Source organism: Bradyrhizobium glycinis, from assembly GCF_016031655.1.
GTDB lineage: Bacteria > Pseudomonadota > Alphaproteobacteria > Rhizobiales > Xanthobacteraceae > Bradyrhizobium > Bradyrhizobium glycinis.
The window spans coordinates 1-54976 of sequence record NZ_JACCHQ010000023.1; the positions used below are offsets into that span (position 1 = coordinate 1).

General features: G+C 64.8%; 59 protein-coding genes and 1 tRNA gene. 27 read left to right on the forward strand and 33 right to left on the reverse strand.

What is annotated here, in order from left to right; genetic code table 11:
• The first annotated feature begins 79 nt into the window (after positions 1 to 79).
• The 3 genes from HZZ16_RS27250 to HZZ16_RS27255 all read left to right on the forward strand — a co-directional run bounded on the left by HZZ16_RS27250 (position 80) and on the right by HZZ16_RS27255 (position 1464).
• The gene (locus tag HZZ16_RS27250; protein ID WP_197952917.1) at positions 80 to 532 is read left to right on the forward strand and encodes a VOC family protein; all 453 of its coding nucleotides are present in this window, start codon (positions 80 to 82) and stop codon (positions 530 to 532) included.
• A 23-nt stretch (positions 533 to 555) separates the two neighbouring features.
• On the forward strand, positions 556 to 684 hold the full coding sequence (locus HZZ16_RS37990) for a hypothetical protein (protein WP_283815875.1): 129 nt from the start codon (positions 556 to 558) through the stop codon (positions 682 to 684).
• 141 nt (positions 685 to 825) lie between these two features.
• On the forward strand, positions 826 to 1464 hold the full coding sequence (locus HZZ16_RS27255; RefSeq protein WP_197952918.1) for a glutathione S-transferase family protein: 639 nt from the start codon (positions 826 to 828) through the stop codon (positions 1462 to 1464).
• 128 nt (positions 1465 to 1592) lie between these two features.
• Here HZZ16_RS27255 and HZZ16_RS27260 read toward each other — a convergent pair whose 3' ends face one another.
• From HZZ16_RS27260 to HZZ16_RS27270, 3 genes are read right to left on the reverse strand one after another with little or no spacing between them, the layout of a single operon-like run.
• Positions 1593 to 1760, reverse strand: coding sequence for a hypothetical protein (locus HZZ16_RS27260; protein ID WP_197952919.1), 168 nt, complete (start codon positions 1758 to 1760; stop codon positions 1593 to 1595).
• 6 nt (positions 1761 to 1766) lie between these two features.
• Positions 1767 to 2015, reverse strand: a complete 249-nt coding sequence (locus HZZ16_RS27265; protein WP_197953028.1) for a hypothetical protein — start codon at positions 2013 to 2015, stop codon at positions 1767 to 1769.
• Positions 2016 to 2065: 50 nt separating this feature from the next.
• Positions 2066 to 2320: a PilZ domain-containing protein gene (locus HZZ16_RS27270; protein WP_197952920.1), complete on the reverse strand. Its 255-nt coding sequence runs from the start codon at positions 2318 to 2320 to the stop codon at positions 2066 to 2068.
• A 223-nt stretch (positions 2321 to 2543) separates the two neighbouring features.
• Between HZZ16_RS27270 and HZZ16_RS27275 the strand changes: the two genes are divergently transcribed.
• The 6 genes from HZZ16_RS27275 (at position 2544) to HZZ16_RS27300 (ending at position 7379) form a co-directional block, all read left to right on the forward strand.
• Positions 2544 to 2618: transfer RNA gene (locus tag HZZ16_RS27275), tRNA-Glu, on the forward strand.
• A 213-nt stretch (positions 2619 to 2831) separates the two neighbouring features.
• A complete protein-coding gene (locus HZZ16_RS27280; protein WP_197952921.1) occupies positions 2832 to 3458 on the forward strand; it encodes a PilZ domain-containing protein in 627 nt (208 codons plus the stop codon).
• Between the two features lie 97 nt (positions 3459 to 3555).
• Positions 3556 to 3825, forward strand: a complete 270-nt coding sequence (locus tag HZZ16_RS27285; protein ID WP_197952922.1) for a hypothetical protein — start codon at positions 3556 to 3558, stop codon at positions 3823 to 3825.
• A gap of 543 nt (positions 3826 to 4368) precedes the next feature.
• Entirely contained in the window at positions 4369 to 5409 is a 1041-nt protein-coding gene (locus HZZ16_RS27290; RefSeq protein WP_197952923.1) for a PrsW family glutamic-type intramembrane protease, read from the forward strand.
• A 70-nt stretch (positions 5410 to 5479) separates the two neighbouring features.
• Positions 5480 to 6058: an HdeD family acid-resistance protein gene (locus HZZ16_RS27295; protein ID WP_197952924.1), complete on the forward strand. Its 579-nt coding sequence runs from the start codon at positions 5480 to 5482 to the stop codon at positions 6056 to 6058.
• A 235-nt stretch (positions 6059 to 6293) separates the two neighbouring features.
• The gene (locus tag HZZ16_RS27300; protein WP_197952925.1) at positions 6294 to 7379 is read left to right on the forward strand and encodes a 3-deoxy-7-phosphoheptulonate synthase; all 1086 of its coding nucleotides are present in this window, start codon (positions 6294 to 6296) and stop codon (positions 7377 to 7379) included.
• Between the two features lie 61 nt (positions 7380 to 7440).
• On the opposite strand, the gene HZZ16_RS27305 is transcribed toward HZZ16_RS27300, so the two are convergent.
• From HZZ16_RS27305 to epmA, 3 genes are read right to left on the reverse strand one after another with little or no spacing between them, the layout of a single operon-like run.
• Positions 7441 to 7695 (reverse strand): hypothetical protein, encoded by a 255-nt coding sequence (locus HZZ16_RS27305; protein WP_197952926.1) that lies wholly within the window; start codon positions 7693 to 7695, stop codon positions 7441 to 7443.
• Positions 7696 to 7750: 55 nt separating this feature from the next.
• Complete coding sequence (locus HZZ16_RS27310; protein ID WP_197952927.1) at positions 7751 to 8845, reverse strand: lysine-2,3-aminomutase-like protein; 1095 nt, start codon at positions 8843 to 8845, stop codon at positions 7751 to 7753.
• Positions 8842 to 9894 (reverse strand): EF-P lysine aminoacylase EpmA, encoded by a 1053-nt coding sequence (gene epmA, locus HZZ16_RS27315; RefSeq protein WP_197952928.1) that lies wholly within the window; start codon positions 9892 to 9894, stop codon positions 8842 to 8844. Before epmA ends, HZZ16_RS27310 begins: the two co-directional genes overlap by 4 nt.
• Before the next feature lie 162 nt (positions 9895 to 10056).
• On the opposite strand from epmA, the gene efp reads away from it, so the two are divergent.
• The 3 genes from efp to HZZ16_RS27330 all read left to right on the forward strand — a co-directional run bounded on the left by efp (position 10057) and on the right by HZZ16_RS27330 (position 13339).
• Positions 10057 to 10623, forward strand: a complete 567-nt coding sequence (gene efp, locus HZZ16_RS27320; RefSeq protein ID WP_027572324.1) for an elongation factor P — start codon at positions 10057 to 10059, stop codon at positions 10621 to 10623.
• Between the two features lie 45 nt (positions 10624 to 10668).
• Positions 10669 to 12270 carry a DUF4397 domain-containing protein gene (locus HZZ16_RS27325; protein WP_197952929.1) on the forward strand — a complete coding sequence of 534 codons (1602 nt, stop codon included), beginning with the start codon at positions 10669 to 10671 and terminating at the stop codon, positions 12268 to 12270.
• An 82-nt stretch (positions 12271 to 12352) separates the two neighbouring features.
• Positions 12353 to 13339, forward strand: a complete 987-nt coding sequence (locus HZZ16_RS27330) for a DUF808 domain-containing protein (protein ID WP_197952930.1) — start codon at positions 12353 to 12355, stop codon at positions 13337 to 13339.
• Between the two features lie 29 nt (positions 13340 to 13368).
• Here HZZ16_RS27330 and HZZ16_RS27335 read toward each other — a convergent pair whose 3' ends face one another.
• Together HZZ16_RS27335 and HZZ16_RS27340 are read right to left on the reverse strand one after the other, a co-directional pair.
• Positions 13369 to 13872 (reverse strand): cupin domain-containing protein, encoded by a 504-nt coding sequence (locus HZZ16_RS27335; RefSeq protein WP_197952931.1) that lies wholly within the window; start codon positions 13870 to 13872, stop codon positions 13369 to 13371.
• Between the two features lie 21 nt (positions 13873 to 13893).
• Positions 13894 to 14373, reverse strand: a complete 480-nt coding sequence (locus HZZ16_RS27340) for a carboxymuconolactone decarboxylase family protein (RefSeq protein ID WP_197952932.1) — start codon at positions 14371 to 14373, stop codon at positions 13894 to 13896.
• 54 nt (positions 14374 to 14427) lie between these two features.
• On the opposite strand from HZZ16_RS27340, the gene HZZ16_RS27345 reads away from it, so the two are divergent.
• The gene (locus HZZ16_RS27345) at positions 14428 to 14946 is read left to right on the forward strand and encodes a MarR family winged helix-turn-helix transcriptional regulator (RefSeq protein WP_197952933.1); all 519 of its coding nucleotides are present in this window, start codon (positions 14428 to 14430) and stop codon (positions 14944 to 14946) included.
• 33 nt (positions 14947 to 14979) lie between these two features.
• On the opposite strand, the gene HZZ16_RS27350 is transcribed toward HZZ16_RS27345, so the two are convergent.
• On the reverse strand, positions 14980 to 15231 hold the full coding sequence (locus tag HZZ16_RS27350; RefSeq protein ID WP_197952934.1) for a hypothetical protein: 252 nt from the start codon (positions 15229 to 15231) through the stop codon (positions 14980 to 14982).
• 186 nt (positions 15232 to 15417) lie between these two features.
• On the opposite strand from HZZ16_RS27350, the gene HZZ16_RS27355 reads away from it, so the two are divergent.
• Positions 15418 to 16647, forward strand: coding sequence for a lytic murein transglycosylase (locus HZZ16_RS27355; protein WP_197952935.1), 1230 nt, complete (start codon positions 15418 to 15420; stop codon positions 16645 to 16647).
• 115 nt (positions 16648 to 16762) lie between these two features.
• Here the strand turns inward: HZZ16_RS27355 and HZZ16_RS27360 are convergent, their stop codons facing one another.
• The 3 genes from HZZ16_RS27360 to recJ all read right to left on the reverse strand — a co-directional run bounded on the left by HZZ16_RS27360 (position 16763) and on the right by recJ (position 20372).
• Positions 16763 to 17560, reverse strand: a complete 798-nt coding sequence (locus tag HZZ16_RS27360; protein ID WP_197952936.1) for an aldolase — start codon at positions 17558 to 17560, stop codon at positions 16763 to 16765.
• A 96-nt stretch (positions 17561 to 17656) separates the two neighbouring features.
• Positions 17657 to 18466, reverse strand: coding sequence for an SDR family NAD(P)-dependent oxidoreductase (locus HZZ16_RS27365; protein WP_197952937.1), 810 nt, complete (start codon positions 18464 to 18466; stop codon positions 17657 to 17659).
• Positions 18467 to 18530: 64 nt separating this feature from the next.
• Complete coding sequence (gene recJ, locus HZZ16_RS27370; protein ID WP_197952938.1) at positions 18531 to 20372, reverse strand: single-stranded-DNA-specific exonuclease RecJ; 1842 nt, start codon at positions 20370 to 20372, stop codon at positions 18531 to 18533.
• 283 nt (positions 20373 to 20655) lie between these two features.
• Here recJ and HZZ16_RS27375 point away from each other — a divergent pair, with 283 nt between their 5' ends.
• The 4 genes from HZZ16_RS27375 (at position 20656) to HZZ16_RS27390 (ending at position 24688) form a co-directional block, all read left to right on the forward strand.
• On the forward strand, positions 20656 to 21732 hold the full coding sequence (locus HZZ16_RS27375) for a methyl-accepting chemotaxis protein (protein WP_197952939.1): 1077 nt from the start codon (positions 20656 to 20658) through the stop codon (positions 21730 to 21732).
• A gap of 341 nt (positions 21733 to 22073) precedes the next feature.
• Positions 22074 to 22511, forward strand: a complete 438-nt coding sequence (locus HZZ16_RS27380; protein WP_246510466.1) for a hypothetical protein — start codon at positions 22074 to 22076, stop codon at positions 22509 to 22511.
• Positions 22504 to 23736, forward strand: a complete 1233-nt coding sequence (locus HZZ16_RS27385; RefSeq protein WP_197952940.1) for an HlyD family secretion protein — start codon at positions 22504 to 22506, stop codon at positions 23734 to 23736. Before HZZ16_RS27380 ends, HZZ16_RS27385 begins: the two co-directional genes overlap by 8 nt.
• Before the next feature lie 208 nt (positions 23737 to 23944).
• Positions 23945 to 24688 carry an SDR family oxidoreductase gene (locus HZZ16_RS27390; RefSeq protein WP_197952941.1) on the forward strand — a complete coding sequence of 248 codons (744 nt, stop codon included), beginning with the start codon at positions 23945 to 23947 and terminating at the stop codon, positions 24686 to 24688.
• 19 nt (positions 24689 to 24707) lie between these two features.
• Here HZZ16_RS27390 and HZZ16_RS27395 read toward each other — a convergent pair whose 3' ends face one another.
• The 8 genes from HZZ16_RS27395 to HZZ16_RS27430 form a co-directional block, all read right to left on the reverse strand.
• Complete coding sequence (locus tag HZZ16_RS27395; RefSeq protein WP_197952942.1) at positions 24708 to 25733, reverse strand: glycosyltransferase family 4 protein; 1026 nt, start codon at positions 25731 to 25733, stop codon at positions 24708 to 24710.
• A 131-nt stretch (positions 25734 to 25864) separates the two neighbouring features.
• Positions 25865 to 26080, reverse strand: a complete 216-nt coding sequence (locus HZZ16_RS27400) for a hypothetical protein (protein WP_197952943.1) — start codon at positions 26078 to 26080, stop codon at positions 25865 to 25867.
• Positions 26081 to 26214: 134 nt separating this feature from the next.
• Complete coding sequence (locus tag HZZ16_RS27405) at positions 26215 to 27216, reverse strand: 4-hydroxythreonine-4-phosphate dehydrogenase PdxA (protein ID WP_197952944.1); 1002 nt, start codon at positions 27214 to 27216, stop codon at positions 26215 to 26217.
• Complete coding sequence (locus HZZ16_RS27410; RefSeq protein WP_197952945.1) at positions 27213 to 28751, reverse strand: tripartite tricarboxylate transporter permease; 1539 nt, start codon at positions 28749 to 28751, stop codon at positions 27213 to 27215. Before HZZ16_RS27410 ends, HZZ16_RS27405 begins: the two co-directional genes overlap by 4 nt.
• An 11-nt stretch (positions 28752 to 28762) precedes the next feature.
• Positions 28763 to 29245: a tripartite tricarboxylate transporter TctB family protein gene (locus HZZ16_RS27415; RefSeq protein ID WP_197952946.1), complete on the reverse strand. Its 483-nt coding sequence runs from the start codon at positions 29243 to 29245 to the stop codon at positions 28763 to 28765.
• A gap of 178 nt (positions 29246 to 29423) precedes the next feature.
• On the reverse strand, positions 29424 to 30416 hold the full coding sequence (locus HZZ16_RS27420; protein ID WP_197952947.1) for a Bug family tripartite tricarboxylate transporter substrate binding protein: 993 nt from the start codon (positions 30414 to 30416) through the stop codon (positions 29424 to 29426).
• 52 nt (positions 30417 to 30468) lie between these two features.
• Positions 30469 to 31722 carry a CaiB/BaiF CoA transferase family protein gene (locus tag HZZ16_RS27425; RefSeq protein ID WP_197952948.1) on the reverse strand — a complete coding sequence of 418 codons (1254 nt, stop codon included), beginning with the start codon at positions 31720 to 31722 and terminating at the stop codon, positions 30469 to 30471.
• A 9-nt stretch (positions 31723 to 31731) separates the two neighbouring features.
• Positions 31732 to 32526 (reverse strand): enoyl-CoA hydratase/isomerase family protein, encoded by a 795-nt coding sequence (locus tag HZZ16_RS27430; protein WP_197952949.1) that lies wholly within the window; start codon positions 32524 to 32526, stop codon positions 31732 to 31734.
• A gap of 116 nt (positions 32527 to 32642) precedes the next feature.
• On the opposite strand from HZZ16_RS27430, the gene HZZ16_RS27435 reads away from it, so the two are divergent.
• A complete protein-coding gene (locus HZZ16_RS27435) occupies positions 32643 to 33308 on the forward strand; it encodes a GntR family transcriptional regulator (RefSeq protein ID WP_197952950.1) in 666 nt (221 codons plus the stop codon).
• Between the two features lie 216 nt (positions 33309 to 33524).
• Positions 33525 to 34496, forward strand: a complete 972-nt coding sequence (locus HZZ16_RS27440) for an MBL fold metallo-hydrolase (RefSeq protein ID WP_197952951.1) — start codon at positions 33525 to 33527, stop codon at positions 34494 to 34496.
• 60 nt (positions 34497 to 34556) lie between these two features.
• Here the strand turns inward: HZZ16_RS27440 and HZZ16_RS27445 are convergent, their stop codons facing one another.
• The 7 genes from HZZ16_RS27445 to HZZ16_RS27475 all read right to left on the reverse strand — a co-directional run bounded on the left by HZZ16_RS27445 (position 34557) and on the right by HZZ16_RS27475 (position 40553).
• Positions 34557 to 35081 carry a DUF4269 domain-containing protein gene (locus HZZ16_RS27445; RefSeq protein ID WP_197952952.1) on the reverse strand — a complete coding sequence of 175 codons (525 nt, stop codon included), beginning with the start codon at positions 35079 to 35081 and terminating at the stop codon, positions 34557 to 34559.
• Positions 35062 to 35475, reverse strand: coding sequence for an ASCH domain-containing protein (locus HZZ16_RS27450; RefSeq protein ID WP_197952953.1), 414 nt, complete (start codon positions 35473 to 35475; stop codon positions 35062 to 35064). The genes HZZ16_RS27445 and HZZ16_RS27450 overlap by 20 nt, the downstream gene beginning before the upstream one ends.
• A gap of 1 nt (position 35476) precedes the next feature.
• Entirely contained in the window at positions 35477 to 36196 is a 720-nt protein-coding gene (locus tag HZZ16_RS27455; RefSeq protein ID WP_197952954.1) for a haloacid dehalogenase type II, read from the reverse strand.
• A gap of 136 nt (positions 36197 to 36332) precedes the next feature.
• Positions 36333 to 37334 (reverse strand): class II fructose-bisphosphatase, encoded by a 1002-nt coding sequence (gene glpX / locus HZZ16_RS27460; protein WP_197952955.1) that lies wholly within the window; start codon positions 37332 to 37334, stop codon positions 36333 to 36335.
• 145 nt (positions 37335 to 37479) lie between these two features.
• Entirely contained in the window at positions 37480 to 38796 is a 1317-nt protein-coding gene (locus tag HZZ16_RS27465) for a homoserine dehydrogenase (protein ID WP_197952956.1), read from the reverse strand.
• A gap of 29 nt (positions 38797 to 38825) precedes the next feature.
• A complete protein-coding gene (locus HZZ16_RS27470; RefSeq protein WP_197952957.1) occupies positions 38826 to 40046 on the reverse strand; it encodes an LL-diaminopimelate aminotransferase in 1221 nt (406 codons plus the stop codon).
• Positions 40047 to 40277: 231 nt separating this feature from the next.
• On the reverse strand, positions 40278 to 40553 hold the full coding sequence (locus HZZ16_RS27475) for a hypothetical protein (RefSeq protein WP_197952958.1): 276 nt from the start codon (positions 40551 to 40553) through the stop codon (positions 40278 to 40280).
• 254 nt (positions 40554 to 40807) lie between these two features.
• On the opposite strand from HZZ16_RS27475, the gene HZZ16_RS27480 reads away from it, so the two are divergent.
• Together HZZ16_RS27480 and HZZ16_RS27485 are read left to right on the forward strand one after the other, a co-directional pair.
• Positions 40808 to 42616 (forward strand): PHA/PHB synthase family protein, encoded by a 1809-nt coding sequence (locus tag HZZ16_RS27480; protein WP_197952959.1) that lies wholly within the window; start codon positions 40808 to 40810, stop codon positions 42614 to 42616.
• Between the two features lie 122 nt (positions 42617 to 42738).
• Positions 42739 to 43137, forward strand: coding sequence for an MAPEG family protein (locus tag HZZ16_RS27485; protein WP_197952960.1), 399 nt, complete (start codon positions 42739 to 42741; stop codon positions 43135 to 43137).
• Positions 43138 to 43265: 128 nt separating this feature from the next.
• On the opposite strand, the gene argC is transcribed toward HZZ16_RS27485, so the two are convergent.
• The gene (argC, locus tag HZZ16_RS27490; protein ID WP_197952961.1) at positions 43266 to 44249 is read right to left on the reverse strand and encodes an N-acetyl-gamma-glutamyl-phosphate reductase; all 984 of its coding nucleotides are present in this window, start codon (positions 44247 to 44249) and stop codon (positions 43266 to 43268) included.
• Positions 44246 to 44926, reverse strand: a complete 681-nt coding sequence (locus HZZ16_RS27495; protein WP_197952962.1) for an FMN-binding negative transcriptional regulator — start codon at positions 44924 to 44926, stop codon at positions 44246 to 44248. Before HZZ16_RS27495 ends, argC begins: the two co-directional genes overlap by 4 nt.
• Positions 44927 to 45318: 392 nt before the next feature.
• On the opposite strand from HZZ16_RS27495, the gene HZZ16_RS27500 reads away from it, so the two are divergent.
• Entirely contained in the window at positions 45319 to 46320 is a 1002-nt protein-coding gene (locus tag HZZ16_RS27500; RefSeq protein WP_197952963.1) for an MBL fold metallo-hydrolase, read from the forward strand.
• Between the two features lie 39 nt (positions 46321 to 46359).
• Here HZZ16_RS27500 and HZZ16_RS27505 read toward each other — a convergent pair whose 3' ends face one another.
• Positions 46360 to 46890: a DedA family protein gene (locus HZZ16_RS27505; protein ID WP_197952964.1), complete on the reverse strand. Its 531-nt coding sequence runs from the start codon at positions 46888 to 46890 to the stop codon at positions 46360 to 46362.
• 274 nt (positions 46891 to 47164) lie between these two features.
• Between HZZ16_RS27505 and parE the strand changes: the two genes are divergently transcribed.
• Positions 47165 to 49207 (forward strand): DNA topoisomerase IV subunit B, encoded by a 2043-nt coding sequence (gene parE / locus HZZ16_RS27510; RefSeq protein ID WP_197952965.1) that lies wholly within the window; start codon positions 47165 to 47167, stop codon positions 49205 to 49207.
• 436 nt (positions 49208 to 49643) lie between these two features.
• A complete protein-coding gene (locus HZZ16_RS27515) occupies positions 49644 to 50429 on the forward strand; it encodes an outer membrane protein (RefSeq protein ID WP_197952966.1) in 786 nt (261 codons plus the stop codon).
• Between the two features lie 160 nt (positions 50430 to 50589).
• Here the strand turns inward: HZZ16_RS27515 and HZZ16_RS27520 are convergent, their stop codons facing one another.
• The gene (locus tag HZZ16_RS27520) at positions 50590 to 51225 is read right to left on the reverse strand and encodes a hypothetical protein (protein WP_197952967.1); all 636 of its coding nucleotides are present in this window, start codon (positions 51223 to 51225) and stop codon (positions 50590 to 50592) included.
• A 140-nt stretch (positions 51226 to 51365) separates the two neighbouring features.
• Between HZZ16_RS27520 and HZZ16_RS27525 the strand changes: the two genes are divergently transcribed.
• Positions 51366 to 51551: a hypothetical protein gene (locus HZZ16_RS27525; RefSeq protein ID WP_025036050.1), complete on the forward strand. Its 186-nt coding sequence runs from the start codon at positions 51366 to 51368 to the stop codon at positions 51549 to 51551.
• 21 nt (positions 51552 to 51572) lie between these two features.
• Entirely contained in the window at positions 51573 to 52343 is a 771-nt protein-coding gene (locus HZZ16_RS27530; RefSeq protein ID WP_197952968.1) for an SDR family NAD(P)-dependent oxidoreductase, read from the forward strand.
• 111 nt (positions 52344 to 52454) lie between these two features.
• Here the strand turns inward: HZZ16_RS27530 and HZZ16_RS27535 are convergent, their stop codons facing one another.
• A complete protein-coding gene (locus HZZ16_RS27535) occupies positions 52455 to 53222 on the reverse strand; it encodes an outer membrane protein (RefSeq protein ID WP_197952969.1) in 768 nt (255 codons plus the stop codon).
• A gap of 179 nt (positions 53223 to 53401) precedes the next feature.
• The gene (locus HZZ16_RS27540; protein WP_197952970.1) at positions 53402 to 54577 is read right to left on the reverse strand and encodes an FAD-dependent oxidoreductase; all 1176 of its coding nucleotides are present in this window, start codon (positions 54575 to 54577) and stop codon (positions 53402 to 53404) included.
• Between the last annotated feature and the right edge of the window lie 399 nt (positions 54578 to 54976).

Sequence of the window (54976 nt, forward strand, 5' to 3'; positions counted from 1 at the left end):
TCCTCCCACTTTCCTGCTATCTCTCCCCCGCCGTCCCGGCCCAAGACAAAACCCCTCCGCCACCCAGGGAGCAACAACCATGCGATACCTCCACACCATGCTGCGCGTGCGCAATCTCGATGTCGCGCTGAAGTTCTACCAGGATGCGCTGGGGCTGAAGGAGGTGCGGCGGATCGAGAACGAGAAGGGGCGGTTCACGCTGGTGTTCCTGTGCTCGGCGGACGATCTCGAGGGCTTGAAGAAGCAGCCGCCGACGCGCGGGGCGCCGCTGGTCGAGCTCACCTACAATTGGGACGAGGAGACGTATGGCGAGGACCGCTTCTTCGGCCATCTCGCCTACGAGGTCGACGACATCTACGCCACCTGCGAGAAGCTGATGAAGGCCGGCATCACCATCAACCGTCCCCCGCGCGACGGCAACATGGCCTTCGTCCGCTCGCCCGACCTGCACTCGATCGAGCTGCTGCAGAAAGGCGATCCGAAGCCGCCGCAGGAGCCCTGGGCCTCGATGCCGAACACCGGCCACTGGTAGGCTCTGCGGGCAGGAACAAGCGCTTGCCGCCGGCGTTCACCCTCCAAGCGATGCGATTGGAGGAGGATGCGATGGCGAGAGGGCTGTTGCTGTGGATGCTTGGCGTGCCGATCCCGGTGATCATTCTGTTGTGGCTGTTCTTCGGCCGCTGAGCGTCAGTTTGAACTTTGCAATGAAAGCTCCGCCGCGTGCGGAGCTTTTTGCATGACGGGCGCGATGCAATCGCGCATCGCTCGGCACGCCGAATTCCGCTATCACCCGCAGCAAGCGACAACGCCGCGGGGAGATGCTTCATGCCTGACACCAAGCTGACGATCTGGGGCCGCGCCAATTCGGTCAACGTGCAGAAGGTGCTGTGGTGCTGCACCGAGCTCGGCCTCGCTTACGAGCGCATCGATGCCGGCATGCAATACGGCAAGACGGGCGAGGCCGAGTATCTGGCGATGAACCCCAATGCGCGGATTCCGACGCTGGTCGAGGGCGACTTCGTGCTGTGGGAGTCCAACTCCATCATGCGCTATCTCTGCCTCGCGCATGGCCGAGGGACGCCGATCTATCCCGAGGCGCCGAAACAGCGCGCATCCATCGACCGCTGGCTGGACTGGACGCTGTCGACGGTGCAGCCGGTCGACCGCCCGGTGTTCTGGGGCATCGTGCGCACCGCGCCCGCCGAGCGCGACATGATCCAGGTGCAGCGCGATGCCGATGCCGCCGCCGAGGTCTGGGCCATCGCCGACCGCCTGCTCGCGACGCGCCGCTTCATCGAGGGCGATACGTTCACGCTCGCCGACATCGCGGTGGGATGCTATGCGCGGCGTTGGCTCGGGGTCGAGGGCATCAGCCGGCCGGCACAGCCGCACCTCACGCGCTGGCTCGCCGAGCTCGGCAAACGGCCGGGATTTGCGCAATTCGTCGCACCGCCGATGTCGTGAGCACCTCGCGCGGGTTAAGCTGCGGCGATCGCGCGGGAAATCCGCGTTCGGGCGCGCTTCCGCGGCATCACGGCCGCGCTTGACGGCTACTGTGCATGGGGTTGTTTTCGCAGTTTTTGTTCGAGGCTTCAGCGCCAGCCGCGCTCGACCAGCAGCACGACGATGATCAGCAGCAGCGTCACCGCGGCCGTTGCCAGCCGTGCAGTCCAGCCGACGCCGCGGCCGACCCACCAGAGCAGCGCGCAATACATCAGCACGGGGACGATGATGTCGAGCCGCACCAGATCCGCAGGCATGTGAATTCAGCGCCGGATGCCGGTGTCGACGCTGGTCGAGCCGCCGAGCTTGACGCAGGTCGAGGTGCCCTCGGCCATCACGAAGCCCGGGCCGTAGGCGGCGCAGGCGCCTGCCCTCGCCTTGCCGGCCGTGCTGCCGTTCAGCGGCAGCGCCTTGCCCGCCTGTGGCGGTTCGGCAGGCGGCAGGCGCAGGCTCTCGGCCGCGGTCGCGGACGTAGCCAGCAGCGCGAGCAGGATGAGGAGCGGCGTGCGCATCGCCGCCTTGTAGCCCGGACCGGCCCCGCGCGCCATCGGACCGTCCGCGATCAGAGGAACCTGACGCCGGCCGACTTGCCGCGGCGCCAGACCACCTGGCAGCTCCGCCCGGTGCGCGCATCGCGTGCAAAGGCCATCCGGATCACGCCGGGAAGCTGGCTCGCGTCCTCGTCCAGGGTGATCTTAGCGCCCGAATCCGAAATGTCCTGGACCAGGCAGTGCCGCGCGGCGAATCCGCCGTCCAGTGTGATCCAGGCGTGCTGCGACAGCAGCTTGCGGGCTGCGCGCTTCTTCGGCGGTGGCATCGGCAAGATCTCCTCGTCCAGCGCTACGCAGGGAACGCTAACAAACCGTTGAAATCGCCTCCGAATGATCCCGGGCCCTGTGCTGTCCACCGGAGCCAAAAGAGCGTTCCCGAACGGCTTGCCCGGGAGCGCAAAGGCCACTATACGTTCGCCCGCTGCAAGCCGCCGGGCCCTGTTCGGCCGGCCAGCGGCCGTGCCGGGAAAACGGCAGGGCCCTGCGTTTGCTCCCTTCGTCTATCGGTCAGGACGCCACCCTTTCACGGTGGAGAGAGCGGTTCGATTCCGCTAGGGAGCGCCAGAGGCGCAAGCCGCCGTGGGAGCATGAACCTCCTCGCCCCTCGTCTCCGACCAATGTCAGATCGAAACCGAAATCCGTCGCAGCACAGGCGATGCGTCGCTCCGCGCCATTTACCAAATATTTAGCCCGGCTCTTGGGCAGCAGTATCATTTGCTTAGAGTTTGATCGCTACCGTGGAACTACGGAAATCACCCGAACCCCCGGTCAGCACTCATGTCCGTCGCAGAGTTCCTGAGGCAGCGAGCAGTAGATGTTGCGGTCAGCGGCAGCTACTCGCTGCCCCGCTGGTACGATTGCGAGGGCAAGCTCCGCAGCTTCGCCTGCCGAACCAAGCGCGTCTCGCCGTTCCGGATGATCGTGGACGTGCCTGTGGTCGGCAAGGTCGGCGAGCGCTTGACCTCCTACTTCCAGGATTTCGGCGAATTCCAGGGCACCATCAGCGCGACACTGAAGGCGGGCTTTCTGATGGAGCTCGAGATGCCGCGGGCGCGGCGCGCCTGGATGTCGGAAAAGCTGACCTGGCTCGAGAAGAAACAGAAGGATGCGAGCGTTCGGGAGTTGCGGCGTGACGCGCGTTTCGTTCCGCAGGTCTCGCACACCGTGCTGACCCTCGCGGACGGCAGCTGCCATACCTGCTTCATCATCGACGTCTCGACGGCCGGCGTCGCGGTGTCCTCCGAGTACGATCCGGTGATCGGAACCCCGCTTGCGGTCGGCACCTGTGTCGGGCGGGTGATCCGCAAGTTCGAACACGGCTTTGCGGTCAAATTCGCCGAAAAGCAGGACCGGGACGACCTCGACCGCCTGATCGTCCGCGCGCCCTTGCTGAAGTCGGCCTGATCTCGCCGCCCTATAGCGGCCCCAATGCCGGATCAGCTTTTGCAGGTCTGTGCCGCGGGCCGGACGTCATTTTGCAGACTTGCGATCGGGGGACCGAATGGCAGTCGACAAGATCACGGTCGATAAGATCAAGGTTGGGAAGATCACCTGGGACAGGGTCGGCCGGGTCACCGAGCCCGGACGCTACATGTACACGTTCGGCTGGCTCACCATCACCGCCGGCGATCTCGAGATCTGGAAGCGATACCCGCAGGCCGCGTTCACGCTGCTCGCACATTCCGGGTCAGACGAGTCCGCCGGCGAGGAATTCCATCTCGGCGCCTTCGACGTCGCACCCGACGCGCCGCCCGCGATCACCACGCACTGAGCTCGAAAAAGCGCGGACCGTCGCGGGAACGCCTGGCATGGGCGTTGCTTTATCATCGCCATGACACACATCCCTGCCGTCGATCAGAGCTTTCTGTTGCTGCTCATCGTGCTCTGCCTCGCCACGTGCCTCGTCCGCGCGTTTTGGGAGCTGGAACGGTTGCGCGCACGCCGGATCGATGCGCCGTCCCGCCGGCGCATGACGAAGCGAGACTAAGGCCACCGGCCGGCCCGCTGCATTCAAGCGAGGCCAGCGCACCCGCGGATCGAGCCGATGGGCCAGATCCGCCAGGACTCGAGGAACCCCACGCACTTCCTTGAGCTCGCTTGCAAATCTCGATCCCCACGCGCCGGGCAATCGTTGCCGTAACTGGCGAGGATCTGCTGTCATGGGATTGATCGCGCTTATATTCTACTCCCCACACAATGAGCCCGCTGAACGGAAGCTGTCGCGCACCTTCAGGGAACCGACAGCCGGCGCATGACACATGGTCGCATCGGTGAACGTAGATAAGCGGATCAAGGGAACCTATTTTCGGCGCCAATGTACCTGATCGAAGCGCTCCCCACCGTCCTTGGAACTGCCGCTATCGCCCCGGCGCTGCTGTTGCTCTGGCTCGTCATCGCTGCCGAGGAACGCCCGGGACCGCCAGCCCAGGTCTGGACCGCATTCCTGTCAGGGGCGGCCAGCATTTCTCTGCTGGGTCTCGCCCGCGCTCCCTTCGCCAAGATGGTCGCAGCACCGGACGACCCCTGGGCGGCACTGGCCATGCATTCGATCTTCGGCGTCGCGCTGCCCGAGGAGACCGTCAAGGTGATCGCCATCGTGCTGGTCTCCTCGACCAAGCGGCGGACCTTTGCCAATCCGATGGACACCGTTGTCTACGGCGCCGCGGTCGGCCTCGGTTTCGCCGCCTACGAGAACCTCGCCTACCTGGTCCAGCATGCCGACATGTGGCGCTCGCTCGCCGCGCTGCGCAGCGTCCTGACCGTGCCGTTCCACGGCGCGCTCGGCATCATTGCCGGCGCCTACCTGACCATCGCGCGCGCCGGCACGGCGCTGGGCGCAAACCGCCACCATCGCGATTGGGCGCGTCTCTCCAGCCGGCTGTTGATCTTCGCCGGCCCGCTCGCGCTGCATTCGGCCTTCGACTTCCCGCTGCTGACGCTCCAGCGCATGCCCGATCTCGATCCGACACTCCGCATGTGGCTGGGCGCTGCAAGCCTGTTGATCGGCTTCAGCTCGATTGCGTTCGCCATCCGCCTGGTCCGGCGCGTCGCCCGCCATCATGCGCCGCGAACCGATGTCGCGCGCGAGCGGCTGAGCCAGCTGCGCCGGATGTGGGCGCTGCTGCTCGCTGGCGGGGGCGTCGGCTTCGTTGGGCTCGCCTTCGTCCTGACCTCGATCCATCACTGGCTGATCAACCCCGAGCGCAACCTGACGCTGGCGCTGATTCCGATTGGCTTCGTCTCGATCCTGCTCGGCCTCGCGCTTCTGATTGTCACAACGGCGATCTACATTCTCGGCCGTAACCGCATTCGCACCAGCGCGGAAGGCTTTTCGTCGGCGCCCGGCGGTACTTGACCCAACGCATGGCGAACGCGCGACAGGCCCACTAGATTGGGACGCAATCCTCTCGTTCCGGAGCCAGACGATGACATCGCCCGAGGAATTTGCCCGCCTCCAATCCAAGATGAACCAGGCGGTCAAGGCGCATTGGAAGGCTTTTCTGTTCGAAGGGATCCTGCTCGCCGTGCTCGGCATTGCCGCGCTTGTCGTGCCGCCGCTCGCCAGTCTTGCCACCGCGATCTTCCTCGGCTGGATGTTCCTGATCGGCGGCATTGGCGGACTGATCGCGACCTATTGGGCGCGCAGCACGCCGGGCTTCTGGTGGTCGCTGATTTCGGCTGCGCTGGCCGTGCTCACCGGCTTGCTGCTACTGGCCAGGCCGATGCAGGCCGTGCTGACGCTGACCATCGTGCTCGGCGCCTATTTCCTCGCCGAGGGCGTCGCCACCATCATGTACGCGCTGGAGCACCGCCGTGAGCTCAGCGGCCGCTGGTCGTGGCTGCTGATCTCGGGCCTCGTCGACATCGCGATCTCGTTCATGGTGATCACGGGACTACCGAGCTCGGCGGAGTGGGCCATTGGCGTCCTCGTCGGTATCAACCTGCTGTTCGGCGGTGCCACCCTGATCGGCATGGCGCTGGCGGCACGCAACGGCAACACCTGAGGCACCTCGTCGCTCCACACCCTGTTTGGGGGGTGACAAGGCGCCAGCGGCACGCTATATGGCTTTTCCATGATCACCGTCGCCACCAGCTATTTTTGGTATTTTAGCTACGACAGCTCGCTGGCGGCGGGAGGATCGCGCTCAATCTGAAACATTGCAGCAAACGTCCGAACAGCCGCCAGACCTGGCGGCTTTTTTGTTGGCCGGCAGGTTCTAAAACAAACAGGAGCCCGCCGTGCTGAGCACGACCGATGATCTTCGTATCCGCGAACTGAAAGAGCTGAGCACGCCGGAAGAGGTGATGCGGGAGGTCCCGCGCACGCTCACCGCAACGCGTGTGGTGATGGCCGCGCGCAACGCCATCCATGCCATCCTGAGCAATCAGGACGACCGCCTTCTGGTCGTCGTCGGCCCCTGCTCGGTGCATGATCCCAAGGCGGCGCTCGACTACGCCGAGCGGCTGGCAAAATTGCGCGAGGATCTCGCTGATCAGCTGGAGATCGTGATGCGAGTCTATTTCGAGAAGCCGCGCACCACGGTCGGCTGGAAGGGCCTGATCAACGATCCCGACCTCGACGGCAGCTTCGACATCAACAAGGGACTGCGGCTCGCGCGCAACGTGCTCTCCGCGGTGAACAATCTCGGCCTGCCCGCCGGCACCGAGTTCCTCGACATGACGACGCCGCAATACATCGCCGACCTCGTCTCCTGGGCCGCGATCGGCGCGCGCACCACCGAGAGCCAGATCCATCGCGAGCTGGCTTCGGGCCTGTCCTGCCCGGTCGGCTTCAAGAACGGCACCGACGGCAATGTGCGGATCGCGGCCGATGCGGTGAAATCAGCCTCGCATCCCCATCATTTCATGGCCGTCACAAAGCTCGGCCGCTCGGCGATCGCCTCGACCGCCGGCAACGAGGACTGCCACATCATCCTGCGCGGCGGCAGCAAGCCGAACTACGACGCGGCAAGCGTTGCGTCCGCCTGCAACGAATTGACCAAATCCGGCGTTGCCCCGCTGGTGATGGTCGATGCGAGCCATGCCAATTCGAGCAAGAAGCCGGAGAACCAGCCGCTGGTGATGGCCGATATCGCCCGCCAGATCTCTGGCGGCGAGCGCCGCATCATGGGCGTGATGATCGAGAGCAACCTCCTCGCCGGTCGCCAGGATGTCGTGCCAGGCAAGCCGCTCACTTATGGGCAGAGCATCACGGACGGTTGCATTGACTGGGCAACGACCTCGAAGACGCTCGAGCAGCTCGCCGACGCGGTCGAAATCCGCCGCAACATCCAGCGCGCCGGACTGCACGAGAGGTCGGCCTGACGGATGACGAGGCTAGCATGGCTCGTTCCTCACCTCTCCGCGACGGGGAGAGGTGAAAGCCTCAGCAGCCGCGGCAGATGCTCTTGATCTTCTTGTCGAGCGCCTGGTTTTCCTTGCTGAGCGGATCATTCGCATCGCTCAGATTCTTCTCGCTAGGCACATCGCTGGCACGCGGCTGGCGATGACCCACCGGCGCCGGCAACACCGATCCGGACGATGCGCCGCTCGATGTCGATCCCTTCGAGCCACCGGTCTGCGCAACAGCCCCGCCGCCAAGCAAGACCACGAGCGATACTGCCAGCATGATCTTCGTCATGTCCGTTTCTCCATTCTCAAATCAGCGTCCAAGTCAGCGTCGATGCCATCGCCACTCATGTCTCGGGCGGATAGAGATGAACGTCGCCGCAATAGTCGACGATACGATAGCGCGTTTCTGATTGCGCTTCACTTGTCTCGTTTGCGGTATTTTGCACCGCCAACACGTAATTCGGACCCACCGGCGACTTGCCGGCACCGCCGGGAATGTCGATGACATAGTCCGGCTGACACAGGCCCGACACCCGCCCGCGCAACTGCCGCATCAAGGCCTGCCCCTGCGCCAACGTCGTGCGCAGATGCGCCGTCCCCGGGGCGAGATCGCCGTGATGCAGATAATACGGCTTGATCCGGCATTCGACGAAAGCTCGCATCAAATCCGACAGCGCGACGATGTCGTCATTGACGCCGCGCAAAAGCACGGACTGGCTCACCAGGGGAATTCCGGCGTCGACGAACCGCGCGCAGGCATCACGCGCGGCGCTCGTCAGTTCGCGCGCGTGGTTGGCGTGTACTGCGACCCAGGTCGCCGCGCCCGCGACCTTCAGGGCCGCAACCATCTCCGCGCTGACGCGCGCGGGTTCTGCCACGGGGACGCGGGTGTGGAGACGGATGATCTTGACGTGATCGATGGCCGCAAGGTCGGCCATGATCTCGCTCATCCGCCGGGGCGACAGCATCAGGGGATCGCCGCCGGTCAAGATCACTTCCCAGATCTCGCCATGCGAACGGATGTAGTCGATCGCGGCGCGATAGGCGCTCTCCGACAGCGCGTTGTCCTTGCCCGGGCCGACCATCTCACGGCGGAAGCAGAAGCGGCAATAGACCGCGCAGACGTGCACCAGCTTGAACAGCACGCGGTCGGGATAGCGGTGCACGATTCCCGCCACCGGCGAATGCGGGTGATCGCCGATCGGATCCGCATTCTCGCCCGGCTGCGCCTCGAGTTCGGCTGAGACCGGAACGAACTGCCGCGCGATGGGATCGTCGGGATCCGTCGCGTCGATCAACCTCACCAGATCAGGCGTGATCGCCACGGCATAGCGCGCAGCGACCCGTTCGAGCGCCGGCAGGGCCGATGCGGGGGCCAGGCCCTCGGCCACCAATTCGGCAGGTTCGCGCAGAGTGCGTGCAAGATTCGTCTTTGTCATCTCTCATCCGCAGGCGGTGTCCACACCACCTGATCAATTCGTGTGGCGCCGCTCGCCAGCATCACCAGCCGATCGAAGCCGAGCGCGACACCGCTCGCCTCCGGCATTACGGCGACCGCCGCCAGAAAGTCCTCGTCGAGCGGATAGGCTTCGCCGTAGCGGCGCTGCTTCTCCGTCATGGATTCCGTGAAGCGTTTGCGCTGCTCCTCGGCATCGGTCAGCTCTCCAAAGCCGTTGGCGAGCTCGACGCCGCAGGCATAGACCTCGAAACGTTCGGCGACCCTTGGATCGTCCGTCTTCACCCGTGCCAGCGCCGCCTCTGGAGATGGGTATTCGAACAGGATGGTCAAACGCCCCTGCCCCAGATTCGGCTCGACGTGCTCGACCAGGATCTTGCTGAAGATGTCCGACCAGGTGTCGTCCTCGGCGACACGGACCTTCCCGGCTGCCGCCGCGGCGAGCGCCGCACGGTTACCCTCGCCGCCCGAGATTGTCGACAGCAGGTCGATGCCGGCGAAATGCGCGAAGGCGCCCGCAACCGTCAGGAGCTCCGGCTCGGCGAAGGGATCCGCGATCCGGCCGCGGAACGAGAAGGTCCCGATTCCGGTCGCCTGCGCCGCCCGGGCGATCACGACGACGCAATCGGCCATGATGGCATCATAGGGCGCTCCCGCCCGGTACCATTCCAGCATGGTGAACTCGGGCAGATGCAGGTCGCCACGCTCGCGGTCCCGGAACACCCGTGCGAACTCGAAAATCCGCGTCTCTCCCGCCGCCAGCAGCTTTTTGCAGGCGAATTCGGGCGAGGTGCGCAGGTATCGGCTGGCCCGGCTGCCGTCCGGCCGCATGATCTCGGTCCGGGGGGCGTGCAGATGGGTCTCGTTGCCCGGAGAGACCTGGAGGACGGAGGTTTCGACCTCCACAAAGCCCTGTTCAGCGAAAAACCCTCGCAAAGCTCCGGTCACGGCGCCCCTGGCCTGGAGGAATGGCCGCCGGTCGAGGTGGCGCGCGGGCGACCAAAACGGCGACATCGGATTGTCCCCAGCCATTAACCCACCGCCCCAGCCGGCAGCAAAATGCTGGCATCCAACGGCAAAATCAGTATGTTGCCGCCCGAAACGGGCGCCAAGGTCCGATTTGAGGCCCCAAGTCCCCCATCAATTCGACCACGTCCTGGCTGGTGCCGGGCCAAGCAAGCAGGAAATACAGCTTTGAGAGTCATCGCCAGTTCTATTCGCAAGGGCAACGTGATCGAGCAAGACGGCAAGCTCTATGTCGTCGTGAGCGCCGAGAACATCCATCCCGGCAAGGGCACCCCGGTCAGCCAGATCGAAATGCGCCGAATCTCGGACGGGGTAAAGATCTCGGAACGCTACAAGACCACCGACCAGGTCGAAAAGGCCACGATCGAAGAGCGGAACTACACCTACCTCTATGAGGATGGTGACGGCTACCACTTCATGAACCCGGAGACCTACGACCAGGTCCAGGTCTCCAAGGACGTCGTCGGCGACGCCGCCGCGTATCTGCAGGAGAGCATGACGGTCAAGCTGTCCATGCACGACACCAACCCGGTGTCGATCGCCCTGCCGCAGCGCGTCACGCTGGAGGTGGTCGAGACCGAGCCCGTGACCAAGGGCCAGACCGCCTCCTCCTCCTACAAGCCGGCGGTGCTCTCCAACGGCGTGCGCACCACCGTGCCGCCGCACATCACGGTCGGCACCCGCGTCGTGGTCATGACCGAAGACGGCTCCTACGCCGAGCGCGCCAAGGACTGAGCAGGCAATCGAGGATCGGAACAGGTACCGCCGGGGGGCGAGGCAGTGGGCAGGAAGAGTTTCCGCTTCGTCTCGCTTCTCCTGGCGTTGCCGTCGCTCCTCGTTGCCGCACCACTCGCGGCCGATGAATTCCGCAGCCCGTCGCTGACGGCCCTGCGCGTCGACTGGCGTGCGGCGCTCGACCAGCTTCGCAGCGAGATCAACAGCCGTCCCCAGATTGCGGGCGACTTCATCTTCGCACCGCGCCGTTCGGTGCCGCGCTACGATCCGCGCGCGATGCCGGCACTGGTGCAGCTCAACGCGATCTCCTCGCGCTTTTTCACCGGCATAACCCGAAGTCCCGTCCCCGTGCTGCTGCCATTCGACGCCGCCGCGTATCTCGATGCGCAGCGCAGCGGCGCACCGGCGACGCTCGCGCTGTCGCGCTACCAGGCCGACTTCAATCCCGTCGACATGTTCGATGCCGGTCCTGCCGGCTACAGCGCGACTTTCTCGCTCGAGCCGGGTGCCGGCGACGGCATGCCGAGCCGGGTATACGCAAGGCCTGTCGAGGTGCAGATCACGGGCTCTGCGCTGGTCTACGACATCGCCGATCCGGCCGGGGGCAAGGGCGAGCCGGTCAAGCCGCTTGCCGCAACCTACCCGGACCTGCGCAGGTTCATCCGGGAAGGCTATGTGCGCTACGCCTTCACCCGCTTCGGCGCCGCCTATGTGGTCTCGATCCAGTGCCTCGACAGTGTCGCGAAGCCACGGCGGCTCGCCTGCAAGGAGGCCTATCCGGTCGCCGAGCGTTTCCTCAAGGCGCTGCGCATCGCAGGCGGCCAACGCATGCGGCCGCTGACGGACGTTGCCTCCAACATTATCGATCGCCCCGCGGTGCGTTCACCGGATTTCAGCTACCGGCCGAGCGGCGACATCATTCCGAACACCGGCTACCGCAAGCAGGGCGGCCATCCCGATGCCATGGCCTATGCCCAGATCCGCTTTCCGTTGGAGAAGGCGCCCGCCTTCGTGCGTTCGCAATCCTACGGCAGGCGCGACAAGAGCGAAGGCCCGACCGCCTATCCCTGGCGCGACAATTTCTGCGAGTCGCGCAGTTTCGAAGCGTGGCAATGCGGCGGAGGTTACGGCCACCAGGGCGAGGACATCCGCGCCGCCGACTGCCCACCGCCCGGTGAAGGCCGCGAGCCGTGCGATCCCAAGCGGCGCGGCGTCGTCGCCGTGCGTGACGCAATCGTGATCCGCGGCGTCAGGGACCAGGCTGCAACGCTTCAGGTCAACAGCCGCACCGAGCACATCCGCTTCCGCTATATGCACATGAATCCGCAGGCGATGAACGCCGACGGCCTCGTCAACGGCCGCCTCGTCAGCGAAGGCGAGAAGATCGGCGTGGTCTCGAACTATCTCGATCGTCCCGCCGGAACGTCGCTGCACCTGCATTTCGACGTCCAGGTGTTCACCCGCGACGGCTGGATCTGGGTCAGCCCCTACGTGACGCTGGTGTCGGCCTATGAGCGGCTGATACGCGCCCGCGGCCGCGAGATCGGCCCGGAGATCGCAGTCACGTCGCAGCCGGTGGCTCACGCGCTGCCGGAGGACGTGATCAAGCCGGACCTGCGCGAGGGCGCGGGCGCCGAGGAGAACTGAGAGCGTGCTCGTTCGTTGCCGGAGCGGGCAGGAAAGCATCTGGTCGCGCACTCCCCCCGCTCGAACGAAGAAGGATGGGTTGATGAGTGTCGGACTGATCGGTCTTCTCGACGACATCGCAGGGATCGCAAAGGTGGCTGCAGCCTCCCTCGACGATGTCGCTAGCCAAGCTGCCAAGGCAGGCACCAAGGCCGCTGGCGTGGTCATCGACGACGCGGCGGTCACGCCGAACTACGTGATCGGTTTCGCTTCGAAACGCGAACTGCCGATCGTCGGCAAGATCGCGGTCGGATCGCTGCGCAACAAACTGCTGATTTTGCTGCCGATTGCCCTGCTGCTCGGCTATTTCCTTCCCGCTGCGGTCACGCCGCTGCTGATGCTGGGCGGCGCCTTTCTCTGCTATGAAGGCGCCGAAAAGGTGCTCGAAGCGGTGATGCCGGATCATGCACATCAGCACGAAGCTCAGCTCCAGCCGATTGCGTTGAATGCCCAGTCGGTCGAGGACGAGAAGGTCGCTGGCGCCATCAAGACTGATTTTATCCTATCGGCGGAGATCATGGCGATCACGCTGGCAACTGTCCCGGCGGGCAGCATCTGGACCCAGGCGCTGGTGCTGGCGCTGGTCGGCCTTTTTATCACCGTTGGGGTCTATGGCGTGGTCGCCCTGATCGTGAAGGCGGACGATGCCGGCATCGCGCTCGCGCGCTACGACGGCACCTCACTCGCCGGCGACACGGTCCGCTTGCTTGGACGCGCGCTCGTCCGCGGCATGCCCGCTTTCCTGGCGGTGCTGAGCACGATCGGCACCGCCGCCATGATCTGGGTCGGCGGCGGCATCATCCTGCACGGCATCGAGAAGTACGGCCCACCCGCGATCGGCCACACGGTCCATGCCGCAACCGAGGCTGCCGCACATCTCCTTCCATCCGTTGCCGGCATCGTCGAATGGTCGGTCGAGGCAGCGATCTCGGGCGCGCTTGGACTGCTCGTCGGCGCAGTTGCCATTCCCCTCGTCCAATACGGACTCGCGCCGGCCTGGAAACGCGTGAGGCGATCGCGATCGGCCTGAGCACAGCCATCGCGGATGATTCGTGCAGCCTATTCCAGGAACGTCGTCAGCTGCGCGCCCTCATCCGCCACGAACACCGCGATCAGTTCCGCCGGCTCGGTCATGCTGGCATTGGCCGAAACCAGATGCGTCGAGCCCGGCGGTTCGAAGAAGGACTGCCCGACGCCGAACGTCTCGACAGGGCCGCCGCCGAGCTGCGAGCGGATCTCGCCCTTGGTGATGTAGGCGGTGACGGAGCCGGAGTGACGATGCGGCCGTGAAAACCCGCCTGGACCGTAGGACACGCGCACGATCGTGACGCGCTTGCCCGGAACGTTCGGAAGCGCGTAGGAGCCGATCGGCTCGACCTTGTCGAGCGGCGAGCCCTCCGCTGCCGTGGCGCAGAGCGGCGCGAGGGTACTGGACACACTGTCGATCGTCACCGGCAGAGCTTTGCCGATCGTCAGCGCGCAGACAAATCCCGCGACGACCGCGAACGCCGTCGAACGTAATGGCGCCGGGCACTGCACGGCAGCAAGGTTCATGGCTGTCATCGTGATCTCCCCCGGTCTCCATCAGGATGCAGCGGCGGCCGCTGCGACCGGCCGCTTTGCAGGCGTCCAGCGAAACGCCGCACCAAAACGGTTCCAGACGTTGATCGAGGCGACCGCTGAGGTCAGGTACGTCAGTTCAGTCTCGGAGAATTCACCCGACGCTTCGGCGTAGACCTCCTCGCTGATGCCGTCAGGCAGACAGGTCAGCGCCTCGGCCCAGGCGAGCGCGGCCCGCTCGCGCGACGAAAAGATCGGCGCCTCGCGCCAGACCGCGACCAGATGGAGCTTGTCGACGGGAACGCCGATCCGTTCCGATAGCAGGACGTGGTGTTGCACGCAGAACGCGCAGCCGTTGATCTGCGAGGCGCGCAGCTTGACCAGCTCGAGCAGCTGCTTGTCGAGGCCGGCCTTGGCCGCAAGCTGGCCCAGCGCCAGCACCAGATCATACGCATCGGGCGCGATCCGCTTAAAATCTTCATATTCGCTGCGGGCGTGTGACATTGCCATTCACCTCGGCTTATTATAAGAGCTCGGATATCTTATAAGAGCTCTTATATGTCGCGCAAGACGAATGTCACGAAATCGCAATCGGGACGCAAGGCCGTTGCAGCCAGTGCGGTGCATGTCCCCGCGCCGGGCGAAGGCAAGCGCGGCGAACAAGGCTATCTCGGCTATCTGCTGCGCCAGGCCCACGCCGCAGTTCGGCTGACGATGGAGCGCACGCTCGCCGATCTCGGCGTGACCTCGCCGCAATTCGCGGTGCTGACGATGCTGAACGCCTATCCGGGCTTGTCGGGGGCCGATGTCGCCCGCCTCACCTTCCTGACGCCCCAGACCGTCAGCGTCATCATCCGCAATCTCGAACGCGACGGCGCGATTGCGATGACGCCTCATCCCGTTCACGGCCGCATCCAGCAATGGACGCTGACGTCGCGCGGCGCGACTCTTTTGAAAGCGTGCCGGCAGCGTGTGCTCGAATTGGAAAAGCGCCTCGCTCGCAATCTGGATTCAAGGGCTGAAACCACGATCCGGCGCTGGCTTGCCGGAATCGCGGCTGAACTGCAGGAAGACTAGAGAGCCGCCATCGCGGCTGTCGCGGCCGCAGTGCTAGCCGTCTTTCAAGGCGTTCTTGACTGCGCCGTCCGGCCAGCTCTCATACGCCGCGATCACCCGCACACGGGTCTGGTCGGCTGGATTGACCAGCACATGCGAACTCACCCGCTCAGCGCTCGGTTCGAGACGCAAATCAGTTTCGGGCTTCCAGCTCAGCGTCGTCGCGAGGTCGCCGGGAAAGATCTTCCATAGCGATCCATCGTCGAGTTCGACGATATGGCTTTCGGCATGCGTGCGTATCTTCATTCCACCCCGATGTGTTTCGATGAAAAAAGAAGGCCGGCCCGACCACGGCCGATTCTTCTCCTCCTCCTGGCGTGGAGGGAATGCGGGAGTGCGACACTTGTTCCGGTGGAACGGTCGACGCGATCCACGCACGTTGCAGTTTCGGAACCGACTCACGCGTGCCATGTTTCCGGCTAGAATGCGCCCATGAAGCACACTGATTCCTCGCCCCTTCACACACGCCGCGCCCTGCTCCAGTCGACGCTCGGTGCAACCGCTTTGCTCGCGCTTCCCCCCCGCGCTCTCGCCGCGCCTCCCGGCTTCGAGGAATGGCGTGAGGGCTTTCGTGCGCGCGCGATGGCAAAAGGTATTGCCGCCGCGACGTGGCAGCGCGCGATGGGACGGATCGAGCCGGACATGAGCGTGTTTGCGCAGATGCGCAACCAGCCCGAATTCCGCGAGCAGGTCTGGCAGTACATCAACCGCCGCGTCTCGGACTGGCGCATCATCAATGGCAAGATCGCGCTGAAGAACAACGAGGCGCTGTTCGCCCGCATCGAGCGCGATTTCGGGGTGGAGCGCGGCACACTGTTGGCGCTGTGGGGCGTCGAGTCCGCCTATGGCGATCCGCTGGTGCAGCAGAACCACATGAGACCGGTATTTCCCTCGCTCGCCGCGCTCGCCTGGAACGAGCCGCGCCGCAAGGCCTATTGGGAGACCGAGCTGATCAACGCATTGCGCATCGTCGACAAGGGCTGGAGCACGCCTGAGGAGATGCGCGGATCATGGGCCGGCGCGATGGGCCATTCGCAATGGATGCCGGAAGTCTGGCTCAATGTCGGCATCGATTATGACGGCGACGGCAAGGTCTCGCCATTCGGCAAGCCCGACGACGCGCTGGGCTCGACCGCAAAATATCTCGTCAATCGCGGTAAGTGGCACCGCGGCGAGCACTGGGGCTACGAGGTGCGCGCGCCCGCCAACATGAGCGGCAGCCGTACCTATGCGGCCTGGCAGGCGGCCGGCGTCAGCCGCGCCGACGGCCAACCGTTTCCGCAGCCCAACGCATCCGCGCAGATGTGGACGCCGGTTGCGGGCGGACCGACCTTCCTGCTCGGACCGAACTTCTACTCGGTGAAGAGCTACAACCCTTCCATGAACTACGCGCTTGCGATCTGCCATCTCGGCGATCGCTGCCTGGGAGCTCCGCCCTTCATCCAGCCCTTTCCGGGCTCCGAGCGTGCGTTGACGCTCGCCGAGGTGCAGGAGATGCAGACGCGCCTCACCAAAGCCGGCTTCGACACCGGCGGCACCGACGGCCGCGTCGGCAACGACACCATGAAGGCAGTCAAGGAGTTTCAGCAGCGGGCCGGCATCACGCCGGCGGACGGCTATGGCGGGTTGAAGGTGCTCGCGAAGCTGCGGCAGGGATCATAGAACTCCGTCATTCCGGGGCGCGTCACTTGGCGCGAACCCGAAATCCATTCCACCGCCTCGCTTGCTGCACGATGGATTCCGGGCCCGCGCTTCGCGGCCCGGAATGACGCCGTGGTCAGTGCCGATACTGCGGCTCCTCCGCATCCAGCTGCCGGCGGATCGCAGCGAGATGCAGCCGAGCGGATTCGGAATCGCCCTCGCGCATCTGCCTGTAAGTCTCGGCCGCAACGGCGGGATCCACCGGCAGCACCTTCCGCCCCGTCGACATCGCCAGCACCTGCACCTCGGCGGCGCGCTCGAGATAATAGAGATCGTCCCAGGCTTCCGCGATGGTCGGCGCCAGCACCATCACGCCGTGATGCTTCATGAAGACGATGTCGGCATCGCCGACGGCGGAGGCGATACGCGCGCCTTCGCGGCTGTCGAGCGCGAGGCCGTTGTAATGGCGGTCGACCGCGGTGCGGCCGTAGAATTTCAGCGCGGTCTGGCCGGCCCAGATCAGGGGATCGCCCTCGGTCATCGACAGCGCCGTGGCGTAGGGCATGTGCGTGTGGAACGCGACCTTGGCGCGCGGCAGGCGCTTGTGCATCTCGGCATGGATGTAGAACGCGGTCGCCTCGGGCACGCCCTCGCCGTCGAGCACGTTGCCGTGGAAATCGCAGATCAGGAGCTTTGACGCGGTCAGCTCGCGGAAGGCATAGCCATAGGGATTGACGAGGAAGAGATCGTCATGACCGGGCACTACGGCCGAGAAATGGTTGCAGATGCCTTCTTCAAAGCCGTTGCGCGCGGCCATGCGGAAGCAGGCGGCCAGATCCTCGCGCGCGGTGCGGATCGCATCGGTGGCGAGATCCGGCCGGTTCGAGCGGAATGGCGCGGGCGCGGGTGAGGACGCGTGAAGGCTGTGCGCCATGGCGAGCAATACCTCTGTCGGTTGGTTATTGCCCATCTTGTACAGGGCTGACGCCTGCGCGTCAGCCCCTGCGGCCGCCACCCTGCCCTGCGCAGCTCAAGCGCGCCGCGGCACGCCGCCGGCGTTCATGCCGCCGTCGATGACGAGCTCGCTGCCGGTGACGTAGCGCGAGGCATCGGAGGCGAGATACAGCACGCCCGCGGCGATCTCCGCGGCCTGGCCGGCGCGGCCGAGCGGCGTGACGACGCGAGCCCGCTCCTCCGGATCGATCGGGGCGTTCTGGCCGGCGCCAGCCGCCCCCGTCGGGATCTTGCCCCAGATCGGGGTATCGATGATGCCGGGGTGAACCGAATTGACCCGGATGCCATCGCCCGCGGCCGCACATTCCATCGCGATGGATTTGGCGAACAGCCGCACGCCGCCTTTGGTCGCCGAATAGGCCGACAATCCGGGCGAGCCGCGCAGGCCCGCCAGCGAGGACATCATGACGATCGAGCCGCCGCCGGTTTTGCGCATCAAGGGCAGGCAATGCTTGACCGAAAGAAACACGCCGTCGAGATTGATCGCATTCTGCCTGCGCCAGTCGGCGAGCGTCATGTCGACGATCGAGGCCACGGAAATGCCGATACCCGCATTGGAGACGAGCACATCGAGCCGGCCAAAGCGCTTTGCGATCTCGGCGACGACCTCGATCCAGCGCTCTTCGCTGGTGACGTCCTGCTCCAGGAACACCGCCTTGCCGCCGGCCTTGGTGATGCGCCTGACGAGCTCGGGGCCCCTCAGCTCGTCGATGTCGGTCGCGATGACCGTAGCGCCTTCACGCGCGAACAGCTCGACGGTCGCCTCGCCAATGCCGGAGGCGCCGCCCGTCACCAGTGCGACATTGCCCTCAACCTGCCCTGCCATGCTCACTCCCATTCTTGTTGTTTGCGTGAGCTGTATCTAGCACATGATCTGGTCGGATCTTGCGTTACCTGATCACGGATGGCCCCTGATCCGGCAGCGCAACGTCCACGACACGGAATTGCACGCGCTCGGCGCCCTGGTAACGGTCCACCGACAACGAGCCCGCGACATGCATCTGCTGGCCGCGATTGGCGAGCAGCGCATGGCCGAGCTTCTGGCCGACCGAACGGAACGCGATGCCGTTGACGATGGCGCCGTCGCCCGCCTTGAAACGCAGGCGCAGATGCGCCTGCCCGACCTCGTCGGCAAACACGAGCTGGTGCGCCGGCAGCGCCAGCACCGGCTCCGGATTGCCGCTGCCAAAGGGACCGGCGCGGTTGAGAATCGTCGCCAGCTCCGGCGTCACCGCGCGCGCCGAGACCGCGCCGTCGATATAGAGCTCGTTGACGTGGCGCGCCTCGGCGACGTCGCGCGCCAGCGCGGTCTCGATATAGGCGCGGAATTCGGCGAGCTTGTCCTTGCGCAGCGTCACGCCCGCGGCCATGGCGTGGCCGCCGCCCTTGAGCAGAATGCCATCGGCGACCGCCTGCCGCACCGCCTTGCCGAGATCGACGCCGGCGATTGAGCGGCCCGAGCCGGTGCCGATGCCTCCCGGCTCCAGCGCAATGGCAAAGGCAGGCCGCGAGAACTTCTCTTTCAGGCGGGAGGCGACGAGGCCGACCACGCCGGGATGCCAGCCTTCCGAGGCCGTGACGATCACGGCGAGCTTGTCCTCCAGCCCGATCGAGGCCAGCGCCTCGGCTTCGGCCTGGGCCTCCGCCGCCTGCTCGATGACGCGACGTTCGCTGTTGAGACGGTCGAGCTCGGCCGCGATCCGCGCCGCCTCGACGCTGTCGCCTTCGAGCAGCAGCCGCACGCCGAGATCGGCGCGGCCGATACGGCCGCCGGCATTGACGCGCGGGCCCAGCATGAAGCCCAGATGCCAAGCTTCCGGCGGGCCGTTGAGCCGCGCCACGTCCATCAGCGCGGTGTGGCCGACATGGTCGCGCCGACGCATCGCGATCAACCCCTTGGCGACGAAGGCGCGATTGAGACCGATCAGCGGCGCGACGTCGGCGACGGTGCCGAGCGCGACGTGATGCAGCATCCCGAGCAGATCCGGCTCGGGCATCTCCGCGTTCCAAAAGCCGCGCTGGCGCAGCTCGCGATTGACCGCGACCAGCGTCACCAGCACGAGGCCGACGGCGGCGAGATGACCGAGGCCCGAGAGATCATCGGGCCGATTCGGATTGACCAGCGCGTCGACCTCGGGGAGATCGAGGCCGCATTGGTGGTGATCGATCACGACCACGGACATGCCGAGGCGCTTCGCCTCGGCGAGCGGCTCGATGCTGGTGGTGCCGCAATCGACGGTGACGAGCAGCGTTGCCCCTTTCGCGGCGAGCGCCCGCACCGCCTCGGTGTTCGGGCCGTAGCCCTCGAAAATCCGGTCGGGAATATGGATCAGCGGATCGAGCCCGCAATGGCGCAGATGCCAGGCCAGCAGCGCCGCCGAGGTCGCACCGTCGACGTCGTAATCGCCGAAGATCGCGACCTGCTCGCCCTTGGTCGCGGCATCCGCGATGCGTTTGGCGGCGGCCTCCATCTCCGTCACCGTGAATGGGTCCGGCAGCAGCTTTCGGATGGTCGGATCGAGGAAGTCGGCGACGGCGTCGATGTCGACGCCACGGCCGGCCAGCACCCGCGCCAGCAGCTCCGGCAATTGGTGCCGCTGCACGATGGCGAGCGCCTGGGCCGCCCCGCGCGCATCGAGCCGATCGCGCCACAGCTTGTCGGTGAGCGAGCGGGCGACGCCCAGGAATGCCTGTGGCGCTTCGACAGGGAGTGCGGATGCGGGAGGCGTCATGACGAGGGCTATCGATTGGGAACTCGGGTCCGGGCGATCACGCTCGCGGCCTGGACTGGCTTGAAAGGATTGGCTGGGAAACCCGGGCGATTTGCAACGGCCGGGACGCACAAAGCGGTGGATGGCCGGCTCGCAGGCCGGAGTGACTATCATTTAGGCATCTCGCAAAACAGCAAATTAAGCAGGCGTTAGGCGGAATCCTCGAAAAAGAATCGTATTCGATCTGTAATTTGTTGTTCCGGGTTCATTGCAGATCAGACCTCATTGCCAAGGGAAGTCCTCGATGTCTGCTGCGCTGGGTCTGAAAGCCAAGCCGATTGCCACCGAACCCACGGACGATGATTCCGACATCTCCGCGCTGATCAACCGCCTCACCGCGGAGGTCAACCAGATCGCGGTCGACAAGACCAAGTCGATCCAGCAGATCACCAACCAGATGAAGATGCTGGCGCTGAACGCGCTGATCGAGAGCTCGCGCGCCGGCGCGCAAGGAGCCGGCTTTGCGGTGGTGGCGCAGGAGGTGCGCGGCGTCGGCCAGCAGGTCGAGACCATCGCCCGCGAGCTCGAGACCCAATTGACGAAGCGCACAGGCGATCTCGTCGCCTCGATCGACCGCATGAGCCAGCGCTCCCGCGGCGAGCGGATGGTCGACCTGTCGCTCAACGCCATCGAGCTGATCGACCGCAATCTCTATGAACGCACCTGCGACGTGCGCTGGTGGGCGACCGATTCCGCCGTGGTCGATTGCGCGGCCTCGCCCAGTGCCGCGGCCGTCTCCCATGCCTCGCAGCGCCTCGGCGTGATCCTCGGGGCCTACACCGTCTATCTCGACCTCTGGCTCTGCGACCTCGACGGCAACGTCATCGCCAACGGACGCGCCGACCGCTTCCGTGTCGCCGGCCAGAACGTCGCCCACACCAAATGGTTTCGCGACGCGCGGGCCTTGCGCTCCGGCGACGACTATGTCGCCGGTGACGTCGAGAACCAGCCGCTGCTCGGCAATGCGCAGGTCGCGACCTATTGCGCCAGCGTCCGCGCCGGCGGCCAGGCCAACGGCGCGCCGATCGGGGTGCTCGCCATCCATTTCGACTGGGAGCCACAGGCCCGCGCCATCGTGCAGGGCGTGCGCGTCGGCGACAGCGACAAGGCGCGCGTGCTGCTGGTCGATTCGAATTTTCGCGTGATCGCGGCGTCCGACGGCCAGGGCATCCTCAGCGAACGCATCTCGCTGTCGCTGAACGGCCAGCGCTCCGGCTTCTATCAGGAACGCACCGGCACGCTGGTCGCGTTCCATGCCACCCCGGGCTACGAGACCTATCGCGGGCTCGGCTGGTACGGCGTGATCGTCTGCGGGGCGTGAGGAGAGCGGGTCCGCCCCGACCAAAACCCATAAAACAACCCCATGCACAGTAGCCATGGGATTGTTTTCTCTGGTGTTTTTCGTCAGCCGAGCGGCTTTGACACGTCGGGCAAATTAGCCGCAATCTCCTAAGCACCGGCGAGAGCCAATGCGGCGGTGCAGTTGTCCGTGTGCGGTAACTGTCTCTGGATCAGGTCATTGAGCGCGGCGATCTAGCACACACTGAACGCAACGCCGTCTCGACGCACTCCTTGCTCCAGCTCCCGTGTTGGGGAACTATGCTGGTCAATGCAAGAGCCTCATCGTGGGCTCTCAGGCTTCTTCTGGCAGGGAGAACAAGCTTGAGCGAACAAACACATCCGGCAGCGCCCCACCATTTGCCGTTCTTCGTGCCTGGGCCTGACGGGTCGGATGCCCTGATGGTCGTCATGGCCATCTTCCTCATCGTCATCGTGTTGTGGGTAGGCACGCTTTATTGGAAGCTGCACAGCCTTCCGGAGCGCATGGCGCACAAATCGCAGAAGCTGCAATTCGAGATCGTCGCCGTGCTCGGCCTCATCTCGCTCTTCACGCACATGCACATCTTCTGGATCGCAGGCCTCCTGCTCGCGATGATCGACCTGCCGGACTTCTCGACTCCGCTGCGCACCATCGCCGGCTCAGTGGAGCGGATCGCCGATGCAGCGCCGCAGACGCCTCAATTGGCACCCGACGCCGGGCCGACCGGCAATTCCGGCCACAAGAGCACGTCGAACGAGGGAGTTCAAGGTCATGCTTGAGCTCCTGCTCTGCTCGCTCGTGACGATCCTGCCGGACTACCTCTATCGCCGCTATCGGCAGAACAAGCGGTTCGGACAGGAAATCACGCTCTACTCGGTCTGGTATGAGCTGAGGTGGGGCATCACCGGCTGTCTGATGCTGACCGTCGCGCTGATCACCATGATCTTCTACTATCATCCTTCGACCAATTCGGCGGCGCTCTACTTCCGCACCGTGCCGATCCTGCCCGAAGTGGCCGGCCGCGTCGCCGAGGTCAACGTCGACTACAGCGCGCCTGTGAAGAAAGGCGCCGTCCTCTTCCGGCTGGACAGTACGAAGCAGCAGGCGGCGCTCGAAACGGCGAAACGAAAGGTCGCCGAAGTCGATGCTTCGCTGATCAGCGCGCGGGCCGATGTGGTCAAAGCGGAAGCCCAGATCGGAGAAGCGAAGGCGGCCTGGCAGCAAGCCAGGGATGAGCTCGACACCAAGAGCGAATTGCAGCGCCGCAATCCCGGGATCGTGCCACAGCGCGACATCGAGAAACTCCAGGTCACTGTCGATCAGCGGCAGGCGGGCATCGATGCCGCCAATGCCGCCAAGGAGGCTGCGGCACTGCGGGTCTCGACGCTTCTGCCCGCCGAGAAGGCGAGCGCCGAGGCGGCCATGGCAGAGGCACAAGTCGACCTCGACAAGACCTTCGTGCGGGCCGGCGTCGATGGACGGGTGGAGCAATTCCTTCTGCGTCCGGGCGACGTCGTCAACCAGATGATGCGACCGGCAGGCCTCTTGATTCCGGAGGGCGCCGGACGGCGCGCATTGCAGGCCGGCTTCGGTCAGATCGAAGCCCAGGTCATGCGCCCCGGCATGGTTGCGGAGGCGACCTGCATCTCGAAGCCTTGGGTCATCATTCCGCTCGTGATCACAGGCGTGCAGGACTACATCGCCGCGGGTCAATTCCGCTCGGGCGAACAGCTCGTCGATCCGCAAAACCTGCGGCAACCCGGCACGATCCTGGTGTTTCTGGAACCGCTTTATAAGAACGGGTTGGAGGGCGTCACGCCAGGCTCGACCTGCATCGTCAACGCCTATACGAGCAACCACGATGTGATTGCAGACCCCAAGACCAGCACGCTGAGGGGATTTGCCCTGCACGTCGTCGATGCCACCGGCCTCGTACATGCCCTTCTGTTGCGCATTCAAGCGCTGCTGTTGCCGGTCAAGACACTGGTGCTGAGCGGCCACTGATCCCCGAGACTTAGGGGAATGATCGCTGAACAATCGTGCCGTGCCGTAACGTTCTCTCTGAAGCATTTTTCGGCAAGGCAAGCGCGTTTCGGACAAGAGCTTGCCCTGATTGCTCGGGTAAGACATGTCCGGATCGTTGAGGGGCGTTGGTGGGAGAGCTGGAGCTGGCAGCAGCATCTCGGGCTCCGCAATCGCAGGGAGGCAAGCCATGAAGATCGTCGTGATCGGCGGAACCGGATTGATCGGATCAAGACTGGTGGCGAAGCTCAAGCAGCAAGGCCACGAAGCGGTGGCGGCCTCGCCGAGATCGGGCGTGAACGCCGTGACCGGGGAAGGCCTTGCCGCAGCGCTTTCGGGCGCGGATGTGGTCGTCGACGTCGCCAACGCGCCGTCCTGGGAACCGGCAGCGGTGCTCGCGTTCTTCCAGCGCTCGAGCGAGAATCTCGTCGCGGCGGAGGCCGCAGCAGGCGTGAGGCACCACGTGGCGCTCTCGATCGTCGGCACCGACCGCTCGCCCGACAACGCCTATTTCCGTGCCAAGCTGGCGCAGGAAACGGTCATCAAGTCCGCCTCTGTGCCCTACTCGATCGTGCGCGCCACCCAGTTCTTCGAATTCCTCGCGGCCATTGCCGACACAAGCACCATCGATGGAAAGATCGTCGTTCCCACGGCTCAGTTTCAGCCGATCGCGGCCGACGACGTCGTCGATCGCCTCGCAGAGGTCGCAACCGGCCGGCCGCTCAACGGCACGATCGACATCGCTGGCCCTGAGAAGGCCCCCTTCAATGAATTCATCGCACGCCGCCTGAGGGCGTCCGGCGACCCACGCCCCGTGATCGGAGATCCGAAGGCGCTGTATTACGGCGCCCCCATCGACGACACGTCGCTGAACCCGCTCGGCGAGGCACGGCTCGGGGCGACGCCGTTCGCAAAATGGCTCGCGCGCCTCTGAGGCTCGGGCCGGCCTGCCATCACGCAGCAATCAGCTCACGATATCGGTCTTCATACTGTCGCGCCATTCGGTGTGCAGTGAACCGCTCCTCGAAACGGGCGCGCACCCTCCTCCGATCCAGCTTGCCCAATTCGCTGATCGCCTCGACGGCTTGCTCCTCGTTCTCGACGATGAAACCGGTCAGGCCGTGCTCGATGACCTCAGGAACCGAGCCGGAGCGGTAGGCGATCACGGGCGTTCCGCAGGCCATCGCCTCGATCATCACCAACCCGAAAGGCTCCGGCCAGGCGATCGGAAATAACAGAGCAGCGGCTCGGCTAAGGAACGGCTGCTTCTGGGCGTCATCGACTTCGCCGACAAGCTGGATCTTCTCACCGTCGATGCGGGGCTGCAGGTGCTTTCTGAAATAGGCCGTCTCGGCGCGCGGTATCTTCGCTGCGATGCGGAGAGGCATCCGGGCTGCGTGTGCGATGCGGATGGCGTCTTCTGGCCCCTTGTCTTCCGTGAGGCGGCCAAGAAACGCCAGATAGGACCCTTCTTCGTAGGAGGGTTGCAACAGCTCCGACGGCAGCCCGTGCTGGATCGTTCCCACCCATTTCGCATCCGGCAGCGGCAGGCGCTGGTGATCGGAAATCGACACGAAGCACGCCTCGGGGAACTGCCGAACCACGTCAGGCAAGCCTGGCAAGTCGAGGCGCCCGTGCATGGTCGTCAGGAACGGCACGCCAAGGCGACTGAGCAACGGCAGTGGCAGCCAGTCGACATGCGAGTGGATCACATCGAAGTCCCCGGCTCGTCTCGCGATCGCTTCCAGCAGCATCGCGCAGGCAGCACTCGGATCGGCGCCCTTTCGGCCGAGACGCAGCGCGCGTGGCCACACTGGGTGGAGTTTGCCTGTCGTTCGGGAGTCGCCGCTGGCGAAGAGCGTGACGTCGTGGCCGAGCTCGACAAGCTCGTCCACAAGCCAGGCCACCACCCGCTCGGTGCCGCCGTAAAGCTTCGGAGGGACGCTTTCGGCCAGCGGAGCAAGCTGGGCGATGCGCATCGGAGCCCACTACACTGCTGACAGCAGGATCAGCACGACAGCTGCGGATAGAAGGTTTGATATCGCGAGCAACGTCCAATCCGGCCTTGCGCTTGCGCTCGCCAGGCGGCAGATGCGCCTCTCAATGAGCCTCAACATTCGTCATCAGAGAGCCGTTCGAGATAGGCGAGCCCGAATGCTGCGAGTTCCTGGGCATCACCGTTTCTCTCGCGCGCTTCCCGTCTCCCTTGCAGATGACGCTCGAGCAGGCAGCGACGGCCATCCGCAGCATCGACATCCTGATGCCGCGCGCGGTACACGCACCAAGCGGTGTCCACCGCTGTTCGTAGCGGGCCTTCGTCGACCATGTTCCAGCTCCGACATGGAGATTGTCCATGGCACGCCAACTCGTCGCAGCGGTGGAAGTTTCCACTATTTCCCGAAAGTCTAATCCTGCACGCAAGACGAGCGTAGTCAAGCTGCGTTCCTTGTTGCGTGCAGATCAGCCGGTGCGCCCAGCCATCTCCGCTGCGAGCAGCAGCGCGGCGCGGCTGGCGCCGATCGAGGCGATGCCTTGCCCCGCGATGTCGTAGGCGGTGCCGTGCGCGGGCGTGCAGATCGGGAACGGGAAGCCGCCGAGCAAGGTCACGCCGCGATCGAAACCCATCAGCTTCATCGCGATCTGGCCCTGGTCGTGATACATCGTCAGCACGGCATCGAAGGCGCCGGCCTTGGCGCGCAGGAACACCGTGTCGGCGGGAAACGGTCCCTCCGCGGCAATGCCCTCGCGCTGGCCTGCTGCGACCACCGGCGCAATCATGTCGATCTCCTCGCGGCCGAAATTGCCGCCGTCGCCGGCATGCGGGTTGAGGCCTGCGACCGCGATGCGCGGCCGTGCAAAGCCGGCGTTGCGCATGCAGGAATCGGTCAGCTCGAGTGCGCGATGGATGCGTTCGCCGGACAGCTTTGCAGCGACGTCCTTGAGCGGGATGTGCGACGTGACCCGTGCGTTCCAGAGTCGATCCAGCACGTTGAATTCGCTCGCCAGCGTTTTGAGACCGACGATTTCGGCCGAGAAAGCGATCTCGTCGTCGTACTCGGCACGGGCAAGGCGCATCGCCTGCTTGTTGAAGGGGGTGAAACAGACCGCGTCGACATGGCCGTCGCGGCCGAGCTCGAGGGCATGCCTGTAATTGGCCAGCGCAAATTTTCCGCCGGCAAGGGTCGCGGTCTTCGGCTCGACCTCCCTGGGGTCAAGGTGGCGGAGATCGACGAACAGCGCATCTTCCTGCGCTGCGCGAAGATCGCCGCCCTGCTCTATCATCTTCAGCTCCGGCTTGACGCCGGCAATGCGCGCGCCTTCGTCGAAGATGCGGCGGTCGCCGATGACGACGAGCCGGCAGCGCGCGCGGATCTCGTCCTGCGCCACGAGCTTCGCCGTCAGCTCCGGACTGATGCCGGCGGGATCTCCCATTGCCAATGCAATGAGCGGCTTCGCGGTCATATGATTGCCCTTTCCTGGACTGGCGCATCGGTCGCGGCGGATGCGGGTTTGCGCCAGAGCCGCGTCAGCTGCAACAGAAGCGGAAGCAGCAGCAGCGCGATGCCGCCCACGATCAGGCACGTGACCAGCTTGTTCGCAAAGAAGATGCCGAGTGATCCCTTGGAAATCAGCATCGACTGCCGGAAGGCGTCCTCGGCCTTGTCGCCGATGACGATCGCGAGCACGAGCGGCGCCAGCGGGTAGAACAGCTTCTTGAAGAGATAGCCGACGATTCCGAAGCCGAGCATCATGACGACGTCGAGATAGGAGTTCGACACCGAATAGGCACCGACGACGCAGATGATCACGATCAGCGGCGCGATCACCACGAAGGGAATCCGCATCAAGGCGGCGAACACCGGCACCGTCAGTAGCACCAGGACGACGGCAACAATGTTGCCGACATACATCGAGGCGATCAGGCCCCAGACGAAATCCTTTTGGTCCACGAACAGCATCGGCCCGGGATTGAGGCCCCAGATCATCAGCCCGCCCATCATCACCGCCGCGGTCGCCGAGCCGGGAATGCCGAGCGAGAGCATCGGCAGCAGCGCGCTGGTCCCGGCGGCATGATCGGCTGTCTCCGGCGAGATGACGCCTTCGACCTCGCCCGTGCCGAAATGCCGGCCGCGGCGTGAAAAGCGCCGCGCGATGCCGTAGCTCATGAAGGAGGCCGCGGTCGGGCCGCCCGGCGTGATGCCCATCCAGCAGCCGATCGCGGCACTGCGCAGAAGGGCAACGCCATGCCGCGGCAGGCGGCCGACGGCACGAAACACCTCGCGCCAATCGATCGTCGAGGAGACCGCGCGGGCGTGAAATTCCTCCTCGACCGCGACCAAGAGCTCGCCGATGCCGAACAGGCCCATCACCGCGACGACGAAGCTCACGCCCTTGACCAGCTCGTCCACGCCCATGGTGAGGCGCACGCTGCCGGAAACGGTGTCGATGCCGATAGCGGCGATGGCAAAGCCGAGCGCAAGTGCCACGACGGTCTTGATCGGCGCCGCACCGCCCATGCCGACGAAGCTGGCAAAGGCGAGAAAATAGACCGCAAAATACTCGGCCGGCCCGAACGCGAGCGCAGCCTGCGCCACCCAGGAGGCAAGGAAGGTGATCAGGATGACGCCGACCAGGGCGCCGAACGCCGCCGAGCCGAAGGCGGTCGCGAGCGCCGTGGTCGGCCGGCCGTCGCGCGCCATCGGATAGCCGTCGAAGGTTGTTGCGACCGACGACGGCTCCCCGGGAATGTTGAAGAGGATGGAAGTGACCGAACCGCCGAACAGCGCGCCCCAATACATGCTGGAGAGCAGGATGATCGCCGACACCGGCTGCATGCCGAAGGTGAGCGGCAGGAGCAGCGACACGCCGTTCGGCGCGCCCAGCCCCGGCAGCACGCCAACGAGAATGCCGAGCAGCACGCCGACCACCATCAGGGCCAGATGCGGCGCCGTGACCGCGATGGTGAAGCCGTGCAGGAGCTCCTGGAGATTGTCCATCGGGCCCTCCGTCAAAACCCGAAGGCGGCGGCGAGCGCGCCGTGCGGCAGGCTGACCTGGAACATGCGCTCGAACACGAGGTAGAGCGCGAGCGCCGTGGCTGCTGCCATGGCGAGCGCGCGCGGCACGGATTGGTGCCGGGGGATCGCCAGCACCGCGAAGACATAGAGAGCCGAGGCGACATACATCCCGGCGAGCGGGATCGCGGCGACGAAGATCGCAGCCGGCACGAACAGGCCGGCGAGCCGGCGCAGCTCGATCGACGTGATCGCGATGGGAACGTTTGCGAGCGTCGCGGCCGGCAGCAGGCCTCGCCCCAGATTGTAGAGGCTGCCGAGCACGACGATGATCCCGGTCAGGAACGGGAACGTGCCGGCGTCGACGCCTGCGCTCGACCAGCCGATGCCGTTGTCGAGACTGGAAACGACGACGGCCACGCCGAAGCTGCCGGTGAGCACGGCGGTGGCAAGTTCAAGCGCGCGGCGAGAGATCATGGGCGGCTCCGGCGAAACGATCCTCGTCCTGAGGAGCGCGCTTTGGCGCGCGTCTCGAAGGACGGCTCCAGGCGACATAGAATCTGCGGCCATCCTTCGAGACGCCCGCCTCCGGCGGGCTCCTCAGGATGAGGACCTGGGCTGCAATTGGCCGCGCGATCGAAGCCCATCCTCGGCCTCACTTGACCAGCCAGCCCTGCTCGCCTGCGACCTGCTTGACGTGCTCGAGGTCCTCCTTGATGAATTTTTCGAGCTCGGCACCGGTCAGGAACGTGTCGACCTGGGAGGTCTTCTCGATATAGTCCTTCCACTCCGGCGTTGCCTGCACCTTCTTCATGAGGTCGACATAGAACGCGGCCTGCTCCGGCGTGACCTTGCCGGGCAGCCACACGGTGCGCGGCTGCTCGTATTGCTTGATGTCGAGGCCCTGCTCGACGCAGGTCGGAACGTCGCTCCAGCCTTCGGTCGCGGTGATTTTCGGCCCCTGCGGCAGCCGCTTCGGGCTGAACACGCACAGCGGTCGCTGCGTGCCGCCGCGCCATTGCCCGAGGCTTTCGCTGGGATTGTTGACGTGGGAGTCGAGATGGCCGCCGGCAAGCTGCACCGCGGTCTCGGCGCCGCTCTTGAAGGGGATGTAGGTCAGCTTGATCTTGCCGACCTTCTCGATCATGCGCGTCAGCACCTCGTCGGTGTCCTTGGACTGCGCGCCGCCCATCTTGAATTCGCCCGATGCGGCCGCCTTCAGATAATCGCCCGCGGTCTTGTATGGCGCGTCCTGCTTGACCCAGAGCAGGAACTCGTCCTGCGCCATCGCCGCGATCGGGGTGAGATCGGTGTAGTTGAAGGCGACCTTGGAGACGAGCGGCTGCTGCCAGGCGTTCGACGTGCCGAAGATCACCTTGTAGGGATCGCCGGCGGAGGCCTTGCCGTAGACATAGCCCTCGGCGCCGCTGCCGCCGCCCTTGTTGACGACGACGATCGGCTGATCCGTCAGCTTGTGCTTGGTGATGATGTTCTGCACCGCGCGCGCGAGATTGTCGGTGCCGCCGCCGGGGCCGGCGGTGGCCACGAACTCGATCGGCTTTTGCGGTTGCCAGGCGGCGAGCGCCGGCATGGTGCCGGCGAGCACGACTGCGGCGGCGGAGAGCAGAAATGTTGACGTCCGACCCATGATTTCCTCCAGCTGATTTTTTATCTTTTGTTGTTGTCGTATCGACGTCCGGTCAGGCGACGTGTTCCTCGCGTCTTCCCAGGGCCGAGACGATCGCGCCTTCTTTTTCGAGCGCTTCGATTCGTGACTGGTCGAACCCGTGCTCGGCCAGAACCTCTCGCGTGTGCTCACCATAGACCGGTGCGCCTGAGCGCACTTTGCCCGGGGTCTCCGAAAACTTGATGGGAAGCCCGATCGTCTTGACGGGCCCGAGCGTGGAGTGCTCGACCTCGACGACCATCTCGCGCGCCAGCGTCTGCGGATCGCTGAGGGCCTCCAGCATGTCGTGCACGGGGCCGCACGGCACGCCCTTCTCGTCCAGCGCCGCCAGCCAATGCGCCCGCGACCTGGTGCGGAAGCGCTCGCTCAGGACGGCTTCGAGCTGTTTCAGGTTCGCCATGCGATCGGCACCGGTGACGAAGCGCGGATCATCGGCGAGCTCGCTCGCGCCAAGCGCTTCCAGCATCAACAGCCAATGCTTCTTGTTGGCGCCGCCGACCACGAGCCAGCCATCCGAGGCTTCGAACGCCTGATACGGCGCGTTGAGCGGATGGGCCGAGCCCATCGCGCGCGGCGCGGTGCCCGCGGCAAGCGCGATGGTCGATTGCCAATAGGTCTGCACCAGCGCAGCTTCATAGAGCGAGGTCTCGACCCACTGCCCTTCGCCGGTCTTGAGACGATGGGTGTAGGCCGCAAGGATGCCCATGCTCGCAAGCAGACCGGCGGTGATGTCGGACAGCGGCGGTCCGCACTTGACCGGAGGACCGTCGGGCCGCTCGCCGGTAAAGCTCATGATGCCGCTCATGGCCTGCGCGACGAGGTCGAATCCCCTGCGATGCTTGTAGGGGCCGGTGCGGCCGAAGCCCGACAGCGAGCAATAGATCAGCGCCGGGAATTCCGCGTGCAGCGCCTCGTAGCCGAAGCCGAGACGCTCCATCGCGCCCGGCGCAAAGTTCTCGACCAGCACGTCGGCATCGGCGATCAGCCGGCGCAGCACCTCTTTACCGCCGTCGGTCTTCAGATCGAGCACGATGCCACGCTTGTTGCGGTTCATCATCAGGAACGAGGCAGCCTCGTCGCCGATCTTCGGCGGCACCGAATGGCGGGTGTCGTCGCCGTTCGGCCATTTCTCGATCTTGATGACGTCGGCGCCCATGTCGGCGAGCATCAGGGTGCAGGTCGGTCCCGCCATGACGTGGGTGAGGTCGATGACCTTGAGCCCGGCCAGCGGTCCCGAACGGCGAGAGGTGGATTGCGAACTTTGCATCGGCCCGTCCTATTGGCCGCGCCATTGCGGCGCGCGCTTGTTGAGGAAAGCATCGAGCCCTTCGCGAAAGTCCTGGCTCGTGTAGCACATCAGGATGAGGTCCTCGCCCTCGTCCTGCGTCAGCCGGCGTTGCAGACGGCTGACAGCCTGCTTGGTCGCATTCAGCGTCAGCGGCGCATGGCTCGCGACGAGCCGGGCCACCTCGTCTGCGCGTCGTTCGAGCGCGGCAAGATCGTCGACGACCTCGCCGAGCAGCCCGACGCTTGCAGCCTCCGTGGCGTCGACGAGGCGCGCGGTGAAGATGAGATCCTTGACGCGCGCGGCGCCGATCAGCGCGGTGAGACGGCTGACATTGGACATCGACAGGCAATTGCCGAGCGTCCTGGCGATGGGGAATCCGATCTTCGCAGCTTTCGTGCCGATGCGGAGGTCGCAGGCCGCAGCAATGCCGGCCCCGCCGCCGGTGCAGAACCCGTTGACCGCCGCGATCGTCGGGACGCGGCACTGCTCGAGCGTGGTCAGCACGCGATCGATGCGGCTCTCGTAGTCGATGGCGTCCTGGGACGTTTTGAATTCGCGGAACTGATTGATGTCGGTGCCGGACGCGAAGGCCTTGTCGCCGGCCCCGCGCAGCACCAGCACCTTGATCGCATGGTCGAGGTTGGCCTCCTCGCAGATCGCGGCAAGCCGCTCGTACATGGCGAAGGTGAAGGCATTGCGGGCCTGCGGGCGGTTGAAGGTGATCCGCCCGATGCCGTCCTTGCATTCAAAAACGAGGTCGTCCGCCTCCGCAGCCAGGTCCATTTCCTCATGTCCTCTTGTTTTTTACATTTTTGAATGCAAAATTTGCGATTAGCAAGCCGAAACTTCCGAATATCGCCAGATAAATCTCGCTTTTGCATTCAAAACGGAGCGCTTCCATGCTTCACGAGGAGGTTGTCGGCCGCATCCGCGCCATCCTGCTCGACGGCGAAATCCCGCCGGGCGCGCGGATTCCCGAGCGCGAGCTGTGCGAGCGGCTCGAGATCTCGCGCACGCCGCTGCGTGAGGCGCTGAAAGTGCTGGCCGCGGAAGGGCTCGTGCAACTGCTGCCGCATCGCGGCTCGCGCGCGGCAAAGCTGACCGACAAGGACATGCGCGACCTCTTCGAGGTCTGCCAGGGATTGGAGGCCCTCGCCGGCGAGCTCGCCTGCGAGCGCATCACCGACGCCGAGATCGACGCGATCGCCGCCGCGCATGCGGACATGGTGCGGCATTTTCACGAGCGCGACCTGATCCAGTACTATCGCGGCAACCGCGCCATTCACGAGGCCATCGTGACCGCAGCCGGAAATCCCGTGCTCGCCGGGCTTTATGCCTCGGTAACCGCGCGGATCCGGCGCGCGCGCTACGTCACACCGATGACGCCGCAGCGCTGGGAGCTCGCGGTGAAGGAGCACGAGGCAATCCTCAACGCCCTTCAGCGGCGCGACGGCGTCGGCCTCGCCCACATCCTGCGGGCGCATCTCCGCCACAAGCGCGAAGAGGTGCTGCAGGCGGGCTTTGCCGAGACGGAAGGCAGTGACGTCACGTTGAGAATTGCGTGACGCGCAAGTCCGCGCCTTGGCCCAGCCTGCCTTTGCACGTCGCTTTCACGCTCCGGCTATCGTTCTCGTTCAGCGTGCAGTGCCAAGTAATTCCACTTGCTACCTTGTCGCAACCGGCGCAGCATGCTTTCCGCCGCCCTCCGGCCACATGGCGGAGCAGGCGGCCGCTTACCGCGAACGATTGCGCAAAACAAAAGACGAAAGCGGAGGAAACGAATGACATTCGACGTCTCGCGTCGGTCCCTACTCGCACTCGGCGCCGGTCTGGGCGCCAGCGCCATGCTCGGCAACAGCGCGATGGCGCGGGCGCCCAAGCTCGGCACCCAAACGCCCTACTGGCACCGCTTCATTCTCGGCGATGCCGAGGTGACCGTGGTATCCGACGGACCGCTTCCGCTCGGCGATCCCTCCGGGACCTTCACCGGCGTTCCCAAGGAAGAGGTCAAGAAGATGCTGGCCGACAATTTCCTGTCGCCCGACAATGTCGTGCTCGAACAGAATTCCCCGATCGTCAACACCGGCGACAAGCTCATCCTGTTCGACACCGGCATGGGCTCATCGAAGATGTTCGGCGCCAGCACCGGACGGCAGCAGAAGAGCATGACGGAGGCCGGCATCAAGCCGGAGGACATCGATGCCGTGGTGTGCTCGCATGCCCATATCGATCACATCGGCGGCATCGTCGACGAGGGCGGCAAGCCGCTGTTCCCCAACGCGCAAGTTTACATTGCCCAGAGCGATTTCGACTTCTGGACCGACGAAGGCAAGCTCGGCAGCGCGGCCAAGGATTTCGTCGTCCACGCCCGCAAGAACCTGCTGCCGGTCCGGGATCGGATCAAGTTCTTCAAGGACGGCGAGGAATTCCTGCCGGGCGTGCAGGCGATCGCGGCGCCCGGCCACACCGTCGGCCACACCATCTTCATGGTCTCATCGGCAGGCAAGTCGTTCGCCTTCCTCGGCGATCTCTCGCACCATTCGGTGCTGCTGCTGGAGAAGCCGCGGATGGAGTTCTCCTACGATTCCGACCCGAAGCAGGCGGCCGAGTCGCGCGTCAAGCTGCTGACAATGCTGGCCGCCAACAAGATCCCGGTGATGTCCTATCACTTCGCCTGGCCAGGCTATGGCCATGTCGCCAAGGCCGGAGATGGTTTCCGCTACTATCCAGAGCCGATGAAGATGACGTTATAGCTATCGGTTCAGATCCGGGCGGCGCGGGCCGCCCGGATGTGCGGTCCCACGAGGCGAACCTTACAGGCAATCCAGGCGGGCCCGCAGGTGAGCATCGCTCTCCCGGCCCAATGCAAGCAATCCGGAATACGGATCCCCGACAATGCCGAGCACGGCGGCAAACGCAGGCTCGGTCTTCATCCCGCGCGCCCTGTGTTCGGCCACCGCTTTGCGCAGGCGCCCGTCGTCGAGCGCGAGCAATCTCCGCTCGATCTCGAAGTGCAGCCAGCCTTCCTGCTGATCGACCGGACGGGGATCGCCGAACAGCTCGAACGGCCAGCCGTCCCATTCGAAGCGGGCGACCACCGGCCGTCGGCTGGAGCACCATTGGTAGAGCGCAAACCCGTCACAGGAGCGGTATCGTCGCCAGACCATTTCGGCGAAAGCTGCCACGTCCAGAACGTGGCAGACGACATCGATATCGCTCGCCGGCGTCGAGAGCCCCAAGGGCAGCGTCCCGACGACACGGGGATCGAATTCCCGCAGCTCATCGAGCAATCCGGAACTGCCGATCGCGGCTTCGTAGCTAGCGATCGGTCTCGGCATCGCCGAAGACCTCGACCAGGCGAAAACGCTCGCACATCAGCATCATGTCGTCGCTATAGCGTCCGAGCCTGCCGAAATAGTTTTGATGGGCACTGCGCCAAAAAGCAAGGCTCCGGTCGCCTTCTCCCTCGTCATAAGCAAACGCATCGTCGACCTCGTTGAAGCGCCGGTATGTCACCTCGACGGATTCGATGACGCAGCGCGGCTCTCCTCGCCCGTCGAGCACGACCCAGCGCTCACCGGGCGCAGACGTGTTCGGCTCGTCCTCGGTGCTGCACGTCGCGGTCTTGACGCCCTTGATAACGAGCTCGACCAATTCGTCCGCCAGCGCAGGGCTGTCGCCGAACGCGAAGGTTCGCAGATGTCGATATTGCTCGGGAATCCCCTTGCCCATCCTAGCATCCGAGCTTGTCGGCGATGCCGCCAAAATCCTTCGCGACGATGTCCCAATGGCCGGTTGCTTCGAAATCGACCTTCTGGAGCGGGCCATACTCCGTCGGCCGCGCCACGAAGGCGGTCTTCAATCCGTTCTTCTGGGCGGCGGCGAGATCGCCATTGTGGGCGGCGACCATCATCACCTGATCCGGCTTGAGGCAGAGCAGGCGCGCGGCGCCGAGATAGGTTTCCGGATCGGGCTTGTAATGCTCGAACAGCTCGGCCGATAGGATGAGATCCCAGGGCAGGCCAGCAAACTTCGCCATGTTGGTGAGCAGCGCGACGTTGCCGTTCGAGAGCGGCGAGATCACGAATTTTGATTTCAGCCGCGTCAGGCCGGCGACGCTATCAGGCCAGGGATGCAGGCGGTGCCAGCCTATTGTGAGGTAATCGAGATCGGACTCGGTGAGACCCTTGATCGCGAACTGCGCGACCAGCTTGTCCAGCGAGCGGCGGTGCAGGTCATCGAGCATGACGTAACCGCGCTCGGGATGTTGGCGCACGTCGTCCATCGAGGCCATGTACATGCCGCGCCAACCGTCGACCAGCGCGGTCCAATCGGCGCTGATGCCGCGCTGCTTGCCCCACCACATGAAGTCGGTGATCAGGCTGGTGCGCCAGTCGACGACCGTGCCGAACACGTCGAAGACGAGGGCTTTGACGGCGGAGAGATCGGACATGGGCGCTTCCTCCACGCTCGTCATTCCGGGATGGCCCGCAGGGCCAGGCCCGGAATCCATAACCCCGACTTGTGGTTATGGATTCCGGGCTCTCGCTTCGCGAGCCCCGGAATGACGGCCATCGTTATTGTATTGCTCAATCCAGATGGAACTTCGCCAGCTCGCGGTGCTCGGCCTTGATGTAGCGCACGGTGCCGGTGACGGAGCGCATCACCACCGTCTCGGTCTCGATCACGCCGTCCTTGCGGAATTTGACCCCCGAGAGCAGCGAGCCCGTGGTGACGCCGGTGGCGGCGAACAGGCAGTCGCCGCGCGCCATGTCCTCGATGCCGTAGATCATCTTGGGATCGTTGACGCCCATCTTGGCGGCGCGCTCGCGCTTCTCCTCGGAGTCGAGGATGAGGCGGCACTGCATCTGGCCGCCGATGCAGCGCAGCGCCACGGCGGCCAGCACGCCTTCCGGCGCGCCGCCGGTGCCGAGATACATGTCGACGCCGGTGTTGTCGGGGTCGGCGCAGTGGATCACACCGGCGACGTCGCCGTCGGTGATCAGGCGCACGGCCGCGCCGGTCGAGCGCACGCTGGCGATGATGTCGGCATGGCGCGGACGATCGAGCACGAGAACGGTGATGCCATCAGGCTTGACGCCCTTGGCCTTGGCGAGGCGACGGACATTGTCGGCCGGCGAGGCATCGAGATCGACGACGCCCTTGTCGTAGCCGGGGCCGATCGCGAGCTTCTGCATGTAGACGTCGGGGGCGTGCAGCAGCGTGCCGCCGTCGGCCATCGCCATCGTGGCGATCGAGCCCGGCATGTTCTTGGCGCACAGCGTGGTGCCTTCGAGCGGGTCGACCGCGATATCGACCTCAGGACCTGCCTTGAGGCCGACCTGCTCGCCGATATAGAGCATCGGGGCCTCGTCGCGCTCGCCCTCGCCGATCACGATGGTGCCCTGGATCGGCAGCTTGTTGAGCTCGCGCCGCATGGCGTCGACGGCGGCCTGGTCGGCCGCCTTCTCGTTGCCGTGGCCGCGCAACCGCGCCGACGACACCGCCGCCCGCTCCGTCACCCGCACGATCTCCAGCGTGAGAATGCGCTCGAGCAAGGCGTGCGGGGGCACTTCAATATGGGTCGACATCGGCTTACTCCTTCGAAACGTTTCTGGGCAGGATTCCTGCCCGCGCTAACTTACAACGCCCACGGTTCGTTCGACCGAACGACCGCCTTATGGTTCGAGCATGACCTTTCCGGAAAACCGCTCAACACTTTTCCGAGGTCATGCTCTAGTTCTTCTCGATCCGGATCACCTGCGGCCGTCCGCTGATCACCTTGTCCTTCTGCACGGCGGCGAGCGCACGGCGCACGGCATCCTCGTGTGTGGCATAGGTGATCAGGATGACGGGCACGGGAACCGCCTTGCCGTCAGCGGGCGCAGCGCCGCCATTGGGATGACGCTGCACGATCGACTCGATCGAAATCTTCTGCTGGGCAAGCCGCGTCGCGATCGCGGCTGCCGTGCCGGGGAAATCGCGCGCGAGCAGGCGGATGTAATAGCCGCCCTCGTGACGCTCCATCGGCGCCTTCTTGGTGTCGCGTAGCTGCGCGATCGGCCGGCCGAACGGATTGGCGCGGATGCCGCGCGCGACGTCGGCGATGTCGGCGACGACGGCGGATGCGGTCGCGGCACCGCCCGCGCCGGGACCGACCAGCGTGATCGGCGGAACGCCTTCGCCATCGATCGTGACCGCATTGGTGACACCCATCACCTGCGCAATCGAGGAGGATTTCGGCACCATGGTCGGATGCACGCGCTGCTCGATGCCCTTGGCGGTGCGAACGGCAACACCAAGCAGCTTGACGCGGTAACCGAGATCGGCAGCGGCGCGAAGATCTTCCGGCGCGATCGATGAGATGCCTTCGACATACACGGCGCTTTGAGCAACTTTCGTGCCGAAAGCGAGGCTGGCGAGAATGGCGAGCTTCTGCGCGGTATCGTGACCGTCGACGTCGAAGGACGGATTGGCCTCGGCATAGCCGAGCCGCTGCGCGTCCTTGAGGCATTCGGCGAAGGACAGGCCCTCCTGCTCCATCCGGGTCAGGATGTAATTGCAGGTGCCGTTGAGGATCCCGTAGACGCGGTTGATACCGGTTCCGGCAAGGCCTTCACGTAACGTCTTGATGACGGGGATCGCGGCGCCGACCGCTGCCTCGAAATTCAGCGCACCGCCGTGCTTTTCAGCCGCTTTGGCTAGCTTGAGGCCGTGCTTGGCGAGCAGCGCCTTGTTGGCCGTGACGACCGACTTGCCGGCGCCGAGCGCGGCGTCCACCGCCGACAGCGCGGGATCGCCGGCGCCGCCCATCAGCTCGACGAAGCAATCGACGTCCGGATGCGTGGCGAGCGCCATCGGATCCTTCGCCCATTCGACGCCGCGCAGGTCGATGCCGCGCTTCTTCGCCTTCGAGCGCGCGGTGACGGCAACGACACGGATGCCGCGGCCGCTGCGGCCCGCGAGCACGCGCGCCTGCGTCTCGATCAAACGGACAACTTCGGCGCCCACGGTGCCGAGCCCCGCTATACCCACTTTCAGGGGTGCAACCATGATGTCTTAGAAAACCTGCCGAAGAGAACTCAACGCCGATTGGCGAGCGGAACGACGTTGTGCAACGTTTCGATCCCGCTTTCAAGGAAGCGGCGCACGCCGCGCGCGGCCTGCCTGATCCGTTGCTCGTTTTCCACCATGGCGATGCGGACATATCCTTCACCATGCTCGCCGAAGCCGACGCCGGGCGAGACCGCGACGCCGGATTTCTCCACCATCAGGGTGGCGAATTGCATGCTGCCGATACTGCGGAAGGCCTCCGGCAGCGGCACCCAGGCGAACATCGAGGCTTCCGGCGGCGGGATTTCCCACCCCGCCCGGCCGAACGATTCCACCAGCGCGTCGCGGCGCTTGCGGTAGGTGTCGCGCATCTCCTTGATGCAATCGTCAGGGCCGTTCAGCGCCGCGGTCGCCGCGACCTGCACCGGCGTGAACGCGCCGTAATCGAGGTAGGATTTGACGCGTGCGAGCGCGGCGATCACGCGCTCATTGCCGACCGCAAAGCCCATGCGCCAGCCGGCCATCGAATAGGTCTTCGACATCGAGGTGAACTCGACGGTGCAGTCCATCGCGCCCGGCACCTGCAGCACCGAGGGGGGCGGGTTGCTCTCGTCGAAATAGACCTCGGCATAAGCGAGATCGGACAGGATCAGGATCTCGTGCTTCTTGGCGAAGGCGACAAGGTCCTTGTAGAAGTCCAGGCTCGCGACATAGGCGGTCGGGTTGGAAGGATAGCAGACGACGAGCGCGAGCGGCTTGGGGATCGAATGCACGATCGCCCGCTCCGCCGCCTCGAAGAATTGCGGCGTCGGCTCCGAAGGCACCGAGCGGATGACGCCGCCCGCCATCAAGAAGCCGAAGGCGTGAATCGGGTAGCTCGGGTTCGGACAGAGGATGACGTCGCCGGGCGCGGTGATCGCCTGCGCCACGTTGGCAAAACCTTCCTTCGAGCCCAGCGTCGCCACGACCTGGGTGTCGGGGTTCAGCTTCACGCCGAAGCGGCGGGCGTAATAGGCGGCCTGGGCCCGGCGCAGCCCGGGGATGCCGCGCGAGGCCGAGTAGCGGTCGGTGCGCGGCTTGCCGAGCGTCTCCTTCAGCTTCTCCAGCACATGGGGCGGCGCCGGCAGGTCCGGATTGCCCATGCCCAGGTCGATGATGTCGGCGCCGGCATTGCGCGCAGCCGCCTTGGCCCGGTTGACCTGCTCGAACACGTAAGGCGGAAGGCGGCGAATGCGGTAAAATTCTTCCATGGCTCTCTGGGCTCCGGGCAACCGGTCAGGACAGAATCGACAGGCCGCGAGGCCCGCTCCAAAGACACTTTGGCTCATCGCGAAAATTACTCAAAATCAAATACTTAGAGCAATCGTCGGCGACGAAGATTGAAGTCGTTCGCCCTGACTCTTGGCTGAACCGAGGTCTTTTAGCACGGCAAGGCGGAGGCGCCAGCGATTACCTTGCCGCTCTAGCGGGTCACGGGCCTACTATTTGGCGTCTTTGGCGGCAGCGGCCTGGCGATCGCGCGCGGCGGCGAGCTCGGCCTCGATCTTGGTGCGCTGCTCCAGCGGGATGATCGCCTGATCGCGATCCGGCGGCAGATCGTGCACCGGCAGATAGGTCCCGGGCTCCCTGGCACGCGGCGGCGCATCCGCCGGCGCCAGATCCGCGAGCTGACTCGAACACCCGCCCAGGGCGAACGCCGCGATCAGCACTACGCCGCGGATCGGCAGCGTCTTTTGCAGGTCCCACAACGCCAACACTTGGGAAATCCCCTACTCGTCCCAATGCACGGCCCCGGGAAAGCTTACCCAAGACCGTGCCCAAGCTCAAACCATTGCTGCCCAAAATGGTTAGAGCGAGAAAACAGCCGATGCCCAACAAGCCGAGCCGTGCGGCCCGATTGTGACGGAACCAAGAAGATTTGTCGCAGTGCAACACATCTTCGAGAGCGTTTAACGTCAAACATGCGAGCTTCGCGGTGACGAATACGGAATGAATCGTTACTGTTCTGCGCATGAGTATGGCCACCACCGATACGCCGAAACCCGAGACGAAGTTCGATGCCGAAGCCTTCGCGATGAACGTCGCACGGGCGATGGAGAGCGGCGGCAAGGCGCTCGCCGCCTACCTCAAGCCGCGCGAGAGCGGCGAGGTGCAGGATCGCCCGCCGGCCGAGCTTGCCGAGGTCGTCAAGACGTTCACGTCGGTCGCCGAATATTGGCTGTCGGACTCGTCCCGCTCGTCCGATCTCCAGACCAAGCTCGCCAAGGACTATCTCGACCTGTGGGGCTCGACGGTGCGCCGCATGGCCGGTCAGGACGCCGAGCCCGCGATCGCCCCCTCGCCGCGCGACAAGCGCTTTGCCGATCCGGAATGGAAGTCGAACCAGTTCTTCGACTTCGTCATGCAGCTCTATCTGCTCACGACCAAATGGGCGCAGGAGCTGGTGCGCGACGCCGAAGGCCTCGATCCGCACACGCGCCGCAAGGCCGAGTTCTATGTCCAGCAGGTCACCAACGCGCTCTCGCCGTCGAATTTCGTGCTGACCAACCCCGAAGTGCTGCGCGAGACGGTGGCGTCCAGCGGCGAGAACCTCGCGCGCGGTCTCAAGATGCTGGCCGAGGACATCGCCGCCGGCAAGGGCATGCTGAAGATCCGCCAGTCCAACCCGGACAATCTCGTCGTCGGCGTCAACATGGCGACGACTCCGGGCAAGGTGATCTACCAGAACGAGATGATGCAGCTGATCCAGTATTCGCCGACGACGGAGAAGGTGCTGCGCACCCCGCTCCTGATCGTGCCGCCCTGGATCAACAAGTTCTACATCCTCGATCTCAAGCCGGAGAAATCCTACATCAAGTGGTGCGTCGACCAGGGCATCACCGTCTTCGTGATCTCATGGGTCAATCCGGACAAACGGCTCGGCAACAAGGGCTGGGAAGACTACATGAAGGAAGGCCCGCTCACGGCGATGGACGTGATCGAGAAGATCACCGGCGAGATGAAGGTGCACACTGCCGGCTATTGCGTCGGCGGCACGATGCTTGCGACCACGCTGGCCTGGCTCGCCGAGAAGCGCCGCCAGCGCGTCTCGTCCGCGACGTTCTTCGCGGCCCAGGTCGACTTCACCCATGCCGGCGATCTCCTCGTGTTCGTCGACGAGGAGCAGATCGCGGCGCTCGAGCAGGACATGAAAACGGTCGGCGTGCTCGAAGGCTCGAAGATGGCCATGGCCTTCAACATGCTGCGGTCCAACGACCTGATCTGGTCCTATGTGGTCAGCAATTATCTGAAGGGCCAGCAGCCGAGCGCGTTCGACCTGTTGCACTGGAACTCCGATGCGACACGGATGACCCAGGCCAACCATTCCTATTACCTGCGCAATTGCTACTTGGAGAACCGGCTCTCCACCGGCACGATGGTGCTCGACAACACTCTGCTCGATCTCTCCAAGGTGAAGGTGCCGGTCTACAATCTCGCCACCCGCGAGGACCACATCGCGCCTGCGGAATCGGTGCTCTACGGCTCGCAGTTCTTCGGCGGCCCGGTGAAATACGTGCTGTCCGGCTCGGGCCACATCGCGGGCGTCGTCAATCCGCCTGCCGCGAACAAGTACCAGTATTGGACCAACGACAACATCAAGAACGTCAGCGTCGCGCAATGGATGAAGGGCGCCGTGGAGCACAAGGGCTCGTGGTGGCCGGACTGGCGGGAGTGGCTTGGCGAGCTCGACCCCGAGGAAGTCCCGGCGCGCGCGGTCGGCAGCGACGCATTCCCGCCGATCGAGGACGCGCCCGGCAGCTACGTCAAAGTTCGCGCGTAGCGGAATCCGGCGCGCTTTCGTATAGACTAATTGTTTGAGCATGATCTTTTCGGAAAACCGCTACACACTTTTCCGGATCATGCTCTAGCCTCAATCCAGCGACGACACAGGGGACCGGCACTATGACACGCGAATTGTTCTGGCTGACACTGACGGTGATCCTGACGGGAGTTCTGTGGGTTCCCTACATCATCAACCGCTGCCAGGTTCGCGGGTTGAGCGGCGCCATGGCCAACCCCTCGCGCGGCGACAAGCCGCAGGCGGAATGGGCGAACCGGCTGATGTTCGCGCATGACAACGCGGTCGAGAACCTCGTGATCTTCGCGCCGCTGGTGCTGATCCTGAACGCGATCGACTATTCCACGAAATGGACTGTGCTCGCCTGCGCCGTCTATTTCTGGTCGCGCGTCGCACACACCATCGTCTACGCGCTCGGAATTCCGGTGTTCCGCACCCTCGCCTTCACCGTCGGCTTCCTCGCCCAGGCCGTGCTGGCGCTGGCGATCTTCGGGGTGCTTTGACGTCAGTGTCCCGGACGCGCGAAGCGCGAGCCGGGACCCAGAAAGCCGCAACGCAGGAAGCAATGGGCCCGGCTCTGCAGCGCACCGCAAGAGCGCTGCGCTGCGTCCGGGGCACACCGGAGTGAACCCTACTCCTCTGGCAGACCCAGCATCAGCCGCATGTTCTGGACGGCTGCGCCGGATGCCCCCTTGCCGAGATTGTCGAGCCGGGCGACCAGCAGCGCCTGGTGATATTTGTCGCTGGCAAAGACGTAGAGTTCGAGCATGTTGGTCTCGTTGAGCGCCTCCGGCTCGAGCCGGCCGCCCTTGCTCGCCTCGTTCTGGAGCGGCATCACCTTGACGTATTTCGAGCCGGCATAACGCTTTGCCATCGCGGCTTGCAGGTCGGCGCCGCCAGGCTTGCCCGGCAGTGCGTCGAGCTGGAGCGGCACCGAGACCAGCATGCCCTGCCGATAATTGCCGACCGAAGGAATGAAGATCGGCCGCCGCGTCAGGTTCGAATAGAGCTGCATCTCCGGCAGATGCTTGTGCTCGAAGCCGAGGCCGTAGAGCTCGAAGGACGGCGCGCTGCCATCCTCGAAGCTTGCGATCATCGACTTGCCACCGCCGGAATAGCCGCTCACCGCATTGACGGTGACGGGATAATCAGGCGGCAGCAGGCCGGCATCGACGATCGGCCGCAGCAGCGCGATCGCGCCGGTCGGATAGCAGCCGGGATTGGAGACCTTCTTCGCCGCCTTGATCTTGCCGGCCTGCTCCGGCGTCAGCTCCGGAAAGCCGTAAGCCCAGTCCGGTGCGACCCGGTAGGCGGTGGAGGCGTCCAGCACCTTCGGCGCGTGAGCCCCCATGCTGTCGACCAGGGCAACGGTTTCCTTGGCCGCATCGTCCGGCAGGCAAAGGATGACGAGATCCACCTCCTCCATCAGCGCCTTCTTGGCGGCGGGATCCTTGCGCTTGTCGTCGGGAAGCGCCTTCACGACGATGTCGTTCTGGTGCTTCAGCCGCTCGTTGATGCCGAGGCCGGTGGTGCCGGAACCGCCGTCGACGAAGACGGTGGCCGGCTTCTTGGCCGCGCTCGTGGCCGGAGCTTTGGTGGTGTCAGCGAGGGTCATGGTGTGCTCCCTTCGAGCATGTTGGTGTCGTCTGCGAAAGCTTGTCCTGCGAAGGCTTGCGGCTTTGCCTGCCGCATCAGATGTGAGATCTGCTTGGCGTCGGCGTCGCCCGCACTGAGCGCATTGGCGATCGCCGCATAATCGGCGTCGGATTTGTGCTGGTTCAGCTTGAAGCTGCCTTCGACCTCCTCGACAGTCATGACCAGCCCCACGATCCCCTTCTTCATCGCCTCGAGCCGGCCCGCCGTCATCTTGCCCGAGGTCCAGGGCTGCTTCGGCAACAGCCGGCTCTCGAACTTCTCGCTCAGCGTGTCGACCTGCACCGCCAGCTCATCATCCGACAACAGCCGCACCGGCCCGCTCAGATGCACCGACTGGTAGAGCCAGGTCGGAACCTGATCCGGCGAGACGTACCAGTCCGGCGATACATAGGCATCGGGGCCGTTGACCGCGAGCAGCCACGACGCCTCGCCGCCAGCCAGCTTTAGCAGCGGATTGTGACGGGCGAGATGAAAGGCGGCCTGCGGCGTGCCGTCTGCGGCATAGGTCAGATAGAACGGCAACGGCGAGGCGATCGGCTTCCTGCCGTCGAAGGCGCACATCGTGCCGAAGCCGCGCTCCTCGGCGAACTTCAGGCTCGCGGCGCGGTCCTGCTTGAAAAAGGGTGGCGTGTACATCGTGGTCTCCTGCTGGGCCTCCTCGGGGGAGCCGCCGGATCAGATCGCGCTGACAGGAGAGAGGATGCCGCGGATCGGGTCCAGCGGCAAAGACGATGATCTCAAACGCGATCGACCGCCCAAACCGCTAAGCTGCGGCGGCGGCGACGGGCGAACAGAATGGTCGCGGCGTTGATCATGGCGCGCGGCTATAAGGCCAGTTAGTTCCATGGTCAAGAGCAAATCGGTTCGGTGGGACGGCAGGAGGCCGCACGCGCGACGGCAGGATACGCACAGATGTCATCGGGCCGCCGTGGAATTTCCACTAGCAACAGGGGTTTTCGAGAACGACCGGCGGGACACAACTTCGCCGGGCTCCGAGCCGTCTCCGCACCCAGCCTCAGGAAATCACCATGACTGAGATTACTCGTCGCGCAACGCTAGCCGGCGCCGCCGCCTCGGCGCTCCTGCCTTTCGTCAAGACCTCGCCCGCGAGCGCCGCCGCGCCCCTGGCCGAGAAACAGAATGCGAGCTTCTATCGCTACAACGTCGGAACCCATCAGGTCACGGTGGTCTGCGACGGCGTTGCGACCGTCAATCTGACCGACAATTACGCCCCCGGCGCCAGCAAGGACGACATCAACAAAGTGTTCGCCGAGTACGACCTGCCGGCCGACAAGGTCACCCACACCTTCAACCCGGTGGTGGTCAACACCGGACCGAAGCTCGTCGTCATCGATACCGGTCTCGGCCCCGATCAGTTCACGCAGACGAAGGGCAAGGTCGGCCAATTCCAAAGCAATCTCGCCGCCGCCGGCATCGACCGCGCGGCGGTCGATACCGTCATCATCTCCCACTTCCATGGCGACCACATCAACGGCCTGCTGGCAGCCGAGAACAAGCCCGCCTTCCCCAATGCCGAGATCATGGTGCCGGCGGTGGAATGGAAGTTCTGGATGGATGACGGCGAGATGAGCAAGGGGATGGGCAATCCGATCCTCGAGGGCAATTTCAAGAACATTCGCCGCGTGTTCGATGCTCTGGGCCGCAAGGTCACGCAATATGAGGCCGGCAAGGAAGTCGCGCCCGGTATCACCTCGGTGGCGAGCCCCGGCCACACGCCGGGTCACAATTCCTTCATCGTCGCCTCCGGCGCCGAGAAGGTGCTGGTGCAGGTCGACATCACCGCGGGTGCAGCGTTCCTGTTCGTGAAGCATCCCGAATGGAACATCGCATCCGACGTCGACAAGCCGCTGGCCCAGCAGACGCGCCGCAAGCTCTACGACATGGCGATTGCCGAGAAGATGCCGATCCAGGCCTTCCACGCCGCCTTCCCGGGCCTCGTCCGGGTCGAGAAGGAAAAGGACGGCTCCGGCTATCGCTGGATCCCCGCGATCTGGAACGCATCGCTGTAGGCTTCGCCTGAGACCTGACCGGGCGGCCCGATTGCCCGGTCAGATCACCCGCCAGATCCATTCCATGATCTTGGCGAGCACGTCGCCGAACAGCAGGAGCACGGCCGACCAGATCAGCGCCGAGACGAAATTGGCCGCTTGGAAGCTCCAATAGGGCATCTCGAAGATGCCGGCCGCGAGCGGCACGGAGGCACGCAAGGGACCGAAGAACCGGCCAATGAAGATGCTAGGGATGCCCCAGCTGCGCACGAAAGCCTCGCCTCTGGGCAAGAGCTCCGGATAGCGCGAGAGCGGCCACATCTGGGCAACCTGCTCCTTGTAGCGGTAGCCGAACCAGTAGGAGACCCAGTCGCCCAGCGCCGCGCCGAGGCCGCCGGCGATCCAGACCGGAACGAAGTTGATGCCGCTGACCCCGATCAGCGCACCGATCGCCACCAGCGCGCCCCAGGCCGGAACCAGCAGCGAGATGAAGGCGAGCGACTCTCCGAAGGCCAGCAGGAACACGATTGGCGCCGCCCAAGCCTGGTGAACGCGCACGAAGTCAGCAAGGGCGTGCGCAAACTGCTCCATCCAAAATAGCCTTCCCGCCCCGTCTCAAGGTGCTGCTCGATGAAAAGGACTGGTAAGCCAAGGACTTGTGTGACATCAAGTCACAAAACTCGACATCACCAAGGCCGGCACGTCAAATTGCCGGGAAATGGCGCGGCTGCGGCGTAAAATCGCCCGGATTCGCTCCCAACCCACAGCGCCCGGCCCGCCCTACGGTAACCTTTCCGAGTCAGAAGTGGCATAGTCGGCCTAACCGATTCGCCGCTTCCGCGGCCCTCAAAACGCATCAAGATATATGTCCAAGCAATTGAAACCAAAAGCAAAAGACGATTTCTTCGGCGGTGACGAGCCGAAGACCCGCGCCGCCGCCAAGGCGGCGTCACGCAACGGCGGGGAAGCCGATTACACGGCAGCCGACATCGAGGTGCTCGAAGGCCTGGAACCAGTGCGGCGCCGGCCGGGCATGTATATCGGCGGCACCGACGAGAAGGCGTTGCATCATCTGTTCGCCGAAGTCATCGACAACTCGATGGACGAGGCGCTGGCCGGGCACGCGACCTTCATCGGAGTCGAGCTCAGTGCTGACGGCTTCCTGACCGTCACCGACAACGGCCGCGGCATCCCGATCGACCCGCATCCGAAGTTCCCGAAGAAGTCGGCGCTCGAAGTCATCATGTGCACGCTGCATTCGGGCGGCAAGTTCGACAGCAAGGTCTATGAGACCTCGGGCGGTCTGCACGGCGTCGGCATCTCCGTGGTGAACGCCCTCTCCTCGCGTCTCGAAGTCGAGGTCGCGCGCAGCCAGAAGCTGTACCGCATGACCTTCGAGCGCGGCCATCCCAAGGGCAAGCTCGAGGACCTCGGCAAGGTCAACAATCGCCGCGGCACGCGCGTGCGCTTCAAGCCCGACACCGACATCTTCGGGCAGAAGGCCGCGTTCAAGCCGCAGCGCCTGTTCAAGATGACGCGCTCGAAGGCCTACCTGTTCGGCGGCGTCGAGATCCGCTGGAACTGCGCGCCCGAGCTGCTCAAAGGCATCGAGGACGTGCCGGCGGAAGCGACGTTCCACTTCCCGGGCGGCCTCAAAGACTATCTCGCCGCCGCGATCCACGCCGACACGCTGGTGCATCCCGACATCTTCTCCGGCAAGTCGGGGCGCAACGGCGCGCACGGCGCCTGCGAATGGGCGGTGGCCTGGACCGCGGACGCCGACGGCTTCCTCTCTTCCTACACCAACACCGTGCCGACGCCCGACGGCGGCACCCACGAATCCGGCCTGCGCAGCGCGCTGCTGCGCGGCCTGAAGGATCACGCCGAGCGCGTCGGCCAGGGCAAGCGCGCCGCCTCCGTCACCTCGGAAGACGTGATGGTGGGCGCCGCCGTGATGCTGTCGGTGTTCGTGCGCGAGCCCGAATTCCAAGGCCAGACCAAGGATCGCCTCGCCACCGCCGAAGCGCAGCGCATCGTCGAGCAGGCGATGAAGGACCCGTTCGATCATTGGCTGTCGGGCAATCCGAACATGGCCAACCGGCTGCTCGACTTCGTCATCGACCGCGCCGAGGAGCGGCTGCGGCGGCGACAGGAGAAAGAGACCGCACGCAAGACCGCCGGCAAGAAGCTGCGCCTGCCCGGCAAGCTCGCCGACTGTACCGATGCCGGCACCGAGGGCTCGGAGCTGTTCATCGTCGAGGGTGACTCGGCCGGCGGCAGCGCCAAGCAGGCGCGCGACCGCAAGACCCAGGCGGTGCTGCCGCTGCGGGGCAAGATCCTCAACGTCGCCTCCGCCGGCAAGGACAAGCTGACGGCGAATGCGCAGCTCTCCGACCTCGTGCAGGCGATCGGCTGCGGCACCCTCGCGCAATATCGCGAGGAGGATCTGCGCTATCAGCGCATCATCATCATGACCGACGCCGACGTCGACGGCGCCCACATCGCCTCGCTTCTGATCACCTTCTTCTACCGGCAGATGCCGCGGCTGATCGACGAAGGCCACCTCTTCCTGGCAGTGCCGCCGCTCTACAAGCTGACCCACGGCTCCAAGTCGGTCTACGCCCGCGACGACGCCCACAAGGAGGCACTGCTCAAGAGCGCGTTCAACGCCAACGCCAAGGTCGAGGTGAGCCGCTTCAAAGGTCTCGGCGAGATGATGCCGGCGCAGCTCAAGGAGACCACCATGGACCCGGCCAAGCGGACGCTGCTCAAGGTGGTGCTGCTGGCCGACGACCGCGACACCACGGCGGATTCGGTCGAGCGGCTGATGGGCACCAAGGCCGAGGCGCGCTTTGCCTTCATCTCGGACAAGGCCGAGTTTGCCAGCGACGAGCTGCTGGACGTGTGAGGCGGCAAACCAGACCGGCCGCACGCCAACACAGCCCCGGCCCAAAGCCGGGCTGTGTTGCTTGAGGCAGCGGCCGCCGATCCGGACCAGCTTGCCTAGTGTGCTGGCGGGATTTCCGTTGATTCCCGAATTCTCGCGGCGACTCAGCCAGCGACTCAGCGGATGCCGCGGCCGGGCAGGATTGCCTCCATTTCGGACGAAGCCGAACTTGCTAACGAGACGTTACCAAAAATCGAGTCGCCCAAAATCTATCAAAGCACTGAAACATCATAACTATTCCAGATCTTCGCGACAGGGCCGCAAATGCCCCCGCACCGGCGTTTTCCGTCAACTGTGCCTGTCCGGCAACAGCATTTCGGCGAGAACCGTCTATAGTTCAGGCATCAGATGACACGGACTTCAGTGCGCTCGCGCCTACAAGGTTGGGGACTTTAAAATGAAAAAGACATTGCTCGCTCTGACCGCGGTTGCGGCGATGACCGGCTCGGCCTCGGCCGCCGACCTGGGCGCCCGTCCCTACGCGAAGGCCCCGATGCCGGCGCCCGTCGCCAACTGGACCGGCTTCTATGTCTTCGGCGGCGGCGGCGGCGGCCTTTCCAACGCTGACCAGCAGGTTGTCAGCACAGCCACGGGTACCCCGCTGACGATCACGCAGCGTCAGGGCGGTTCCGGCTGGTTTGGTACGGTCGGCGCTGGTTACGACTGGCAGTTCAGCGGCACCTGGGTTGCCGGTGTGTTTGGCGACGCTCAGTTCGGCAGCATCCGCTCCACCATCCAGGATCCGATCCTCGACATCACTGGTAACCAGAAGCTGGAAACCTCCTGGGCCGCGGGCGTGCGCCTCGGCTGGCTGGTCGCTCCGAACGTTCTCTCCTACGTCAACGGCGGCTACTCCGGCGCCCACTTCGGCCGCACCAACTTCACGACGCTGGGCGGTACTCCGGTCGGTCTTCATCTCAACAGCTACGATCGTCACGGCTGGTTCGTCGGCGGCGGCGTCGAGAACAGCCTGAACATCTTCGGCATCACCTCGCCCGGCTGGTTCATGAAGACCGAGTATCGTTCGGCCTTCTACAATGCCAAGACGCAGGATGAGATCGTCGATGCCACCGGCCTGCCGACTGGCGTGACCAGCATCCGCGCCAACAGCTGGAACCAGACGATCTCGACCTCGCTGGTCTATCGCTTCAACTGGACCGGTCCGGTCGTCGCGAAGTACTGATCTGATCTCACGATCAAGCGTCAAAGCCCCGGCATCGCCGGGGCTTTTTCGTTTTGGGTTCTACAGCGCGATGCGATTGGGATGAATCGTCATCGCGCTTAGGCTTTTGTTTGAGCATGATCTTTTCGGACAACCGCGACGCGCTTTTCCGGATCATGCTCTAGCGTCCGACACCTGCCTTGAGCGCTCCATATGCCCCGGCGAGCCGGGTTTCGATCGCGGCCCAATCGGCATCGGTGATCCCCTCGCCCCGTGCATCGCGAAACCCCATGGCTTCGGCTCGGGCAATGCCGAACCGCCCGATGCTGGGATCGTCATCTGCTCTGCCATAGGTCAGCGCCGCCACGCGCGCGATGGTCAGGCCATAATCGCGCGGGGCGACCGCCTCACGCCGCGCCTGCCACCAATCGAGCTCGAGCCGGGCGGCCTGCTCCACGTCGAATGCCAGGGAGGCGGCTGACGCAAGGTTCCGGTAATAGGCCACGAGAGCCGGCAGCGCCGCATCCGCCTCCGCGCGAGACCGCGTCGGCTGGAACGTCTTCGCGGCCTCGGCCGCATTGAGAGCGACGCGCAGGCTCTGCAGCGGCGAAAATCCGAACTGCGTGCGGATCGACTGATAGAGATGGAGGAACAGCTCGGCATAGCGCTTGTCGTAATAGTCGCGCCACATCGCGGTCTCCAGCCGCGCCATCTCGGCCGGATCGAAGGCCCGCAGATCCGCCTGACGCGGAATAGCGGCGTAACCGACGGCCAGTGCGGCCACGGCCGCCGCCCCCAGGATGATCTTGCGCATCATATGCGTCCTCCCCGCGGCCTTACGACCACGGCCCATTGTATCGGCACCAGAGCTACGGCTAGTCTGGCGCCAAGTTTTCGTGGCCGCGGCAATCGTTGAAGCCGTGGAGCGCGACAGAAGCGGACCGATGGGAGGAAGGCATGCGCAGATTTCTGCTGGTGGCAGGCCTGTTTGCAACCGCTCTCGGCCTGCTCTGGATCGGACAGGGCACGGGCACGGTTCCGTGGCCGCGATCGAGCTTCATGGTCAACCAGCTGCAATGGGCCGGTTATGGCGCAGCCATGGCCGGCTTCGGGCTGGTGCTGATCTGGCAGAGCAACCAATAGAAGAAACCAGGGAATACAAGCATGACATCCAGCCGGTTCGATCTCCGCGGCAAGGTCGCGATCGTCACGGGAGGCAATGGTGGCATCGGGCTCGGCATGGCGCGCGGCCTGGCCGATGCCGGCGCCGATATCGCGGTGGTCGGACGCAACGAGAGCAAGTCCGCCGCCGCCGTGGCCGATCTCAGGCAGCGCGGGGTGAAGGCGATCGCCGTCGCCACCGACGTGACCGACAAGGCGGCTGTCGCAGCCATGATCGACCGCGTCGCCAAGGAACTCGGCCGCATCGACGTCCTCGTCAACAATGCCGGCATGAGCATCCGCAAGCCGCCGCACGAGCTCGAGCTCGACGAGTGGAACAAGGTGATCGACACCAACCTCACCAGCGCCTTCGTGTGCTCGAAGCTCGCTTATCCGGCGCTGAAGGCGTCCGGCAACGGCAAGGTGATCAACATCGGCTCGATGATGTCGATCTTCGGGGCGAGCTTTGCGACCGCCTATGCGGCCAGCAAGGGCGGCATCGTGCAGTACACGCGCGCCTGCGCCAATGCCTGGGCGCCCGACAACATCCAGGTCAACGCCATCCTGCCGGGCTGGATCGACACCGATCTCACCCGCGGCGCGCGGCAGCAGGTCTCGGGGCTGCACGAGCGTGTGCTGGCGCGCACGCCCGCGGGGCGTTGGGGCGACATCGACGACTTCGCCGGCATCGCCGTATTCCTGGCATCGCCCGCGTCGAACTTCGTCACCGGCACGGCGATCCCGGTCGATGGCGGCTTCTCGGTGATGGCCTGAGGCCGGCCTGCCAGCGATTCAACAACGCAAAAAGAAGCCCCGGACAAAGGCCGGGGCTTTTGAATTGAGGCAGTGCTTTTCTTGATCGTTGGTCGCGTTGCGTCGACGTGCTCAATAGCGGGCGATGGTGGGTGCGTCGAACTTGTAGCTCGCGCGCACCACGGCCCACTGAATGTCTCGCGGCTTGGTGTCGAAGGTGTAATTGCCCGCCGTGCCGCCGAGCTGATAGGTCTGGCTGCCGAAGGCCGCGTAATTGTATTCGAGGCCGACGATCCAATTGCGGGTGACGCCGTATTCCCAGCCGGCGCCGACGGTCCAGCCGTTGGCCCAATGGGTTTGTCCGCCCGAGCCCGTCGCCACACCGACGGTGTCGGTGACCGAGAGGCGGTTGTTCGCGCCGGCATAGCCGCCCTTGATGTAGAAGAGGTTGTTCTGCACGGCGAAGCCGGCGCGGCCGACGACGGTCGCGAGCACGTTGGTACGCCAGGAGAACACGTCGTCCGCGACGCCAAACACGTCGTTTACGCGCGTGCCCTTGTTGTCGAGGCCGGAGATCGTGCCTTCCACGCCGAACACGTAGTTGTTGGCCTGCCAGTTGTAGCCGATCTGGGCGCCGCCCATCACGCCCGAATTGCGCTGACGGAAGCCCTCGCCGGGCGAAAGATCGCCGAACGCCGCGCCGGTCCCGTTGTTGATGAATTGCTCGTTGGTCCATGCGCCACCGATATGGCCGCCGACATAGAAGCCGGTCCAGTTGAACAGCGGCTCGACATAAGCGGGCGCCTTCGTGTAGCGCGCACCGAGATCGGCGGCGAAGGCCGCACCGGTCGAAACCAGAGCGGTCGTGCAGGCGAAGGCGGCAATCAATTTATTACGCATGGTACACCCCGTGTCCTTGGATGGGCGCACGGTCACAGACGGCTCTTACTAAAATTGAAATCAACACGGTTAACGTGGCGGTTGGGCAGGCACCGCGCCGTCAATCCGGTGACGATGTTGCAGGCGTGCAACGCATCGCGCGCGAATTCACGCGGCGTTATCCCTAGTGAGGTCCTACGCTAGGATTGCGGCGCGGCGCGCGAATGCACGTGCTCGGGTCGCACGCCGAGCGCAAGCAGGCGCGCCGGAATGCCCTGCAGCCACGGCAGCGCGGTGATGAGGCGCACGACCAGCGGCACCTTCAGCGGCCGATCGCCGCCCTGCAAGGCGTCGCTGATGATGTTGTTCTGCACGACCACCTGCATGCGCTGCGTCATCTTCACCGGGAACTCGCGACGGCGGCGCACCGCATCGAGCTCGTCCTCGGACGGGCAGCCATGCTGCAGCTTCTCCGCCAGGAGGTTCGCGGTCGCGACCGCGTCCTGCACGGCGAGATTGACGCCGACGCCGCCGATTGGCGACATCGCATGCGCGGCGTCGCCGATGCACAACAGGCCTGGCTGCGTCCAGCGCGTCAGACGGTTGATCGCGACGGTGAGCAGCTTGACGTCGTCGAAGCTCTTCACCTCGGCGATGCCGGAGCGGAGGATCGGCGCCATGCGCACGACGTCGTCGAGCAGCGCCGATAGTCCCCTCGCCTTCACCGCATCGTACTGCCCCTTGCCGATGACATAGGCGCACTGCCAGTAATCGCCGCGGTCGAAGGTGATCATCATCTTGCCGGGCTCGACCCGGGCGAACACGTTCTCGGTCTCGTCGGGTCTGCGGCCGGCGCGAAACCACAGCACGTCCATCGGCGCGCCGATCTCCTCGACGCGAAGGCTGGCGCGCTCGCGCACCGTCGAATGCCGGCCGTCGCAGGCGATGGTGAGATCGGATTCGATGTCGAGGATGCCGTCAGGCGTCTTCGCACGTACGCCGGCGATCGTCTCGCCGCGGCGGATCAGATCGATCGCCTCCGTGCTCATCATCACCTCGAGCGAGGGAAAGCGCCTGCCCGCCTCGCGCAGAAAATTCAAGAAGTCCCATTGCGGCATGAAGGCGATGAAGGGGTACTTGGTGTGGAGCCGGCTGAGATCGGCAATGCGCACTGGCGTGCCACCGAACAGCCCGTCCATCTTCTGCAGGCGCTGGTGCGGCAGCTTCAGGAAGCCGTCGATCAGGCCGAGCTCGTCCATCACCTGAAGCGTCGAGGGATGCACGGTGTCGCCGCGGAAGTCGCGGAAGAAATCGGCATGCTTCTCCAGCACCACGACGTCGATGCCGGCCCGTCCCAGGAGGTAGCCGAGCATCATGCCGGCAGGTCCCCCGCCGACGATGCAGCAGCGAACTTTTATGGTCCGCAGGTTGTTGGTCGGCTGTCATTGCAGACGCGATCCGCGCTCTGAGCATCGATCAAGATTTGCCCGCCGCTTTGGCGAGCATCTTGCTATCACCAAGCCGGTTTACTTCGAGCACAAGCGAGCCAGGCTTTTTTTGAAGCCCGCGCTCAATTTCCCGCCAAATAGCGGTCACTCCCTTCAAGGGCGCGATTACCCCTCTCAGGACAACCACTCGTTGTCCGGGCGTGCCGACAACACCGCATTTTTTAGTCTGCGGGAGTTGTCGGACGTCAAGTTTGTCTTACCACAAACCGCTAGGTGGCACCTCCGCGGGGACGAATAGATGGAGTGGGCGGGCCACACAAGGCATTG

Coding starts and splice junctions, on each gene's coding strand:
- HZZ16_RS27250 (WP_197952917.1), top strand. CDS start 80: ATGCGATACCTCCACACCATGCTGCGCGTGCGCAATCTCGATGTCGCG.
- HZZ16_RS27255 (WP_197952918.1), top strand. CDS start 826: ATGCCTGACACCAAGCTGACGATCTGGGGCCGCGCCAATTCGGTCAAC.
- HZZ16_RS27260 (WP_197952919.1), bottom strand. CDS start 1,760: ATGCCTGCGGATCTGGTGCGGCTCGACATCATCGTCCCCGTGCTGATG.
- HZZ16_RS27265 (WP_197953028.1), bottom strand. CDS start 2,015: ATGCGCACGCCGCTCCTCATCCTGCTCGCGCTGCTGGCTACGTCCGCG.
- HZZ16_RS27270 (WP_197952920.1), bottom strand. CDS start 2,320: ATGCCACCGCCGAAGAAGCGCGCAGCCCGCAAGCTGCTGTCGCAGCAC.
- HZZ16_RS27280 (WP_197952921.1), top strand. CDS start 2,832: ATGTCCGTCGCAGAGTTCCTGAGGCAGCGAGCAGTAGATGTTGCGGTC.
- HZZ16_RS27285 (WP_197952922.1), top strand. CDS start 3,556: ATGGCAGTCGACAAGATCACGGTCGATAAGATCAAGGTTGGGAAGATC.
- HZZ16_RS27290 (WP_197952923.1), top strand. CDS start 4,369: ATGTACCTGATCGAAGCGCTCCCCACCGTCCTTGGAACTGCCGCTATC.
- HZZ16_RS27295 (WP_197952924.1), top strand. CDS start 5,480: ATGACATCGCCCGAGGAATTTGCCCGCCTCCAATCCAAGATGAACCAG.
- HZZ16_RS27305 (WP_197952926.1), bottom strand. CDS start 7,695: ATGACGAAGATCATGCTGGCAGTATCGCTCGTGGTCTTGCTTGGCGGC.
- HZZ16_RS27310 (WP_197952927.1), bottom strand. CDS start 8,845: ATGACAAAGACGAATCTTGCACGCACTCTGCGCGAACCTGCCGAATTG.
- epmA (WP_197952928.1), bottom strand. CDS start 9,894: ATGGCTGGGGACAATCCGATGTCGCCGTTTTGGTCGCCCGCGCGCCAC.
- HZZ16_RS27330 (WP_197952930.1), top strand. CDS start 12,353: ATGAGTGTCGGACTGATCGGTCTTCTCGACGACATCGCAGGGATCGCA.
- HZZ16_RS27335 (WP_197952931.1), bottom strand. CDS start 13,872: ATGACAGCCATGAACCTTGCTGCCGTGCAGTGCCCGGCGCCATTACGT.
- HZZ16_RS27340 (WP_197952932.1), bottom strand. CDS start 14,373: ATGTCACACGCCCGCAGCGAATATGAAGATTTTAAGCGGATCGCGCCC.
- HZZ16_RS27345 (WP_197952933.1), top strand. CDS start 14,428: ATGTCGCGCAAGACGAATGTCACGAAATCGCAATCGGGACGCAAGGCC.
- HZZ16_RS27350 (WP_197952934.1), bottom strand. CDS start 15,231: ATGAAGATACGCACGCATGCCGAAAGCCATATCGTCGAACTCGACGAT.
- HZZ16_RS27355 (WP_197952935.1), top strand. CDS start 15,418: ATGAAGCACACTGATTCCTCGCCCCTTCACACACGCCGCGCCCTGCTC.
- HZZ16_RS27360 (WP_197952936.1), bottom strand. CDS start 17,560: ATGGCGCACAGCCTTCACGCGTCCTCACCCGCGCCCGCGCCATTCCGC.
- HZZ16_RS27365 (WP_197952937.1), bottom strand. CDS start 18,466: ATGGCAGGGCAGGTTGAGGGCAATGTCGCACTGGTGACGGGCGGCGCC.
- recJ (WP_197952938.1), bottom strand. CDS start 20,372: ATGACGCCTCCCGCATCCGCACTCCCTGTCGAAGCGCCACAGGCATTC.
- HZZ16_RS27375 (WP_197952939.1), top strand. CDS start 20,656: ATGTCTGCTGCGCTGGGTCTGAAAGCCAAGCCGATTGCCACCGAACCC.
- HZZ16_RS27385 (WP_197952940.1), top strand. CDS start 22,504: ATGCTTGAGCTCCTGCTCTGCTCGCTCGTGACGATCCTGCCGGACTAC.
- HZZ16_RS27390 (WP_197952941.1), top strand. CDS start 23,945: ATGAAGATCGTCGTGATCGGCGGAACCGGATTGATCGGATCAAGACTG.
- HZZ16_RS27395 (WP_197952942.1), bottom strand. CDS start 25,733: ATGCGCATCGCCCAGCTTGCTCCGCTGGCCGAAAGCGTCCCTCCGAAG.
- HZZ16_RS27400 (WP_197952943.1), bottom strand. CDS start 26,080: ATGGTCGACGAAGGCCCGCTACGAACAGCGGTGGACACCGCTTGGTGC.
- HZZ16_RS27405 (WP_197952944.1), bottom strand. CDS start 27,216: ATGACCGCGAAGCCGCTCATTGCATTGGCAATGGGAGATCCCGCCGGC.
- HZZ16_RS27410 (WP_197952945.1), bottom strand. CDS start 28,751: ATGGACAATCTCCAGGAGCTCCTGCACGGCTTCACCATCGCGGTCACG.
- HZZ16_RS27415 (WP_197952946.1), bottom strand. CDS start 29,245: ATGATCTCTCGCCGCGCGCTTGAACTTGCCACCGCCGTGCTCACCGGC.
- HZZ16_RS27420 (WP_197952947.1), bottom strand. CDS start 30,416: ATGGGTCGGACGTCAACATTTCTGCTCTCCGCCGCCGCAGTCGTGCTC.
- HZZ16_RS27425 (WP_197952948.1), bottom strand. CDS start 31,722: ATGCAAAGTTCGCAATCCACCTCTCGCCGTTCGGGACCGCTGGCCGGG.
- HZZ16_RS27430 (WP_197952949.1), bottom strand. CDS start 32,526: ATGGACCTGGCTGCGGAGGCGGACGACCTCGTTTTTGAATGCAAGGAC.
- HZZ16_RS27435 (WP_197952950.1), top strand. CDS start 32,643: ATGCTTCACGAGGAGGTTGTCGGCCGCATCCGCGCCATCCTGCTCGAC.
- HZZ16_RS27440 (WP_197952951.1), top strand. CDS start 33,525: ATGACATTCGACGTCTCGCGTCGGTCCCTACTCGCACTCGGCGCCGGT.
- HZZ16_RS27445 (WP_197952952.1), bottom strand. CDS start 35,081: ATGCCGAGACCGATCGCTAGCTACGAAGCCGCGATCGGCAGTTCCGGA.
- HZZ16_RS27450 (WP_197952953.1), bottom strand. CDS start 35,475: ATGGGCAAGGGGATTCCCGAGCAATATCGACATCTGCGAACCTTCGCG.
- HZZ16_RS27455 (WP_197952954.1), bottom strand. CDS start 36,196: ATGTCCGATCTCTCCGCCGTCAAAGCCCTCGTCTTCGACGTGTTCGGC.
- glpX (WP_197952955.1), bottom strand. CDS start 37,334: ATGTCGACCCATATTGAAGTGCCCCCGCACGCCTTGCTCGAGCGCATT.
- HZZ16_RS27465 (WP_197952956.1), bottom strand. CDS start 38,796: ATGGTTGCACCCCTGAAAGTGGGTATAGCGGGGCTCGGCACCGTGGGC.
- HZZ16_RS27470 (WP_197952957.1), bottom strand. CDS start 40,046: ATGGAAGAATTTTACCGCATTCGCCGCCTTCCGCCTTACGTGTTCGAG.
- HZZ16_RS27480 (WP_197952959.1), top strand. CDS start 40,808: ATGAGTATGGCCACCACCGATACGCCGAAACCCGAGACGAAGTTCGAT.
- HZZ16_RS27485 (WP_197952960.1), top strand. CDS start 42,739: ATGACACGCGAATTGTTCTGGCTGACACTGACGGTGATCCTGACGGGA.
- argC (WP_197952961.1), bottom strand. CDS start 44,249: ATGACCCTCGCTGACACCACCAAAGCTCCGGCCACGAGCGCGGCCAAG.
- HZZ16_RS27495 (WP_197952962.1), bottom strand. CDS start 44,926: ATGTACACGCCACCCTTTTTCAAGCAGGACCGCGCCGCGAGCCTGAAG.
- HZZ16_RS27500 (WP_197952963.1), top strand. CDS start 45,319: ATGACTGAGATTACTCGTCGCGCAACGCTAGCCGGCGCCGCCGCCTCG.
- HZZ16_RS27505 (WP_197952964.1), bottom strand. CDS start 46,890: ATGGAGCAGTTTGCGCACGCCCTTGCTGACTTCGTGCGCGTTCACCAG.
- parE (WP_197952965.1), top strand. CDS start 47,165: ATGTCCAAGCAATTGAAACCAAAAGCAAAAGACGATTTCTTCGGCGGT.
- HZZ16_RS27515 (WP_197952966.1), top strand. CDS start 49,644: ATGAAAAAGACATTGCTCGCTCTGACCGCGGTTGCGGCGATGACCGGC.
- HZZ16_RS27520 (WP_197952967.1), bottom strand. CDS start 51,225: ATGATGCGCAAGATCATCCTGGGGGCGGCGGCCGTGGCCGCACTGGCC.
- HZZ16_RS27525 (WP_025036050.1), top strand. CDS start 51,366: ATGCGCAGATTTCTGCTGGTGGCAGGCCTGTTTGCAACCGCTCTCGGC.
- HZZ16_RS27530 (WP_197952968.1), top strand. CDS start 51,573: ATGACATCCAGCCGGTTCGATCTCCGCGGCAAGGTCGCGATCGTCACG.
- HZZ16_RS27535 (WP_197952969.1), bottom strand. CDS start 53,222: ATGCGTAATAAATTGATTGCCGCCTTCGCCTGCACGACCGCTCTGGTT.
- HZZ16_RS27540 (WP_197952970.1), bottom strand. CDS start 54,577: ATGATGCTCGGCTACCTCCTGGGACGGGCCGGCATCGACGTCGTGGTG.